This is a genomic window from Azospirillum agricola (assembly GCF_017876095.1).
In the GTDB taxonomy this organism is placed as follows: domain Bacteria; phylum Pseudomonadota; class Alphaproteobacteria; order Azospirillales; family Azospirillaceae; genus Azospirillum; species Azospirillum agricola.
Genome location: NZ_JAGINM010000017.1, coordinates 111,001 through 167,099, shown reverse-complemented (window position 1 = coordinate 167,099; position 56,099 = coordinate 111,001). Strand labels below are relative to the sequence as shown.

51 protein-coding genes and 1 riboswitch (1 of these 52 running past the window's edge) are annotated in these 56,099 nt (G+C 70.0%); of the genes, 37 read left to right on the top strand and 14 right to left on the bottom strand.

Translation table 11 applies throughout. From position 1 onward, the window contains the following. The 5 genes from aroA to J2847_RS23625 form a co-directional block, all read left to right on the top strand. Nucleotides 1-549, top strand: the 3' end of a protein-coding gene (gene aroA / locus J2847_RS23645; protein WP_209781248.1) for a 3-phosphoshikimate 1-carboxyvinyltransferase. Its footprint begins 789 nt before the window's first position; 549 of the gene's 1,338 nt are visible here — the last part of the coding sequence; its start codon lies off the left edge, out of view; the stop codon is at nucleotides 547-549. Nucleotides 550-571: 22 nt separating this feature from the next. Next, nucleotides 572-1,228, top strand: a complete 657-nt coding sequence (cmk, locus tag J2847_RS23640) for a (d)CMP kinase (protein WP_209781262.1) — start codon at nucleotides 572-574, stop codon at nucleotides 1,226-1,228. A 194-nt stretch (nucleotides 1,229-1,422) separates the two neighbouring features. Beyond that, nucleotides 1,423-3,129: a 30S ribosomal protein S1 gene (rpsA, locus tag J2847_RS23635; RefSeq protein ID WP_085555969.1), complete on the top strand. Its 1,707-nt coding sequence runs from the start codon at nucleotides 1,423-1,425 to the stop codon at nucleotides 3,127-3,129. Nucleotides 3,130-3,466: 337 nt separating this feature from the next. Then, nucleotides 3,467-5,113: an HD domain-containing phosphohydrolase gene (locus tag J2847_RS23630; protein WP_209781247.1), complete on the top strand. Its 1,647-nt coding sequence runs from the start codon at nucleotides 3,467-3,469 to the stop codon at nucleotides 5,111-5,113. Nucleotides 5,114-5,380: 267 nt separating this feature from the next. Then, on the top strand, nucleotides 5,381-5,848 hold the full coding sequence (locus tag J2847_RS23625; RefSeq protein WP_209781246.1) for a preQ0 transporter: 468 nt from the start codon (nucleotides 5,381-5,383) through the stop codon (nucleotides 5,846-5,848). A gap of 78 nt (nucleotides 5,849-5,926) precedes the next feature. Here J2847_RS23625 and J2847_RS23620 read toward each other — a convergent pair whose 3' ends face one another. Continuing rightward, on the bottom strand, nucleotides 5,927-6,622 hold the full coding sequence (locus J2847_RS23620) for a ChrR family anti-sigma-E factor (RefSeq protein WP_209781245.1): 696 nt from the start codon (nucleotides 6,620-6,622) through the stop codon (nucleotides 5,927-5,929). Next, nucleotides 6,619-7,194: a sigma-70 family RNA polymerase sigma factor gene (locus J2847_RS23615; RefSeq protein ID WP_209781244.1), complete on the bottom strand. Its 576-nt coding sequence runs from the start codon at nucleotides 7,192-7,194 to the stop codon at nucleotides 6,619-6,621. The genes J2847_RS23620 and J2847_RS23615 overlap by 4 nt, the downstream gene beginning before the upstream one ends. A gap of 289 nt (nucleotides 7,195-7,483) precedes the next feature. On the opposite strand from J2847_RS23615, the gene J2847_RS23610 reads away from it, so the two are divergent. The 5 genes from J2847_RS23610 to cimA all read left to right on the top strand — a co-directional run bounded on the left by J2847_RS23610 (nucleotide 7,484) and on the right by cimA (nucleotide 13,796). After that, entirely contained in the window at nucleotides 7,484-8,032 is a 549-nt protein-coding gene (locus J2847_RS23610; protein ID WP_209781243.1) for an invasion associated locus B family protein, read from the top strand. Between the two features lie 90 nt (nucleotides 8,033-8,122). Further along, a complete protein-coding gene (gene rlmN / locus J2847_RS23605) occupies nucleotides 8,123-9,289 on the top strand; it encodes a dual-specificity RNA methyltransferase RlmN (RefSeq protein WP_209781242.1) in 1,167 nt (388 codons plus the stop codon). A gap of 147 nt (nucleotides 9,290-9,436) precedes the next feature. Beyond that, nucleotides 9,437-11,050 (top strand): ABC transporter substrate-binding protein, encoded by a 1,614-nt coding sequence (locus J2847_RS23600; RefSeq protein WP_209781241.1) that lies wholly within the window; start codon nucleotides 9,437-9,439, stop codon nucleotides 11,048-11,050. Nucleotides 11,051-11,179: 129 nt separating this feature from the next. Further along, a complete protein-coding gene (locus J2847_RS23595; RefSeq protein ID WP_233474734.1) occupies nucleotides 11,180-12,034 on the top strand; it encodes a LysR family transcriptional regulator in 855 nt (284 codons plus the stop codon). 154 nt (nucleotides 12,035-12,188) lie between these two features. After that, complete coding sequence (cimA, locus tag J2847_RS23590; protein WP_209781239.1) at nucleotides 12,189-13,796, top strand: citramalate synthase; 1,608 nt, start codon at nucleotides 12,189-12,191, stop codon at nucleotides 13,794-13,796. 25 nt (nucleotides 13,797-13,821) lie between these two features. Here cimA and J2847_RS23585 read toward each other — a convergent pair whose 3' ends face one another. From J2847_RS23585 to J2847_RS23570, 4 genes are all read right to left on the bottom strand, one after another. Further along, nucleotides 13,822-14,391, bottom strand: a complete 570-nt coding sequence (locus J2847_RS23585) for a hypothetical protein (RefSeq protein ID WP_209781238.1) — start codon at nucleotides 14,389-14,391, stop codon at nucleotides 13,822-13,824. A gap of 8 nt (nucleotides 14,392-14,399) precedes the next feature. Further along, complete coding sequence (dapE, locus tag J2847_RS23580) at nucleotides 14,400-15,572, bottom strand: succinyl-diaminopimelate desuccinylase (protein WP_209781237.1); 1,173 nt, start codon at nucleotides 15,570-15,572, stop codon at nucleotides 14,400-14,402. 150 nt (nucleotides 15,573-15,722) lie between these two features. Then, nucleotides 15,723-16,565 carry a 2,3,4,5-tetrahydropyridine-2,6-dicarboxylate N-succinyltransferase gene (gene dapD / locus J2847_RS23575; RefSeq protein WP_209781236.1) on the bottom strand — a complete coding sequence of 281 codons (843 nt, stop codon included), beginning with the start codon at nucleotides 16,563-16,565 and terminating at the stop codon, nucleotides 15,723-15,725. Nucleotides 16,566-16,662: 97 nt separating this feature from the next. Next, nucleotides 16,663-17,352 (bottom strand): pyrimidine 5'-nucleotidase, encoded by a 690-nt coding sequence (locus J2847_RS23570; RefSeq protein WP_209781235.1) that lies wholly within the window; start codon nucleotides 17,350-17,352, stop codon nucleotides 16,663-16,665. Nucleotides 17,353-17,546: 194 nt separating this feature from the next. Between J2847_RS23570 and J2847_RS23565 the strand changes: the two genes are divergently transcribed. The 4 genes from J2847_RS23565 (at nucleotide 17,547) to J2847_RS23550 (ending at nucleotide 22,173) form a co-directional block, all read left to right on the top strand. Then, a complete protein-coding gene (locus J2847_RS23565; protein ID WP_209781234.1) occupies nucleotides 17,547-19,295 on the top strand; it encodes a sensor domain-containing diguanylate cyclase in 1,749 nt (582 codons plus the stop codon). Next, the gene (locus tag J2847_RS23560; RefSeq protein WP_325169469.1) at nucleotides 19,292-20,602 is read left to right on the top strand and encodes a DUF2336 domain-containing protein; all 1,311 of its coding nucleotides are present in this window, start codon (nucleotides 19,292-19,294) and stop codon (nucleotides 20,600-20,602) included. The genes J2847_RS23565 and J2847_RS23560 overlap by 4 nt, the downstream gene beginning before the upstream one ends. Before the next feature lie 41 nt (nucleotides 20,603-20,643). Beyond that, entirely contained in the window at nucleotides 20,644-21,276 is a 633-nt protein-coding gene (locus J2847_RS23555) for a hypothetical protein (RefSeq protein WP_209781233.1), read from the top strand. A gap of 231 nt (nucleotides 21,277-21,507) precedes the next feature. After that, nucleotides 21,508-22,173: a J domain-containing protein gene (locus tag J2847_RS23550; protein WP_209781232.1), complete on the top strand. Its 666-nt coding sequence runs from the start codon at nucleotides 21,508-21,510 to the stop codon at nucleotides 22,171-22,173. A 13-nt stretch (nucleotides 22,174-22,186) separates the two neighbouring features. On the opposite strand, the gene J2847_RS23545 is transcribed toward J2847_RS23550, so the two are convergent. Next, nucleotides 22,187-23,542 (bottom strand): pentapeptide repeat-containing protein, encoded by a 1,356-nt coding sequence (locus J2847_RS23545; protein ID WP_209781231.1) that lies wholly within the window; start codon nucleotides 23,540-23,542, stop codon nucleotides 22,187-22,189. A 303-nt stretch (nucleotides 23,543-23,845) separates the two neighbouring features. On the opposite strand from J2847_RS23545, the gene ffh reads away from it, so the two are divergent. The 14 genes from ffh to J2847_RS23475 all read left to right on the top strand — a co-directional run bounded on the left by ffh (nucleotide 23,846) and on the right by J2847_RS23475 (nucleotide 34,815). Further along, nucleotides 23,846-25,213, top strand: a complete 1,368-nt coding sequence (gene ffh, locus J2847_RS23540; RefSeq protein WP_209781230.1) for a signal recognition particle protein — start codon at nucleotides 23,846-23,848, stop codon at nucleotides 25,211-25,213. Between the two features lie 71 nt (nucleotides 25,214-25,284). After that, the gene (gene rpsP, locus J2847_RS23535; protein WP_085555989.1) at nucleotides 25,285-25,638 is read left to right on the top strand and encodes a 30S ribosomal protein S16; all 354 of its coding nucleotides are present in this window, start codon (nucleotides 25,285-25,287) and stop codon (nucleotides 25,636-25,638) included. Between the two features lie 36 nt (nucleotides 25,639-25,674). Continuing rightward, nucleotides 25,675-26,232: a ribosome maturation factor RimM gene (rimM, locus tag J2847_RS23530; RefSeq protein WP_209781229.1), complete on the top strand. Its 558-nt coding sequence runs from the start codon at nucleotides 25,675-25,677 to the stop codon at nucleotides 26,230-26,232. A gap of 59 nt (nucleotides 26,233-26,291) precedes the next feature. After that, nucleotides 26,292-27,041, top strand: a complete 750-nt coding sequence (trmD, locus tag J2847_RS23525) for a tRNA (guanosine(37)-N1)-methyltransferase TrmD (protein ID WP_233474742.1) — start codon at nucleotides 26,292-26,294, stop codon at nucleotides 27,039-27,041. Between the two features lie 42 nt (nucleotides 27,042-27,083). Further along, the gene (gene rplS, locus J2847_RS23520; protein WP_085555992.1) at nucleotides 27,084-27,476 is read left to right on the top strand and encodes a 50S ribosomal protein L19; all 393 of its coding nucleotides are present in this window, start codon (nucleotides 27,084-27,086) and stop codon (nucleotides 27,474-27,476) included. Between the two features lie 95 nt (nucleotides 27,477-27,571). Then, complete coding sequence (gene rpmH, locus J2847_RS23515; protein WP_085555993.1) at nucleotides 27,572-27,706, top strand: 50S ribosomal protein L34; 135 nt, start codon at nucleotides 27,572-27,574, stop codon at nucleotides 27,704-27,706. Between the two features lie 8 nt (nucleotides 27,707-27,714). Continuing rightward, complete coding sequence (gene rnpA / locus J2847_RS23510; RefSeq protein ID WP_209781227.1) at nucleotides 27,715-28,149, top strand: ribonuclease P protein component; 435 nt, start codon at nucleotides 27,715-27,717, stop codon at nucleotides 28,147-28,149. Nucleotides 28,150-28,188: 39 nt separating this feature from the next. Next, the gene (gene yidD, locus J2847_RS23505; protein ID WP_209781226.1) at nucleotides 28,189-28,488 is read left to right on the top strand and encodes a membrane protein insertion efficiency factor YidD; all 300 of its coding nucleotides are present in this window, start codon (nucleotides 28,189-28,191) and stop codon (nucleotides 28,486-28,488) included. 58 nt (nucleotides 28,489-28,546) lie between these two features. Further along, entirely contained in the window at nucleotides 28,547-30,277 is a 1,731-nt protein-coding gene (gene yidC, locus J2847_RS23500; RefSeq protein WP_209781225.1) for a membrane protein insertase YidC, read from the top strand. Nucleotides 30,278-30,382: 105 nt separating this feature from the next. After that, nucleotides 30,383-31,045, top strand: coding sequence for a ribosome biogenesis GTP-binding protein YihA/YsxC (yihA, locus tag J2847_RS23495; protein WP_085555996.1), 663 nt, complete (start codon nucleotides 30,383-30,385; stop codon nucleotides 31,043-31,045). Between the two features lie 4 nt (nucleotides 31,046-31,049). Next, entirely contained in the window at nucleotides 31,050-32,321 is a 1,272-nt protein-coding gene (locus J2847_RS23490) for a cation:proton antiporter domain-containing protein (RefSeq protein WP_209781224.1), read from the top strand. A 206-nt stretch (nucleotides 32,322-32,527) separates the two neighbouring features. After that, complete coding sequence (gene argB, locus J2847_RS23485) at nucleotides 32,528-33,427, top strand: acetylglutamate kinase (RefSeq protein WP_209781223.1); 900 nt, start codon at nucleotides 32,528-32,530, stop codon at nucleotides 33,425-33,427. A 50-nt stretch (nucleotides 33,428-33,477) separates the two neighbouring features. Next, nucleotides 33,478-33,771: a hypothetical protein gene (locus J2847_RS23480; protein WP_209781222.1), complete on the top strand. Its 294-nt coding sequence runs from the start codon at nucleotides 33,478-33,480 to the stop codon at nucleotides 33,769-33,771. Nucleotides 33,772-33,831: 60 nt separating this feature from the next. After that, nucleotides 33,832-34,815 carry a CorA family divalent cation transporter gene (locus J2847_RS23475; protein ID WP_209781221.1) on the top strand — a complete coding sequence of 328 codons (984 nt, stop codon included), beginning with the start codon at nucleotides 33,832-33,834 and terminating at the stop codon, nucleotides 34,813-34,815. A 39-nt stretch (nucleotides 34,816-34,854) separates the two neighbouring features. Here the strand turns inward: J2847_RS23475 and J2847_RS23470 are convergent, their stop codons facing one another. Further along, nucleotides 34,855-35,790 carry a DMT family transporter gene (locus J2847_RS23470; protein WP_209781220.1) on the bottom strand — a complete coding sequence of 312 codons (936 nt, stop codon included), beginning with the start codon at nucleotides 35,788-35,790 and terminating at the stop codon, nucleotides 34,855-34,857. 99 nt (nucleotides 35,791-35,889) lie between these two features. Continuing rightward, a riboswitch (TPP riboswitch) is annotated at nucleotides 35,890-36,021 on the top strand. Between the two features lie 104 nt (nucleotides 36,022-36,125). Here J2847_RS23470 and thiC point away from each other — a divergent pair. The 6 genes from thiC to J2847_RS23440 all read left to right on the top strand — a co-directional run bounded on the left by thiC (nucleotide 36,126) and on the right by J2847_RS23440 (nucleotide 45,563). Then, nucleotides 36,126-37,880 (top strand): phosphomethylpyrimidine synthase ThiC, encoded by a 1,755-nt coding sequence (gene thiC, locus J2847_RS23465; RefSeq protein WP_411800646.1) that lies wholly within the window; start codon nucleotides 36,126-36,128, stop codon nucleotides 37,878-37,880. Between the two features lie 241 nt (nucleotides 37,881-38,121). Continuing rightward, nucleotides 38,122-39,396: an LL-diaminopimelate aminotransferase gene (locus J2847_RS23460; RefSeq protein WP_209781219.1), complete on the top strand. Its 1,275-nt coding sequence runs from the start codon at nucleotides 38,122-38,124 to the stop codon at nucleotides 39,394-39,396. After that, the gene (locus tag J2847_RS23455) at nucleotides 39,396-40,694 is read left to right on the top strand and encodes a homoserine dehydrogenase (protein WP_209781218.1); all 1,299 of its coding nucleotides are present in this window, start codon (nucleotides 39,396-39,398) and stop codon (nucleotides 40,692-40,694) included. The genes J2847_RS23460 and J2847_RS23455 overlap by 1 nt, the downstream gene beginning before the upstream one ends. A 98-nt stretch (nucleotides 40,695-40,792) precedes the next feature. Continuing rightward, entirely contained in the window at nucleotides 40,793-41,758 is a 966-nt protein-coding gene (glpX, locus tag J2847_RS23450; RefSeq protein ID WP_085557293.1) for a class II fructose-bisphosphatase, read from the top strand. 242 nt (nucleotides 41,759-42,000) lie between these two features. After that, nucleotides 42,001-42,219: a DUF1127 domain-containing protein gene (locus J2847_RS23445; protein ID WP_209781217.1), complete on the top strand. Its 219-nt coding sequence runs from the start codon at nucleotides 42,001-42,003 to the stop codon at nucleotides 42,217-42,219. 356 nt (nucleotides 42,220-42,575) lie between these two features. After that, a complete protein-coding gene (locus tag J2847_RS23440) occupies nucleotides 42,576-45,563 on the top strand; it encodes an ATP-binding protein (RefSeq protein ID WP_209781216.1) in 2,988 nt (995 codons plus the stop codon). 34 nt (nucleotides 45,564-45,597) lie between these two features. Here J2847_RS23440 and J2847_RS23435 read toward each other — a convergent pair whose 3' ends face one another. After that, nucleotides 45,598-45,915, bottom strand: a complete 318-nt coding sequence (locus J2847_RS23435) for a hypothetical protein (RefSeq protein ID WP_085556006.1) — start codon at nucleotides 45,913-45,915, stop codon at nucleotides 45,598-45,600. Nucleotides 45,916-46,033: 118 nt separating this feature from the next. Between J2847_RS23435 and cutA the strand changes: the two genes are divergently transcribed. Together cutA and J2847_RS23425 are read left to right on the top strand one after the other, a co-directional pair. Further along, the gene (cutA, locus tag J2847_RS23430) at nucleotides 46,034-46,348 is read left to right on the top strand and encodes a divalent-cation tolerance protein CutA (RefSeq protein WP_209781215.1); all 315 of its coding nucleotides are present in this window, start codon (nucleotides 46,034-46,036) and stop codon (nucleotides 46,346-46,348) included. Between the two features lie 155 nt (nucleotides 46,349-46,503). Next, entirely contained in the window at nucleotides 46,504-47,712 is a 1,209-nt protein-coding gene (locus J2847_RS23425; RefSeq protein ID WP_233474733.1) for an MFS transporter, read from the top strand. Nucleotides 47,713-47,722: 10 nt separating this feature from the next. Here J2847_RS23425 and J2847_RS23420 read toward each other — a convergent pair whose 3' ends face one another. The 4 genes from J2847_RS23420 to J2847_RS23405 form a co-directional block, all read right to left on the bottom strand. Continuing rightward, nucleotides 47,723-48,160 carry a hypothetical protein gene (locus J2847_RS23420; RefSeq protein ID WP_209781213.1) on the bottom strand — a complete coding sequence of 146 codons (438 nt, stop codon included), beginning with the start codon at nucleotides 48,158-48,160 and terminating at the stop codon, nucleotides 47,723-47,725. A 195-nt stretch (nucleotides 48,161-48,355) separates the two neighbouring features. Further along, the gene (locus J2847_RS23415) at nucleotides 48,356-49,651 is read right to left on the bottom strand and encodes an O-acetylhomoserine aminocarboxypropyltransferase (RefSeq protein ID WP_209781212.1); all 1,296 of its coding nucleotides are present in this window, start codon (nucleotides 49,649-49,651) and stop codon (nucleotides 48,356-48,358) included. Nucleotides 49,652-49,661: 10 nt separating this feature from the next. Then, entirely contained in the window at nucleotides 49,662-50,180 is a 519-nt protein-coding gene (locus J2847_RS23410) for a CoA-binding protein (RefSeq protein ID WP_209781211.1), read from the bottom strand. Nucleotides 50,181-50,188: 8 nt separating this feature from the next. Then, on the bottom strand, nucleotides 50,189-50,995 hold the full coding sequence (locus J2847_RS23405) for an enoyl-CoA hydratase (RefSeq protein WP_209781210.1): 807 nt from the start codon (nucleotides 50,993-50,995) through the stop codon (nucleotides 50,189-50,191). Nucleotides 50,996-51,294: 299 nt separating this feature from the next. On the opposite strand from J2847_RS23405, the gene J2847_RS23400 reads away from it, so the two are divergent. After that, a complete protein-coding gene (locus J2847_RS23400; RefSeq protein WP_209781209.1) occupies nucleotides 51,295-53,547 on the top strand; it encodes a sensor histidine kinase in 2,253 nt (750 codons plus the stop codon). Here the strand turns inward: J2847_RS23400 and J2847_RS23395 are convergent. Next, nucleotides 53,507-55,981 carry an ATP-binding protein gene (locus J2847_RS23395; RefSeq protein WP_209781208.1) on the bottom strand — a complete coding sequence of 825 codons (2,475 nt, stop codon included), beginning with the start codon at nucleotides 55,979-55,981 and terminating at the stop codon, nucleotides 53,507-53,509. The two genes, J2847_RS23400 and J2847_RS23395, sit on opposite strands and share 41 nt — an antisense overlap. Nucleotides 55,982-56,099: the final 118 nt, after the last annotated feature.

Genomic DNA, 56,099 nt, shown 5'->3' with positions numbered 1-56,099 from the left:
AACGACGTCGGCATGAACCCGCGCCGCACCGGCCTGTTCGACACGCTGGTCGAGATGGGCGCCGACATCGCCTTCGAGAACCGCCGCGACCAGGCGGGCGAGCCGGTCGCCGACCTGCGGGTGCGGTACAGCCGCCTGAAGGGCGTCGTGGTGCCCGCCGACCGCGCCCCCAGCATGATCGACGAATACCCGGTGCTCGCCGCCGCCGCCGCCTGCGCGGAGGGGGACACGGTGATGCTCGGCCTCAAGGAGCTGCGGGTGAAGGAGAGCGACCGTCTCGCCATGGTCGCCGAGGGGCTGACCCGCTGCGGCGTCTCGGTCGAGGTCGGCGCCGACGACAGCCTGACGGTTCATGGCACGGGGAGCGCGCCGAAGGGCGGGGCGACCGTCGCCACCGCGATGGACCACCGCATCGCCATGAGCTTCCTGGTGCTCGGCACGGCGTCCGCCGAGCCGATCCAGGTCGACGACGGCGCCTTCATCGAAACCAGCTTCCCCGGCTTCTCCACGCTGATGAACGGGCTGGGCGCCCGGATCGACGAGGTCTGAGGCCATGGCCGCGACGAACCCGGTGGTCATCGCCATCGACGGCCCGGCCGCCAGCGGCAAGGGCACGCTGTCCCAGCGCATCGCCGACGCCTTCGGGCTGGCCCATCTCGACACCGGGGTGCTGTACCGCGCGGTCGGCGTCTCGGTGCTGCGCGCCGGCGGCGACCCGGCCGACAACGCCGCCGCCGCCAAGGCCGCCTACGCGCTCGACCCCGACCACCCGATCCTGCGCGAGGTCGAGCTGCGCACCGACGCGGCGGCGCAGGCGGCCAGCAAGGTCGCCGCGGTGCCGGAGGTGCGCGCCGCGCTGCTCGACTTCCAGCGCCGCTTCACCCAGCACCCGCCGGGCGGCGCGCCGGGCTCCGTGCTCGACGGGCGCGACATCGGCACGGTGGTCTGCCCCGAGGCCGACGCCAAGCTGTTCGTTACCGCTTCGGTGGAGGTCCGGGCCGAGCGCCGACTCAAGGAGTTGCGGAATCGGGGGATTCCCGCTATACCGTCCGACGTCCTGGAGGACATGAAGGCTCGTGACGCGCGCGACAGCCAGAGAGCGGTGGCCCCGCTCCGTCCGGCTGCCGACGCTTTTGTGCTTGATACCTCCGCTCTCGACGCCGACGAGGTGTTCGCACGGGCGGTTGCGCACATCGGCTCCAAGACCGGACTGCGGCCAACGGCGTAACCGCCGGAACGGCTCCGCACCGGTCGGCTGAGGGCGGTCGGTTGGGCGCGGAAAGGCCGGACATCCTCCACGGAAAACCATCAACCAAGTCGCCGGGCGTGGTGCCCGGCGCGGCGGTTCGGTCGAGGTCCCACCCGTATTGCCGCGGATGGGACCGGAACGGGGCCGCTTTTGCGCCACCTTTAGGAGTTTCAATGGCACAAGCACTGGCTCGCACGGTCGAAAAGGAAAGCTTCGCGGCTCTGTTGGATGAGTCGCTGGGCGCGGCCGAGTCGCTCGAAGGCACGGTCGTCAAGGGACGCGTCGTCGCCGTCGAGAACGACATGGTCACCATCGACGTCGGCCTGAAGTCGGAAGGCCGCGTCGCGCTGAAGGAATTCGCCGTCGCCGGCCAGCCGCCCGAGCTGAAGGCGGGCGACACCGTCGAGGTCTACCTCGAGCGGATGGAAGACAAGAACGGCGAGGCGATGCTGAGCCGTGAGAAGGCGAAGCGCGAGGAAGCCTGGGCGCTGCTGGAGAAGTCCTTCACCGACCAGAGCCGCGTCACCGGCGTGATCTTCGGCCGCGTCAAGGGCGGCTTCACGGTCGACCTGTCGGGCGCCGTGGCCTTCCTGCCGGGTTCGCAGGTCGACATCCGTCCGGTCCGCGACATCTCGCCGCTGCTGGGCACCCCGCAGCCCTTCCAGATCCTGAAGATGGACCGCTCGCGCGGCAACATCGTCGTGTCGCGCCGCGCCGTGCTCGAGGAGAGCCGTGCGGAGGCCCGTTCGGAGCTGGTGGCCAACCTCAAGGAAGGCCAGATCCTCCAGGGTGTCGTCAAGAACATCACCGACTACGGCGCGTTCGTGGATCTGGGTGGTGTCGACGGCCTGCTGCACGTCACCGACATCGCGTGGCGCCGCATCAACCACCCGTCGGAGGCCTTGCAGATCGGCCAGACCGTCACGGTCCAGGTCATCCGCTTCAACCCCGAGACCCAGCGCATCAGCCTCGGCATGAAGCAGCTGGAGGCCGATCCGTGGGAAGGCGTCGAAGCCAAGTACCCGGTCAGCGCCAAGTTCAAGGGCCGCGTCACCAACATCACCGACTACGGCGCCTTCGTGGAGCTGGAGCCGGGGATCGAGGGCCTGGTGCACGTCTCGGAAATGTCCTGGACCAAGAAGAACGTCCATCCGGGCAAGATCGTGTCGACTTCGCAGGAAGTCGAGGTCATGGTCCTGGACGTCGATCCGCAGAAGCGCCGCATCAGCCTCGGCCTGAAGCAGTGCCTGGACAACCCGTGGGAGACCTTCACCGACAAGTTCGGTCCGGGCACCGAGCTGGAAGGCGAAGTCAAGAACATCACCGAGTTCGGTCTGTTCGTCGGCCTGCCGGGCGACATCGACGGCATGGTGCACATGTCCGATCTCGACTGGAACAAGTCGGGTGAAGAGGCGATCGCCGAGTTCAAGAAGGGCGACCGCGTCAAGGTCAAGGTTCTCGACGTCGACGTCGAGAAGGAGCGCATCAGCCTCGGCATCAAGCAGCTGGCCAGCGATCCCTTCGAGTCGGCCACGGCCGGCCTGAAGAAGAACGAGGTCGTGACCTGCACCGTGACGCAGGTGACGGACGGCGGCATCGAAGTCACCGTCGGCGAGGGCTACACCGGCTTCATCCGCAAGTCGGACCTGTCCCGCGACCGCGCCGAACAGCGCCCGGACCGTTTCGCCGTCGGCGAGAAGGTCGACGCCAAGGTCACCCAGATCGACCGCGGCTCCCGCCGCATCTCGCTGTCCATCAAGGCCCGCGAGATGGAGGAGGAGAAGCAGGCGATGGCCGAGTACGGTTCGTCCGACTCGGGCGCCTCGCTGGGCGACATCCTGGGCGCCGCTCTGAAGCGCAAGCAGCAGAACGACGAGTGATCGGACGGCTTCCGGCCCTTCTCCGCCACGGCGGGGAAGGGGCGGGGGCGCCGATGACCGGGTGAGAGTAAGGAGAAGGCCGCTTCCCGTCGGGGAGCGGCCTTTTTCGTTGGGGCGGCACGCCCTTCCGCCCACGAAGCCCTTCTCCCTCAGGGAGAGGGGCTTCGTGGGCGCCCGTGGATGGAGAGGGGCCGGACACGCCCGAAAGAGTGGGGACTGCGGCGCCGTAACGCGGGCAACGCTTCGTGGGCGAACCGACAACGGTTGAATGAGTTGTCGGGCACGGGTATTTTTTGTTTTGCGCGCGACCGGCGCGCGCAAAAGCCTCGGAAAACCCATGCTCCACGACGACGCCCGGCCGGAAGAGGCCAATTCCCCCACGCCCGCCAAGGCGCCCTTCAAGATCCTCGTCGTCGACGGCGATCCCGCGTTGCTGGCGATGGCGCGCGAGGCCGTGCGGGGCGTCACCGTCGAGGGGGCCGGCGTCGAGGCGATCGGCGCCGCCACGGCCGCCGAGGCGCGCGAGACGCTGTACGACCATCCCGACATCGCGCTGATCCTGCTGGAGGTCGTGCTGGAAACGGAGCGGGCCGGGCTCGATCTCGTCGCCCACATCCGCCAGGATCTCGGCAACCAGCGCACCCGCATCGTCGTCTGCACGGCGCACCCCGACGCGGTCGGCGAGGAGGAGGTGATCGCCAACAACGACGTCGGCGACTACCGCGCCAAGGCGGGGCTGACCGCCCGCGCGCTGCGCACCGCCGTGGTCGGGCAGTTGCGCACCTTCGCCAGCCTCCAGGCGCTGGCGGCCGGCCGCAAGGGGCTGGCCCGCATGCTGGTGGCGACGACCGGCCTGCTGGAGCTGCGCACGCCGGACACCCTGTTCCCCAACATCCTGCCGCGCGTCGTCGGGCTGCTCGGCATCGGGCACCACGCGCTGCTGTGCATCCAGGGCGACACGCTGCCGCGCGACCGCAGGATCCGCGTGCGTGCCTCGACCGGCCGCTTCGCCAAATGGAAGGATGTCGAGGTCGGGGCGCTTGGCGAGGCGCGGGTCGAGGCGGCGCTGGAGCGGCTGTCGCCGAGCAGCGAGACCATCGTCGAGCCGGACTTCTGCGCGCTGCGCCTGCGTGCCAACGGCGGCATCACCGGCATGATCTATGTCGAGGGCCGCAACGACGGCACGGCGCGCGAGTGGCAGCTTCTGGAGCTGTTCCGCAACAAATGCTCGATCGCCTTCGAGAACGCCCTGCTGTTCGAGGAGCTGAACACCTCGCAGAAGGCGACGGTGCTCGCCATGGGTTCGCTCGCCGAATACAAGGACAACGCGGCGTCGGGTCATCTCCAGCGCATCGAGCGGCTGGTCGGCGAGATCGCCCGCGAGCTGATGCGGCGTGGCCAGTTCGGCGGCGAGCTGGACGCCGACTATGTCGAGAAGGTCGGGCTGGCCGCCCTGCTGCACGACGTCGGCATGCTGAGCGTGTCGGATCAGACGCTGGGCATGCCGGGCGAACTCGCCATCAACGACATGCAGGCGATCCAGCGCCACACCGAGATCGGCCACCGCATCCTGTCGGAGGCGGCGCTCCCCCTGCGCGGACGCTCGCTGCTGTCGATCGCGGCCGAGATCGCGCGCTACCACCACGAGCGCTACGACGGGTCGGGCTATCTGGAGGGGCTGAAGGGCGACGCCATTCCGATCGGCGCCCGGATCATGGCGGTGGCCGACGTGTTCGACGCGCTGATCACCAGCCGGCAGTACCGCGGCGCCTGGACGGTGGAGCAGGCCATCGCCTGGGTCGTCGAACGGTCGGGGCGTGATTTCGACCCGCGCGTGGTCGACGCCTTCGTCATCGTGATCCGGCGCTTCCAGGCCGAGGATCCCGGCTGGTTCCCGAAGGGCGACGGCGGTCCGGGCATGCTGGGCGGTCTGATCGGGCGCAAGCTGCGCGCCCTGTTCGGCGGACGCGCCCAGGCGCTGTAGCCGGGGTCCGGAGCGGAAAGGTTCTGAAGGACACGGATGAACACGGATGCCGGCTGCGCCGGCTCACGGATGGATGCCGGCCGGGCGGCATCCGTGTTCATCCGTGGAAATCCGTGTTCATCCGTGTCTTTAAGCCCTTTCCCCCGCTTCAATCCTTCTCCTCGATCTGTTAGGACAGGCGGCTTCGGGGCGCTCGCATTCACGCGGGGTCTGCTCCGGTCATCGGCGCCCGTATTGCCGCGGGCCGCTTCCGGAAGGATCTTGGACATGATCTGGCTCGCCGCCTATGTTGGCAGCATCCTTGCCATCAATTTCGCCTTCAGCCTGTTCCCGCATCTCGACCTCGTCTGGTCCTGCTGGGCCGGTCTGATCTTCGTCCTGCGCGACATGGTGCAGGTCCGTTTCGGCCACTGGTCGCTCGCCGCCATGCTGGTCGGCACCCTGCTGTCGACCCTGCTGGCCGATCCCTTCGTCGCCACCGCCAGCGTCGCCGCCTTCGCCGTGTCGGAACTGATCGACTGGGCGGTCTTCACCGTCACCAAGCGCCCCCTGCGCGACCGGCTGTGGCTGAGCGCCGCCCTGTCGGTGCCGGTCGACACCGCGCTGTTCTTCGGCATGCTGGACATCTGGGATCCGGGCGTCTGGGCCGCGAGCCTCGCCTCGAAGCTGCTGGGCGTGTCGGTGGTGTGGGCGCTGATGCGCGCCCGCGACGGCCGGTTGCCCGCAACGGCGTGACGGAGTCCCCCTTCCCGCGAAGCAGGGAGGTTGGGGATGGGCAGGGTGGGGCGCGTGAGCGATCCCACCGGTCCCGTTTCAGAAATCCATGAAGCGGTTGAGGATGCGCCCGATCGGCCCGGTCAGGCGCAGGCCGCCGATCGTCGCGGACAGGCACAGGCAGCCTTCCGGATCGGCCACCGGCCGGTGCTCGATGGACGGGTCGCCGATGGCGATGTCGCCCGGCTGGAAGGATCCCAGCTCGTCGGAGAAGCCACCCTCCAGCACCACGGTCAGCTCGATGTCGCCATGGGTGTGCTGGGGAGCGGCGACGCCGCCCTTCATGCGCACCAGACGGGTGACCGCGCTGGAGCCGGTCCGCAGATCGATGACGGCCATGCCGGGTTGCAGGAAACGCCAGCGCTTGCCTTCCAGCCCGCCGCCGAGATAGCCGCGCAACGGTTCGGGGATGATCGGCCGCGCGGCGGTCGTCGGGGTATGGGCGGGTCGTTGGGGGGCCGGAGGCTGGAGTGCCGGCCGGCAGGGGGGTGGGCGCAGGGACTCGTCCCGGTCGATGCGGGCGAGCAGCGCGTCCAGGCAGTCGGGCGAGACGGAATCCGGTTCCAGATCGTCGAGCAGGGCGCCGCCCACCGCCTCCATCTCGCCGACCATGCGGCGGCAGCAGGGGCAGAAGGCCATGTGGGTGGCGACGACCAGCGAGGCGCCCTCGCACAGGGCGCCGCCCGCGTAATCGATCAGCAGGGTATCGCCGGGATGGTGGCTGGGCAGGCTCATGCGACATCCCTCAGGGCCTTGCGCAGGCGGTCCATCGCCAGACGCAGGCGCGACTTCACGGTGCCGAGCGGGATGCCGTGCTCGGCGGAGATCACGCTGTGCGGCTTGTCCTCGAAATAGGCCATCCGCAGCAGCTCCGCCTGTTCGGGCGGCAAGTCCTTCAAGGCGGCGCGCAGCCGGTCGTTGCTCTGGCGTGCCTCCACCCGCCGGTCGGCCGGCTCGTCCGCCTCCGGGACGAGCGCGGGGTCGCTGGGGTCGATCTCCGGCCGCTGCTCGCGGCGCAGCGAATCGACCCGCTTGTTGCGGGCGATGGTGAACACCCAGGTGCTGGCCGACGCCTGGGCCGGATCGTAGGTTTCGGCGCGTCGCCAGACCAACAGCATGACCTCCTGCACAAGCTCCTCGGCTGCGCCGGATTCGCATCCCAGCCGGCGCAGATACGTCTTCAGCCGCGGCGCGAAATGGCCGAACAGCGCCCCGAACGCCAGACGGTCCTGCTCGCGCCCGACGGCGACGAGCAGATCCTCAAGACTCGGGGCCGTGTCGGCCATGGGGGGATGCGTGTCCTGCATTCCTCCATTCAAGGGCAACGGACGCCGCCGCACAAGATGGGGATCGCCATGATCCACCCTCCTATACCGAATTCGTCCGTTCCCCGCCGCGCCGGGCGGTGTCTCGCATCATGCGTTGGTACGCAACCCCCCGCCGTCCGGATCACACAAAAAACCTGAGGACTTGGTTACAGCCGCGACACAATCGCGCGGGCCGGCGGCGGAACCTGCGAGGCGCCCTTGGAAAGCCGCGCCGGTTTGCGGTAGTGTCCGCCCGACCCACGGAACACCAACGAGCTGTCGCAAAACGATGCTGCCTTTCCGCGCCATCCGCCGCACCGCCGGGGCCGCCCTGGTCCTCGCCGCCCCCCTCCTGGTGATCGCCGCCTCGTCGGCCGGCGCCGCCGACCCCCGGCTTCTCGGCACCTTCAAGGATTGGAACGCCTTCGCGTTCGAGGAGAAGGGCAGCAAGGTCTGCTACATCTCCAGCCAGCCCAAGAAGAAGGAGCCGGCGGCGGCCAAGCGTGGCGACGTCTATGTGCTGGTCACCCACCGTCCGACGGAGAAGACGCTGGACGTCGTGAGCTTCATCGCCGGCTATCCCTTCAAGAAGGAGAGCGAGACGGTGCTGGACGTCGCCGGCAAATCCTTCAAGCTGTTCACCGACGGCGAGACCGCCTGGGCGCGCGACTCCGACACCGACAAGGCGGTGACGGCCGCCATGCGCGACGCCAAGGGCAAGCCGATGGTCGTCAAGGGCGTCTCCGGGCGCGGCACCAAGACCACCGACACCTACAGCCTGGACGGCCTCGCCCAGGCCTACGACGCGATCAACCAGGCCTGCAACGTGAAGCGCTGACCGGCGCCTTCCGAGGCTTCGAGGGTGGGGAACCGCAGTTCCTCACTTGGTCTTTTGACTCTTGCGCCTCATGGCCCTATTTAGGGGGCCATGAGCGCCCTCAATCATGCCACCGCCTTCGCCCTGCCGGCCGCTGACGCCGACGGCCGGAAGAACCTCGTCGGTCTGTCCCGCGAAGAGCTGGAAGCCGAAATGCTGTCCATCGGCCTGGAGAAATTCCGGGCCCGCCAGCTCTGGCACTGGATCTACCACCGTGGCGCCACCGACTTCGCGGTGATGACCACGCTGGCCAAGCCGGTGCGCGAGAGGCTGGCCGACAGCCACCTCATCGCGCGTCCGACGGTCGTCAAGGATCTGAAGTCGGCCGACGGCACCCGCAAATGGCTGCTGCGCATGCCGGACGGGCAGGAGGTGGAGAGCGTCCACATCCCCGAGGAGGATCGCGGCACGCTCTGCGTCTCCTCGCAGGTCGGCTGCACGCTCACCTGCCGCTTCTGCCACACCGGCACGCAGCGTCTGGTGCGCAACCTCGATTCGTCGGAGATCCTGGCCCAGGTCATGCTGGCCCGCGACATGCTGGGCGAATGGCCGGCGCCGCCCGACGGGCGCATGCTGTCCAACATCGTCATGATGGGCATGGGCGAGCCGCTGTTCAATTACGAGAACGTCGCCAAGGCGCTGAAGATCGTCATGGACGGCGACGGCATCTCGATCTCCAAGCGGCGCATCACGCTCTCGACCTCGGGCGTCGTCCCGGCGATGCGCCGCTGCGGCGAGGAGCTGAACGTCAACCTCGCGGTCAGCCTGCACGCGGTGACCGACGAGCTGCGCGACGTCATCATGCCGATCAACAAGAAGTACCCGCTGAGCGAGCTGATGGCGGCCTGCCGCGACTATCCCGGCCTGTCCAACGCCCGTCGCATCACCTTCGAATACGTGATGCTGAAGGGCATCAACGACAGCCCGGCCGACGCCCGCGCGCTGGTCAGGCTGCTGGAGGGCGTGCCGGCCAAGATCAACCTGATCCCCTTCAACCCCTGGCCGGGCGCCCCCTACGAGCGTTCGACCGACCGGGCGATCCAGGTCTTCGGCGACATCGTCAACAACGCCGGCTACGCCAGCCCGGTGCGCACCCCGCGCGGCGAGGACATCATGGCCGCCTGCGGCCAGTTGAAGAGCGCCAGCCTGCGCATGACCGCCGCCGAGCGCGCGGCCATCGACAAGGTCATCGCCGAGAAGGACGCCGAACTGGTCTGAGCGGAACCGGCGCCACCCTGTTTCCCGCCCGCCGCGGACGGGAAACAGGCTTCTTGGCCGGCTTGACGGGCGGGGAACCGCGCGGGATGCTTTCGGGTGCGCGCACTGCCGCGCGCCAACGAAAACCCCGCTCGGGAGACGTCAGGGATGCTCCGCTTCAAACACGGCCTGCTCGGTGCCGCCGCTCTCGTCCTCGCCGCCACGGCGCTCACGACGTTGCCGACGGCGCCGGCCGTTGCCGATACGCCGAAGGATTCGCTGGTGATGGCGTGGCAGTTCGACGACATCGTCGGGCTCGACCCCGCCGAGATCTTCGAGCTGTCGGGCGCCGAATACAGCGCCCAGGTCTATGACCGGCTGATCCATTTCGACGTCAACGACGTCAGCCGGATCGAGGGCGAGGTCGCCGAGAGCTGGACCGTCTCCCCCGACGGCAAGACCTTCACCTTCAAGATCCGCGACGGCATCAAATTCCATTCCGGCAACCCGCTGACCGCCGAGGACGTCGCCTACTCCTTCCGCCGCGCCGTCAAGATGAACAAGGGGCCGGCCTTCATCCTCGGCCAGTTCGGCCTGACGCCCGACAACGTCGATGCGATGGTCAGCGCGACCGACCCGCGCACGCTGGTCTTCACCACCGACCAGACCTACGCGCCGACCTTCGTCCTCTACTGCCTGACCGCCGACGTCGCCTCGGTGGTCGATTCCAAGCTGCTGCGGAGCAAGGAGAAGGACGGCGATTTCGGCTCCGCCTGGCTGAGGAACAACTCGGCCGGCTCCGGCCCCTTCTCGCTGCGGCAGTGGAAGGCGAGCGAGCTGCTGATGCTCGACGCCAACGCGAACTACTGGCGCGGCGCCCCGGTGCTGAAGCGCGTGCTGATCCGCCAGATCGCCGAGCCGGCGACCCAGCGCCTGCTGCTTGAGAAGGGCGACATCGACATCGCCCGCAACCTGAAGCCGGAGCAGTTCGAACCGCTGAAGGGAAACAGCGCCGTCCGGCTGGTGCAGTCGCCCAAGGGCACGCTGTGGTACCTCAGCCTGAACCAGAAGAATCCGGTGCTGGCCAAGCCCGAGGTGCGCGAGGCGATGAAGCACCTCGTGGACTATGAGGGGATGGCCAAGACCATCATGAACGGCCAGGGCACCATCCACCAGACCTTCCTGCCCAAGGGCTTCCTCGGCGCGCTCGACGAGAATCCCTACCGCTACGACCCGGCCAGGGCGAAGGAGCTGCTGGCCAAGGCGGGGCTGCCGGACGGCTTCACCGTGACGCTGGACATGCGCAACACCACGCCCACCCAGGACATGGCCCAGGCGATCCAGGCGAGCGCCGCCGCCGCCGGGGTCAGGATCGACATCATCCCCGGCGACGGCAAGCAGGTGCTGACCAAGTACCGGGCGCGCAACCACGACCTGATGATCCAGCAATGGGGCGCCGACTACCAGGATCCGCACACCAACGCCGAGACCTTCGCCTCCAACCCCGACAACGGCGACAACGCCAAGTCCAAGCCGCTGGCCTGGCGCAATTCCTGGGACATTCCGGAGCTGACGAAGATCACCGCCTCGGCGGTGATCGAAAGCGACGCGGCCAAGCGCGCGGCGATCTACCAGGATCTCCAGCGCAGGGTGCTGGCCGAGTCGCCCTTCGTCATCATGTTCCAGCAGACGGAGGTCATCGCCGAGCGGACCAACGTCTCCGGCATGGTGTGGGGGCCGAGCTTCGACACCAACACCTACTGGAAGGCCGTGAAGAAGTAGGGGAGGGCTGGCTTCGCCGCGGAGCGCGGGCGGTTCCGCCCGGTTCATCGATGGACCGTCATCGGCTATTCTCGGCCGATGACGGATCGGAAACGAACAGGGGCTCCCGACCGGGCGGCGGGTGGGGCCATGGATTGGGACGACCTGCGGGTCTTCCTCGAACTGGCCCGCGCCGGCAGCCTGTCGGCGGCGGCGCGGAGCCTGCGGCTCAGCCACGCGACGGTGGGGCGGCGGCTGGCCGCGCTGGAGGCGGCGCTCGGCCGCACGCTGATGGAGCGGCGGCCCGACGGCTACGTCCTGACCGGCGACGGCGAGGCGGCGCGGGCGCTGGCCGAGGCGATGGACGAGGCGGCGCTGGCCATCCGGCGGCGGGAAGGCCTGGGGGAGGGGAGCGGCGGCGGGCTGACCGGGCTGGTGCGCCTGACCATGACCCAGGCGCTGGCCGACCGATTCCTGATCCCCCGGCTGGGTCCGCTGCGCGCGGCGCACCCCGGTCTCGACCTGGAGGTCATCACCGACAACCGGGTGCTCAGCCTCGCCCGGCGCGAGGCCGATCTGGCGATCCGGCTGGCCCGCCCGCAGCAGGGCGAGCTGATCGGCCGGCGGCTCGCCACGCTGGGCTATGGGCTCTACGCCGCTCCCGATGCGCCCGACGCGCTGATCGCCTACGACGAGACGCTGGCCGACCTGCCGGAGGCACGGTGGCTCGCCCGCCATGGCGGCGGCCGGCGGGTGGCGCTGCGCACCAACAGCGTCCAGGGACAGTTGGCGGCGGCGGTCGCCGGCTTCGGCATGGCCTTCCTGCCCTGCCTGCTGGCCGATGGCGTGCCGGGGCTGGAGCGCCGCCCCCTGCCGGGGCCGCCGCTGGTGCGCGAGGCGTGGCTGCTGGTCCACCGCGACCGCAAGGACGTTCCCCGCGTCCGCGCGGTGATGGAGACGATCGTGGCGGTGTTCGAGGCCGAGCGGGAGCGGCTGGAGGGGTGAGGCCATACGCCCCATCCCCGACCACTCCGTTGCGAAAACCCCATCCATCCCGCAAGTTTCTTGTCAAAATCGTTGAGCCGGCGCGCCGCATCGTCCATTCTCCGGCTTTTCCGGGGGGTGGAAAGAGCCTCCCACGGCATCAGGTCAGGCGGTCATGACGGGCGAACGCATCTATCTGTACGACACCACCCTGCGCGACGGCGCGCAGACCCAGGACGTGGATTTCTCGGTCGCCGACAAGATCGCGATTGCCCAGGAGCTGGACCGTCTCGGCATCGACTACATCGAGGGCGGCTGGCCCGGCGCCAACCCGACCGACGACCAGTTCTTCGCCGTGGCGCCGGACCTCGCCCGCGCCACCTTCACCGCCTTCGGCATGACCCGCCGCCCCGGCCGCAGCGCCGCCAACGACCCGCAGCTGACGGCGCTGGCGCAGTCGCGCGCCAAGGCGGTCTGCATGGTCGGCAAGACCTGGGACTTCCACGTCGACGTGGCGCTCGGCATCCCGCGCGAGGAAAACCTCGAGCTGATCCGCGACAGCATCGCGGCCCTCCACGCCGCCAAGGGCGAGGCGCTGTTCGACGCCGAGCATTTCTTCGACGGCTACAAGCGCAACCCGGCCTACGCCGTCCAGTGCGTCAGGGCCGCCTTCGAGGCCGGCGCCCGCTGGATCGTGCTGTGCGACACCAACGGCGGCACCCTGCCGCACGAGGTCGAGGCCATCGTCCGCGCGGTGATCACCGAGCACGGCATTTCCGGCGACCGTCTCGGCATCCACTGCCACAACGACACCGAGAACGCGGTCGCCAACTCGCTGGCGGCGGTGCGGGCCGGGGCGCGCATGGTGCAGGGCACCATCAACGGGCTGGGCGAGCGCTGCGGCAACGCCAACCTCGTCTCGCTGATCCCGTCGCTGATGCTGAAGATGGGCTGCGAGACCGGCATACGCCGCGAGGATCTGCACCTCCTGACCCAGCTCAGCCGGTCCTTCGACGAGCGGCTGAACCGCGCGCCCAACCGCCACGCGCCCTATGTCGGCTCCAGCGCCTTCGCCCACAAGGGCGGGCTGCACGTCTCGGCGGTGGAGAAGGATCCCGCCTCCTACGAGCATGTGGCGCCCGAGGCGGTCGGCAACCGCCGGCAGATCGTCATGTCCGACCAGGCCGGGCGGTCGAACATCATCGCGCGGCTGCGCGACATCGGGCTCGACATCGACCCGAGGGACGAGCGGCTGGCCCGCCTGCTCGATCTGGTCAAGCAGCGCGACAGCGACGGCTACGCCTACGACACCGCCGAGGCCAGCTTCGAGCTGCTGGTCCGCCGGGAGCTTGGCGCCGGGGACATGTCGCGCTATTTCGAGCTTCTGCGCTTCCACGTCACCGACGAGCGCCGCTACAACGCGGTCGGCAAGCTGGTGGTGGAATCGGAGGCGGTGGTCCGCGTCAGGGTCGGCAGCGGGATCCGGCTGGAGGTGGCGGAGGGCAACGGCCCGGTCCACGCGCTCGACATGGCCATGCGCAAGGCGCTGGAGCCGGCCTATCCGGTGCTGAGGACGGTCAGCCTGTCCGACTACCGGGTGCGCATCCTGGCGGCCAAGGACGGCACCGGGGCGATGCCGCGCGTGCTGATCCGCTCGGCCGGGCTGGACGGGGCGGAATGGTCGACGCTGGGCGTCTCCACCAACATCATCGAGGCGTCCACCGAGGCGCTGGTCGACAGCTACGCCTACACCCTGATGAAGAGCGGCACGGCGCCGGTGTGACCGGCCCTGGCCAACCCGGGCCCCTCTACAGCAACCCGTCGGCGAAGTCGGTGATCGTCGCCGACAGGAACAGGTCGACCATCACCAGCGCGGCGGCGGCGAGGCCGGAGAGGTCCAGCGCCGTCCGCAGCACGAACCACTGGTAGGTCAGCATCGCCATCATCACGCCGAAGACCAGCCCCTCGGCCAGGAAGGCCGGCAGCAGGCCGGTGGCGGACAGCACCATCACCGGCAGATAGACCGTCATCTGGATGACCGACGACCAGTTGTAGGCGGCGACCGCGCCCGGATAGCGCTCGGCCTTGCCCATCAGAAGCGCGATCCGGTGCAGCGCCAGCGGGAAGGCGGTCCAGCTCACCACATAGGCGATGGATTCGACCGTCAGCACCTGGAGCAGCGGCGTGTCCCCGACCTGATCCCACAGCCGGATCGCCAGCAGCAGCGCGTAGCCGGGCAGCACCACCACCGCCGCGTAGAAGGAGGCGAGCGCCCCCTCCGGCGTGCGGTCGATGACGTCCATCCCGCTGCGGTCGAAGCGGGCGAGCCGGTAGGCGCCGGTCAGCGCCGTGAGGATGGCGGCGGCGGTCAGCGGCATCGGCCGGCTCAACCGACCGGGGGCCGGGAGGTCGGCAGCCGGCCGAACACGTCCTTGAGGATCGCCTCGTAGACGGCGGTCAGGCCGGTCAGGTCGGCGACGGCGGTGTGCTCGTCCACCTTGTGCATGGTCTGGCCGACCAGCCCGAACTCCACCACCGGGCAGAAATTCTTGATGAAGCGCGCGTCCGAGGTGCCGCCGGTGGTCGAATATTCCGGGCGGCGGCCGGTCGCGCCCTCGATGGCGTCGGCGACCAGCTCGGTCAGCGGGCCGGGCGCGGTCAGGAAGGATTCGCCGGAGCAGTGGATGTCCAGCTCGTAGGCGCCGCCCACCGCGTCGAAACAGCCGCGCAGCCACGCCTCGATGCCGGCGGGGGTGTGGGCGTCGTTGAATCGGATGTTGAAGGTCGCCCGCCCTTGCGCCGGGATGACGTTGTTGGCCGGGTTGCCGACGTCGATGGTGGTCAGCGCCAGCGTGGAGGGCTGGAAATGCTCCGTCCCCTCGTCCATCGGCTTCTCGGTGATGGCGGCCAGCATCCGCACCAGACGCGGCAGCGGGTTGTCGGCCAGATGCGGGTAGGCGGTGTGGCCCTGGGCGCCGAGCACCGTCAGATGGCCGGTCAGGCTGCCGCGCCGGCCGATCTTGATCATGTCGCCGAGCGCCCTGGGGTTGGTCGGCTCGCCGACCACGCAGGCGTCCAGCGTCTCGCCGCGCGCCGCCAGCCAGTCCAGCACCTTCTTCGTGCCGTTGATGGCGACCCCCTCCTCGTCGCCGGTGATCAGCAGGCTGATCGAGCCGGCGGGGCGGCCCTCCGTCTCCAGATGGCGGGAGACGGCGGCGACGAAGGCGGCGATGGCGCCCTTCATGTCCACGGCGCCGCGGCCGTAGAGCCTGCCGTTGTGGATCTCGGCGGCGAAGGGATCGATCGACCAGCCCTTCAGCTCGCCCGGCGGCACCACGTCGGTGTGGCCGGCGAAGCAGAAGTTCGGCCCCTCGGTACCGAGCCGGGCGTAGAGGTTCTCGACCGGGGCCGTGCCCTCCTGCTCGAAGCGCAGGCGGTGGCAGGTGAAGCCCAGCGGCGTCAGCGCCGCCTCCAGCACGCCCAGCGCGCCGTCGTCGCGCGGGGTGACGCTGGGGCAACGGATGAGATCCTGGGCAAGGGCGACGGCGTCGATGGTCATGGCGATCTTTCCAACCGGCTCGACGCCCCGTTTTCGCCATCCCCGCGAAGGCGGGGAGCCAGGCGTGGGGGCCGAAACGCTGAGATGCGGAGCCTGGGCCCCCGCCTTCGCGGGGGTGACGGTGCTGAGTGGATCGGGAAACGCGCCGCGTCAGTCGCGCAGCAGGTCGTTGATCGCGGTCTTGGCGCGGGTCTTCTCATCGACGCGCTTGATGATGACGCAGCAGTACAGGCTCGGGCCGGGGGTGCCGTCGGGCAGCGGCTTGCCGGGCAGGTTGCCGGGGACCACCACCGAATAGGCCGGGACGCGGCCGACGAAGACCTCGCCGGTGTGGCGGTCGATGATCTTGGTCGAGGCGCCGATGTAGCAGCCCATCGACACCACCGCGCCGGTCTCGACGATCACGCCCTCGACGATCTCCGACCGGGCGCCGATGAAGCAGTTGTCCTCGATGATGACCGGATCGGCCTGCAACGGCTCCAGCACGCCGCCGATGCCGACGCCGCCCGACAGGTGGACGTTCTTGCCGATCTGGGCGCAGGAGCCGACGGTGACCCAAGTGTCGACCATGGTGCCGCTGTCGACGTAGGCGCCGACGTTGACGAAGCTCGGCATCAGGATGACGCCCGGCGCGACATAGGAGGACTTGCGGGCGATGGCGCCCGGCAGCGCGCGGAAGCCGGCGGCCTGGAACTGCCCCTCGGTCCAGCCGTCGAACTTCGGCGGCACCTTGTCGTACCAGGAGGAACCGCCGGGGCCGCCGGGGATCATCTCGTTGGCGTTCAGGCGGAAGGACAGCAGCACCGCCTTCTTCAGCCACTGGTTCACGGTCCAGCCGGCATCCGTCTTCTCGGCGACGCGCAGGTCGCCGGAATCGAGGGCGCCCAGCGCCGCGTCCACCGCCTCGCGGACGGCGCCGGTGGTGGCGGTGTTCAGGCCGTCCCGGTTGTCCCAGGCGGCGTCGATGGTGGCTTGCAGGCTGGCGTGGCTCATGGCGCGGTCGTTCGGCTGTCGAAAATGGCAGGGGACCGCACCATGGAGCCGGCCCGCCCGCCTGTCAACCGGAGGCGCCGCCCCTTTAGTCCGCCGGTCACTCCACCGCGTCGGCCACCGCGGCGAGCCAGTCCGGCAGGTCGTCGACGCTGTGGTCGATGTGGCTCCCGGTGCCGACGCCGGCCTTCTCGTACTCGAGTTCGCCGCGCACCCACACCGTTTTCATCCCCAGCGCGTGGGCCGGCACGAGGTTGCGGGCGATGTCCTCGACCATGCAGGCGCGGGTCGGGTCGATGCCGTGGCGCTCGACCAGCGTCGCGTAGGGGCGGGGATCGGGCTTCGGCAGATAGCCGGCGGCGGCGATGTCGAACACCGCCTCGAAGCGGCCGAGGATGCCGAGCCGGCCGGCGACGTTCTCGGCGTGGCGGACCGAGCCGTTGGTGAAGATGATCTTGCGGCCGGGCAGCCGGTCGAGCGCCCCGGCCAGCACCGCCGACGGCTGGACCCCGGTCACGTCGATGTCGTGGACATAGTCCATGTAGGCGACGGGATCGACGTCATGCTCGGTCATCAGGCCGCGCAGCGTGGTGCCGTAGTCGCGGAAGAACCGCTTCTGGCGGTCGCGTGCCTCGGCGAAGGGGATGCCGAAATGCTCGGCGATGAATTCGCTGATGCGGCGGTCCACCTGGGCGAACAGGTTGCAGGAGGCGGGGTAGAGCGTGTTGTCGAGGTCGAAAATCCAAACCCCGGTGTCACGCAGCGCTGTCAGCTTGGCGGGAGCGGTCATGCGGCTTAGAATGGGGCGCCCGTGCGTCCGCGGCAAGCCGCTTCGCTGGGGTTTTCCCCGCGCCCCGTCACGTCTGATGCTTGATTGAAGATTAACCGCCGAGGCGGTAGCATGGATCCGGCCGGCGCCTGGGCCGCACCCGTAAGTATAGACTGCGATCCATTTTTCGCCTGACACGTTTTTCAGAGATCTCCGTGGACCATCCCTTGGCCGCAGCGTCGCTTCCCTTCACCGATCCCGTCGGCGCCGATCCCGCCGGGCCGGCCGCCCTGGTCGCCGCCTATCCGGGACCGGCCCTGCGGCTGGCCGACGGCCTGTCGATCGCCGAGGCCAACGCCGAGGCGGAGGAGATGCTGGAGAACGACCCGCGCTGGTTTTCCGACCTCCAATCCTGGCTGTCGGCCTCCAGCGTGGCGCCGGGCCTGCGGTCGGTCCCCATCGAGTCGGCGCGCGGCATCATGATCGTCGAATGGGCCGGCGTGCCGCTGGCCGACGGCGGCTTCCTGCTGCTCGGCCGCGACGACACGCTGGAACGGCAGCTCCGCCACACGCTGACCGAGTCGCGGCGGCGCTACAAGGATCTGGTCGAGGTGTCCTCCGACTTCGCCTGGGAAACCGGCCCGGACGGCACCTTCGTCTTCGTCACCCACAAGGGGGCGCTCGGCTACGACACGGATTCGCTGATCGGACTCGACCCGCGCCGGCTCGCGCTGGAGGAGTGGGGCGATTTGCCGCTGCCTTTCGACACGCACCGCCCGGTCGACCAGAGCGAGCTGTGGCTGAAGAGCGCCGACGGCACGCCGGCCTGCGTCGTCGCGTCGGCCCTGCCGCTGTTCGGGGCGCAGGGCGAGTGGCTGGGCGCCCGCGGCGTCTGCCGCGACGTCACCGACCAGGTGCTGCGCTCGGCCGAGCTGGCGCGGGTGCGCAACCGGGAGCGGCTGCTCGCCCACATCGTCCACACGCTGCGCGACCGGCTCGACGCGGCGGAGGCGCTGACCGTCGCCGCCGCCGAGACCGCCCGCGCGCTCAGCGCCGACGGCTGCCGCATCTACCGCGCCGGCGAGGAGGGCGGGCTGGTTCTGGTCGCCGAGTTCGGGGCGGCTCTGCCCGACAGCGAATGCGCGGGCGGGGCGCAGCTGGCCCCGATGCTCGACCGCATCGCCGCGTCCGACGGGGTCGTCATGGACCAGATCGGCGAGCTGCTGCTGGTCGGCGCGCGCACCGAGCACCGGCAGGCGCTGAACGGCACCGTCCTGGTCTGGCGCGCCGACGATTCCGAGCCGTGGGACGAGGAGGACCGCCACCTGCTGTCCGGCGTCGCCGACCACATCGGCATCGCCCACGCCCATCTCGCCTACCAGGAGCGGCTTCGCCGCCTGTCGGAACGCGACGGGCTGACCGGCCTGTTCAACCGCCGCACCTTCTTCGAGCGGCTGGAGGAGGCGCTGGAGCGCACCGACAGCGGCCCGTCGGCGCTGCTCTACGTCGATCTCGACAATTTCAAGGCGGTCAACGACCTGCACGGCCACCAGCAGGGCGACACCGTGCTGAAGGCGATCGGCACGCTGCTGTCCTCCGGCGTGCGGCCGGGCGACCTGCCGGGGCGCCTGGGCGGCGACGAGTTCGTCCTGTGGCTCGGCCGCGCCGACGAGGCGCAGGCGCGCCGGGTCGCCGAACGGCTGCTGAAGGGGATGGCCGGGCTCGCCCACCTGTCGGCCAGTCCGGAGAAGCCGCTCGGCCTGTCGATCGGCATCGCCGTCCATGTGCCGGGGCGCGGCGAGACGGTGCGCGAGCTGACCGACCGCAGCGACGCGGCCATGTACGCCGCCAAGAAGAGCGGCAAGGGGCATTACGCGCTGGCCCCCGCCCACCAGCCGGCCACCCAGCCGGCCAACCAGCCGACCGCCACCCAGCCGATTACCCTGGTGGAGACCGCGCCGTGAGCACGCGCACCGACCAGCAGCTCGACCCGGCCGATTACGAATCCGCCAAGCGCATGGTGCAGAGCGACGATCCGGCGGTGCGCCGCAAGGTCGCCGAGCACCCGAAGACCCGGCCGGAGCTGCTGTACTTCCTCGCCGCCGACGCCGCGGCCGAGGTGCGCCGCGCCATCGCCACCAACGCCGGCACGCCGCGCCAGGCCGACCTGATGCTCGCCAAGGACCGCGAGGTCATGGTGCGCCGCGCGGTGGCGAAGAAGATCGCCCGCCTGCTGCCGGAGCTGACCGCCAACCAGGCGGCGCAGATCGAGAAGCTGACGGTGGAGTGCCTGGAGACGCTGGCGCGCGACCAGGCGTCGGAGGTGCGCGGCATCCTGGCCGAGGCGCTGAAGGATTTGCCCAACGCCCCGCAGGGCCTGATCAACACGCTGGCCCGCGACGTCGAGCTGTCGGTCTGCGCCCCGATCCTCCAGCATTCGCCGATCCTCACCGACGAGGATCTGGCCGACCTCATCCTCAAGGGGCCGGTCAGCGGGGCGATGACCGCCATCGCCAGCCGGCGCAACGTCTCGGCCCCGGTCGCCGACGCCATCGCGCGGTCCAACGACGAGGCGGCGGTGACGGCGCTGCTCGGCAACCCGTCGGCGCAGGTGCGCGAGGACACGCTCGACCGCATCCTCGACCAGGCGCCCCAGCATGAACCCTGGCACGCCCCGCTGGTGCGGCGCCCGCGCCTGCCGGCCCGCGCGGTGGCGCGGCTGGCCAGCTTCGTCGCCGACAATCTGCTGAAGGTCCTCCAGAGCCGCGACGACCTCGACCCGGCGGCGGCGCGCGATCTGGCGGAGGCGGTGCGCCAGCGGGTCGGCAAGGCGGCGGCCGGGAACGGGCTGGGGCGCAACGACTTCGCGGCCGACACGCATGGCGGCGCGTCGGCCGGCCCGGAGAAGACGGCCGAGAAGCCGGAGGACCGCGCCAAGCGTCTGAACAAGGAGGGCAAGCTCACCGAGAAGGTGGTGGAGGGCGCTCTTCTGGAAGGCGACCGTGCCTTCGTCCTCGCCGGTCTGGCCGAGCTTTCGCAGATTCCGGTTCCCATCGTCGACCGCATCGTCGGCACCCACGCCGCGCGCGCGGTGACGGCGCTGGTGTGGCGCGCCGGACTGACCATGCGCTTCGCCCGGCAGGTGCAACTCAGGCTCGCCCAGATTCCGCCAAAAACAGCGCTTAATGCTCGGGACGGCACGCAGTACCCGATGACCGACGACGAGATGCGCTGGCAGCTCGAATTCTTCGGGGTCACGGAGAAGGCGTAAGGCCGTCCCCTCCAGCCTGTCATCCCCCGCGGGTTCCCGTCATGCGTTCGCTGTTCCTCGCCTTCTTCATCGTCCTGATGACCGTGTCGGCCTTCGCCGCCGCCCCGCCGCGCGCCACCGTGGAGGAGCGCGAGGTCGCCGCCGCCTTCGAGGCGGCGCAGGCGGCGCTTTCCCAGCAGCGCGGCGCCGCCGTGGTGCCGCTGCTCTCCCGCGCCTCGGTGCGGGCGCTGGAGTCGGTGCGCACGGCCGCCCGCGCGCCGGGCGACGCGGCGGTCGAGCGTCTGGAGCCGGCGGAACGCTTCGCCGCCATGGGGCTGCGCCGCTATCTCGGGCCGGCGGAGCTGCGGCGGATGTCGGTCGGCGACATCGCCGACCACGCGCTGAAGCAGGGCTGGCTCGGCCCCAACATCATCGCGCGCAGCTCGCTGGGTTCGGTGCGGGTCAAGGGCGACCACGCGTCCGGTCTGCTGATGGTCGACAACCGGCCGGCCATGGTGCCCGCCGACTTCGTCCGCGAGGGCGGCGCCTGGCGCATCGACCTCGCCAGCGTCTTCGCTTTCGGCGGCCAGATGCTGAAGGGGCTGGCCGTCATGTCGGGCAAGGACGAGACGGCCTACATCAACGACCTGCTCGACAAGCTGCCGCCGGCCAAGCCGGGGGTGATGAGGCGGTAGAGCCGCCGCCGCCGAACGCCGACAAAGCTCCTGCGTCGGTTCCTCCGCCTGACGGGGAGGGCCGGGGTGGGGCAGGGATGCCTGTGGGCGCGCATCTGGCGACGGGAGCAGTCCCCTCGATGCCGCGCTGCAACCCAGCCGCGTTACGCCGACGGCGCCGTACAGCGCGGTTGCGGAGAATCCGGCCCCCGGGTAGACTCCCGGCGCCCACCCAAGCCGCTGGTGTCGACGATGACCGTTCCGGATGGCCTTTCCTGCGACGCCCCGGATGAGCCGGACACGGTGTTGCCGTCCGGCCGCGGCCTTCCCTGCGGCGCCCGCCTCGCCGGGGCGGTGCGCGCGCTGGCCGCCGCGAAGCGGACCGATCCCTCGGCCCTCGCCCTGGCGGCGCTGCTGCTGGTGCCGGACGGCGCCTGCGATCCGGGGGAGTGCGACGTGGACGGCCGTGTGACCCTGCCTCTACGCCCGGTCGTCACCGCCACCGATTCCGCCGTCCGCCGGGCGTTGGCCGCCGCGGTGGCGCTCGCCGACCCGGCCTTCCGCATCGTTCCCGCCGCCGACGTCGGGCGGCTGGAGGCGGCGGTCGAGACGCTGGGCTACCGCAACAAGACTCTGGCCCACGCGCTGAAGCGGCTGTCCTTCCAGCCGCTCGATGGGCGCGTCACCGAGCTGCGCGATGCGGTGCAGATGTTTGGCTTCGTCAATGAATGGTGCTTCGACGAGGAGCAGGTGCGCCGCCGCTTCCGCGAACTGGCGCCGGTCTACCACCCGGACACCGGCGTCGTCGCCTGCCGCGAGCGGATGGCGCAGTTGATCGACGCCCGGAACCTGCTGGTCCGGCACGTCCGCACCGTTTATGGCTCCGGCGCCTGGATGGAGCACCAGCCGGCCCGGTGATCCCCGGCGGAGTTCAGATGGCCGCCGCGAAGCCGATGGCGTCGATGGTGTTGGCCTTGTCCAGCGTGGCGCCGTCCAGCACCGCCCCGGTCAGGTCGGCCCCGGTCAGGTCGGCCTCGCTGAGGTTGGCGCCGCGCAGGTCGGCGCCGGCCAGATTGGCGCCGGCCAGGTTCGCCTTGCGCAGGTCGGCGTTCTGGAGGATCGCCATGCCGAGCCGGGCGCGCTGGAGGTTGGCGCGCCAGACATGGCCGCTCATCGTCTGGATGTGGACCGGACCGAGCTGCGCCCCGGTCAGGTTGGCGCCGGTCAGGGTCGCCCGCTCCAGGTTGGCGCCGCGCAGGTCGGCGCCGGTGAAGTCGACCTTGCGCAGGTCGGCCAGCGACAGGTCGGCGATCGCCATCGCCACGCCGCTCAGGTTGGCGCCGCGCAGCGCGATGCATTGCAGGATGGCGGCGGACAGGTTGATGCCGTCCAGCTTGCGCCCCGACAGGTCGAGCGCCGACAGGTCGGCGCGCTTGCCGGCCTTGCCGCCGCTGTCGATCCAGGACAGATGCTCGGTCAGGATCTCGCGCAGGTCGTCGTCGGGATTCTCCAGCGCCTTGGCCAGCACCGCCGCCTGGAGGTTGGGCGAGCGCAGCTGCGCGGCGTCGAGGATCGCGCCGATCAGGGTGGCGCCGGTGAAGTTGGTGCGGTTGATGGCGCAGCCGGTCATCACCGCGCCCGACAGCTTGGCGCCCGACAGGTTGGCCTCGGTCAGGTCGGCGTCGGTCAGGTCGCAGCCGGTCATGTTGGAACCGGTCAGGTTGGCCCGCATGAACTTGGTGCCGCGCAGGATGGCGTCGGTCAGGTCGGTCTGCATGACGAAGGCGTTGGCGATCTTGGCCCGCGACAGGTCGGCGCCGCGGATGGTCGCCGCCGTCAGCTCGGACGTCAGCACCGAATCGTCGTACTGGTGGGCGATCATCTCGCCGCCGCTGTAATGAAGGAGCGTGCCGTCGCGCAGATCGACCTCGACCAGCGTCGCCTCGCTCAGCACGGCGCCGCGCAGGCAGGCGCCGCGCAGGTCGGCGCGCCGCAGGTCGGCCTTCTCCAGGTTGGCGAGCCGCAGGTCGGCGGCGTAGAGATTGGCGTTGGACAGGTTGGCGGCGGTCAGCCGGGCGCTGAACAGCTTGGCGCCGGACAGGTCGGCGTCGGACAGGTCGATGCCCGACAGGTCGAGGTGCGACAGGTCGCGCATCTTCAGGTTGGCGCGCACGCCGCCGGGCTGGCTCTTGCGGAAGGCCTGGTGCCGCAACAGGATGGCGTTGAGCTGGCTCTGCGTCAGCTTGGTGCGCGGCGTGCTGGAACCGAAGCCCTGGGCGGACGACATCGCCGGAAAACCTTCTCAGTGTGGTTGCCCACTGTGCGGTCAAGAGCCAAAAGAATCGTTAAGGGTCGAAAAGATGTGACAAAATTTTTCCACCGATAACGGGTGCTCGGCAAGCCCGATCTTGGAGGTGTTGACTCGGCCTTTCGGCTTCTCTATGGTCCGCCGACCTGTCTTCCGCCAAGCCGATAGACCGGGTACCCCGGCCCGACGCCGGGTATCTCCGCCAGTCCGCGAGTTGTCGCGCACTGGCGCTTTTGTGCTTGTGCGGACGACGGACCCGAGACCGATAGGAACCGCAACCCCATGTTCGAAGGCCTGACCGGACGTCTGGGCGACATCTTCGACAAGCTGCGCCGCCGCGGCGCGCTGAGCGAGGAGGATGTCTCCGCCGCGCTGCGCGAAGTGCGCGTGGCCCTGCTCGAAGCCGACGTCGCCCTGCCGGTCGTCAAGCAGTTCGTGACCCAGGTCAAGGAACGCGCCGTCGGGCAGGAGGTCCTGCGCTCCGTCTCCCCCGGCCAGCAGGTCATCAAGATCGTCCACGACAACCTCGTGGAGATGCTGGGCGAGGGCGTCGACATCAACCTGAACGCCGCCGCCCCGGTGCCGATCCTGATGGTCGGCCTCCAGGGCTCGGGCAAGACCACCAGCACCGCCAAGATCGCGCTGCGCCTGAAGACCCGGGACCGCAAGAAGGTCCTGATGGCCTCGCTGGACGTCCGCCGTCCGGCCGCGCAGGAGCAGCTCAAGGTGCTGGGCGAGCAGGTCGGCGTCGCCACGCTCCCGATCGTCCCCGGCCAGGACCCCATCGCCATCGCCAGGCGCGCCCTGGAGACGGGCCGGCTGGAAGGCTACGACGTCGTCATGCTCGACACCGCCGGCCGGCTGTCGATCGACGAGGAGCTGATGGCCGAGGTCGCGGCGGTCCGCGACGCGACCAAGCCGGCGGAGACGCTGCTGGTCGCCGACGCGATGACCGGCCAGGACGCCGTCACCGTCGCCACCAACTTCAACGACAAGGTCGGCATCACCGGCATCATGCTGACGCGCATCGACGGCGACGCGCGCGGCGGCGCCGCCCTGTCGATGCGGCAGATCACCGGCAAGCCGATCAAGCTGCTGGGCGTCGGCGAGAAGATCGACGCGCTGGAGCCCTTCCATCCCGACCGCATCGCCGGCCGCATCCTCGGCATGGGCGACGTCGTGTCGCTGGTCGAGAAGGCCGTCGAGACCATCGACAAGGACGAGGCCGAGAAGCTCGCCCGCAAGATGGAGAAGGGCCAGGGCTTCGACCTCGACGACATGGCGATGCAGCTCAAGCAGCTCCGCAAGATGGGCGGCATGTCCGGCCTGATGGGGATGCTGCCCGGCATCGGCAAGATCAAGAACCAGATGAAGGACGCCAACATCGACGATGGGATGATCAAGCGCCAGGAGGCGATCATCTCCTCGATGACCAAGGCGGAGCGGAAGAACCCCGACATCATCAAGGCGTCGCGCCGCAAGCGCATCGCCGCCGGCTCCGGCACCTCGGTGCAGGAGGTCAACAAGCTGCTCAAGCAGTTCGAGACCATGCGCGGGATGATGAAGCAGGTGCAGAAGCTGGGCAAGAAGGGCCTGATGCGCCAAGGGCTGCAAGGGCTTCTGCCGAAGAATTTCCGGGGGCCGATGTAGGCCCCCGCGAAGGGAAAGCGCGCGTTTCGCGCGGTTGTTGTCAACGTTCCAACAGGAAAGTGTTTCGACCCATGGCTCTCAAGATTCGTCTGGCCCGCGGTGGCGCCAAGAAGCGTCCGTTCTACGCGATCGTCGTCGCCGACGCCCGCAGCCCGCGCGACGGCCGCTTCATCGAGAAGATCGGCACCTACAACCCGATGCTGCCGCGCGAGCACGAGCAGCGCATCGTGCTGGACGCCGAGCGCGCCAAGCATTGGCTGTCGGTCGGCGGCCAGCCGACGGACCGCGTCGCCCTGTTCTTCGCCAACGCCGGCCTGATCGAGAAGCGCGCCGTCAGCGAGACCCCGAAGAAGTCCGCCCCGAAGGCCAAGGCCCAGGAGCGTCTGAAGGCCGAGGCCGCCGCCCGCGCCGCGGCCGAAGGCTGAGATCGGGGCTGAGGTTCGGTGTCGGGCGCTCCCACGATGACCAGCAAGCTTTGCGTCGGCCAGTTCGCGGGATCGCACGGCGTGCGGGGGCTGGTGAAGCTGCGCAGCTTCACCCAGGACCCCGCCGACGTGGTGGCCTACGGCGCGCTGTCCGACGAAACGGGCGGCCGCAGCTTCCGGCTGGCGCTCCAGGGCAAGGCCAAGGATCTGTTCCTGGCCAAGGTCGAGGGCGTCGCCACCCGTGAACAGGCCCAGGCTCTGGCCGGGGTGCGGCTCTACGTGGACCGCGCCGCCCTGCCGGAGACGGAGGACGAGGACGAGTTCTACCACGCCGACCTGATCGGTTTGCGGGCGGAACTCGCCGAGGGCGGCCTCTACGGCACGGTGAAGGCGATCTATGATTTCGGGGGCGGCGACGTCCTGGAGATCCGGGTCGCGTCCGGTGCCCTGGAGATGCTGCCCTTCTCCAAGGCCTGCGTGCCGGTGGTGGACGTGCGCGGCGGCCGAATCGTCGTCGATCTGCCCGCCGTGATCGAGGCCCGCGAGGGCCAGGATGACGACGCGGAAGGGGAAGGCGGGGAGGAGGAGCCGTGAATCACGGCGCCGACGGCCCGCTGGTCTGGACCGCCAAGGTTCTGACGCTGTTCCCGGAGATGTTTCCGGGGCCGCTCGGCCAGAGTCTGGCCGGCAAGGCGCTGGAAAATGGAGTCTGGGCGCTGGAATCGGTGGACATTCGCTCGTTCGCGCGCGATAAACACCGCTCCGTCGACGACACCCCTTTCGGCGGAGGGGCCGGCATGGTCATGCGGCCCGACGTGCTGGACGCGGCCTTGACCGCGACGGCCGGGCCTGTGGGGGCGCCGGGACGCGGCAAGGCGATCTACCTGTCGCCGCGCGGACGGGTGCTGGACCAGGCGCTGGTCAAGGAGCTGGCCGCCACCCCGGTGGTGACGCTGCTCTGCGGCCGGTACGAGGGGGTGGACGAGCGGGTCCTGGACGCGCACGGCCTCGAGGAGGTCAGCCTCGGGGATTTCGTGCTGTCCGGCGGCGAACCCGCCGCTCTGTGTTTGATCGACGCGGTGGTGCGCTTGCTCCCCGGCGTCATGGGCAACACGGAGACGGCGGGGGAGGAGAGTTTCGAGCGGGGGCTGCTGGAATACCCCCACTACACCCGCCCGGCGGTCTGGACCGACGGGCAGGGGGTGGAGCGCGCGGTGCCGGAGGTTCTGCTTTCCGGGCACCATGAGAAGGTACGGGCTTGGCGGCTCGCCGAGGCGGAGAGGATCACGGAGGCCCGACGGCCCGACCTGTGGTCCCCCTACGAGGCGGAACGCCGGGCCAGGAACGCTGAGATGAACAAGGGTCGACGGCAGGTTCGCCGGCGCGATCCGAAACCGGAGTGACGGTCCGCCGCGAGGCGCGCCGAATGAAAGAGGGATAGTGCTATGAACCTGTTGCAGCAGCTCGAGCAGGAGCAGATCGAGAAGGCCCTCGGCGGCAAGACGATTCCCGCTTTCTCGTCGGGCGACACCGTCCGCGTGAACGTGAAGGTCGTCGAAGGCACGCGCGAGCGCGTCCAGGCCTATGAGGGCGTCGTGATCGCCCGCAAGAACGCCGGTGTGAATTCGTCCTTCACCGTCCGCAAGATCAGCTACGGCGAAGGCGTGGAGCGCGTGTTCCCGCTCTACTCGCCGCGCATCGACTCGATCGAGCTGGTCCGCAAGGGCGCCGTCCGCCGCGCCAAGCTGTACTATCTGCGCGATCGTCGCGGCAAGTCGGCCCGCATCACCGAGCGCACGACCGGCCACGGCATCGTCAAGAAGGCCGCCGCCGAGTAAGGCTGCGTTCCTTTCGCAGGTTCATGAGTTCGGCGCCCGGCCCCGGCCGGGCGCTGTCGTCCCCAAACCCACCATTCTTTTGAGGAGTAGGCGCCATGAAGCGCACGTTCCAGCCCAGCAACATCGTGCGTAAGCATCGCCACGGCTTCCGCGCCCGCATGGCCACCGTCGGCGGCCGCAAGGTCATCGCCCGCCGCCGCGCCCGCGGCCGCAAGGTCCTGAGCGCCTAAGTCCGGTGATGGCGCCGGGCCGCGCGGTCGGGCGCCTGATGCGGCGGCCGGAGTTTCTGGCCGTGGCCGGGACACGGCGCAAGCATGTGGCGCCCGGCCTGATCCTCCAGGTGCGTCGGCACGACGACCGGCAGCGCCCCGCCGATGGCGGGGTGACGGTCCGTCTCGGGCTGACGGCGAGCCGCAAGGTCGGCAACGCGGTGGTGCGCAATCGCGCCCGCCGCCGTTTGCGCGAGGCGGCTCGGCAAATTCTCCCGGTTCACGCGCTTCCCGGACACGACTTCGTCCTGGTGGCGCGCGGCGGCACGGCCGGACGGCCGTGGCTTGAGCTTCTCGGCGATCTGACCGCCGGGCTGAAGCGGCTCGGCCTGTGGCGCGACGCGCCGTCCTCCCTTCCCGCCGCCCTGGCGGCCGACGCTTCCGCCGGCACGGGCGAGGGTTAGGAAAAGGGGACTCGGATGCCCCGCATGAGCCCGCCCCGCATGAGCCCGCTTGCCCACGCGCTGCGCGCGCTGGTCTATCTCTACCGCTGGACGCTGTCGCCCTTCATCGGCATGCATTGCCGCTTCCAGCCGACCTGCTCCCGCTATTCCATCGAAGCGCTCGAAAAGCACGGAGCGATCCGTGGCGGCTGGCTGACGCTGCGGCGGATCGCGCGCTGCCATCCCTGGGGCGGATCGGGCTACGACCCGGTTCCCGACCCGGCGCATCGCCATCACCACCATCATCACGGGGCATCCCGCGGGCAGGCGACTGTTGCCGCGCGCCGCGAAAACCCGTAACTAGTCCGCGCAAACGCCGCCTGATGTTTTTCGAAGGCCCCACGGCAACCGGGACGCCATGACCGACCAACGCAACCTCATCATCGCGATTGCCCTGTCGATCGCCATCCTGCTCGGCTTCCAGTATTTCTACGAGAAGCCCCGGGTGGAGCAGCAGAGGCAACTCGCCGCCCAGCAGGCCGCGCAGACGGAGCAGACGGTCAACGCGCCGGCGCCCGGCGTGCCCGGCGCTCAAGTCCCCGGCACGGCCGTCGAGGTCGCCAAGGACCGCGCCACGCTGGTGGCCGAGCAGGTCGCGGCGGGGTCGCGGGTGAAGATCGACACCCCGTCGCTGCACGGCTCGGTCAACCTCGTCGGCGGCCGCATCGACGACCTCACGCTGGCGACCTACCGCGAGACCCCGGACCCCAAGAGCCCGGAGATCGTGCTGCTCGCCCCGGCCGGCACGCCGCAGGCCTATTACGCCGAGTTCGGCTGGGTGCCGGAGGACCGCGCGGTCGCCACGCCCAACGACAAGACCGTCTGGAAGGCCGACGCCGCCGCCCTGACTCCGGCCAAGCCGCTGGTCCTGACCTGGGACAACGGCCAGGGTCTGGTGTTCGAGCGCAAGGTCGCGGTCGACAACGATTTCATGTTCACGGTGACGCAGACGGTGCGCAACACCGGCGGCGCGCCGGTGCGCCTGCTGCCCTACAGCCTCGTCTCGCGCAGCGGCACGCCGCACACCTCGGGCTACTACATCCTGCATGAGGGCCCGCTCGGCGTCTTCGACGGCAAGCTTTCGGAAGAGTCCTACGACAGCGTCCGCAAGGCCGGCACCATCGCCAAGGAGACCACCGGCGGCTGGATCGGCATCACCGACAAGTACTGGCTGGTCTCGCTGGTCCCCGACCAGAAGGAGAAGGTCACCGCCCGCTACGTCCACACCACGACGGGCAACACCGACCGCTACCAGACCGACACCATGGGCGCCGCCGTCGAGGTCGCGCCGGGCGCCGCCATCGAGCAGACCGCGCGCCTGTTCGCCGGCGCCAAGCAGGTGAAGCTGCTGGACGGCTACGCCGACTCGCTGGGCATCAAGAACTTCGACCTCGCGATCGATTTCGGCTGGTTCTACTTCCTGACCAAGCCGTTCTTCTACGCGCTGGACTTCTTCGCGCGGGTGATCGGCAACTTCGGTCTGGCCATCCTGATGCTGACCATCTGCGTCAAGGCCGTCTTCTTCCCGCTCGCCAACAAGTCCTACCAGGCGATGAGCAAGATGAAGGCGCTCCAGCCCAAGATGCAGGAGCTGCGGGAGAAGTTCGGCGACGATCAGGCCCGGATGAACCAGGAACTGATGGCCATGTACAAGCGCGAGAAGGTCTCGCCGGTGTCGGGCTGCCTGCCGATCCTGATCCAGATTCCGGTGTTCTTCGCGCTCTACAAGGTGCTGTTCGTGACCATCGAGATGCGGCACGCGCCCTTCTTCGGCTGGATCCACGACCTGTCCTCGCCCGATCCGACGACCATATTCAACCTGTTCGGCCTGATCCCCTGGGATCCGCCCGCCATGCTGCATCTCGGCGCCTGGCCGCTGATCATGGGCGTGACGATGTGGTTGCAGCAGAAGATGAACCCGGCCCCGCCGGACCCGGTGCAGCAGAAGGTCTTCCAGTTCCTGCCCATCATCTTCACCTTCATGCTCGCCGGCTTCCCGGCCGGCCTGGTGATCTACTGGGCCTGGAACAACCTGCTGTCGGTCGCCCAGCAATGGACGATCATGCGGCGCATGGGCGTGAAGGCCTGATCCGTTCCATCTTCGGATGACATGACCGCCGGCCGACGTTTCCCTTGACGGGCGTCGGCCGGCGTTGTGCTTTTTCAGCGTTCCTATTCAGAAGGGTTTCCGACCATGACCGCCCCGCCCAAGCCCAGCATCGTGTCCGGCTTCGACGAGGCCGCGTTGGAGGCCGGGCGGCTGCTGTTCGCCAAGGAGTGCGACTTCGTCTGGGGCGCCGACGCGCTGAACCAGCTTCCCGAGGCCGACCTGCCCGAGGTCGCCTTCGCCGGCCGCTCCAACGTCGGCAAGTCGAGCCTCGTGAACGCGCTGACCGGACGCAAGACGCTGGCCCGCACCTCCAACACGCCGGGCCGCACGCAGCAGCTCAACTTCTTCAACCTGGGCAACCGGCTGAAGCTGGTCGACATGCCGGGCTACGGCTACGCCAAGGAATCGAAGGAGAAGGTCGAGGCCTGGAACGACATGGTCCGCCGCTTCCTGCGCGGCCGCGTCACGCTGCGCCGCGCCCTGGTGCTGGTCGATTCGCGCCACGGGCTGAAGCCCAACGACGAGGAGATCATGGAGATGCTCGACAAGACCGCCGTGCCCTACGTCGTCGTGCTCACCAAGAGCGACAAGGTCAAGGCGAGCCATCTCGACGCCGTCCGCCGCGCCACCGAGGCGGGGCTGAAGAAGCACCCGGCGGCCTTCCCCGACATCCACGTCACCAGTTCGGAGCTGGGCCTCGGCATCGCCGAACTGCGCGCCAGCCTGGCGCAGCTCGCGGCGGCGTGAGGTCGTGAGCATCGTCCTGACCCCGGCGCTGCTCTTCCTCCTCCAGGCCCTGCTGCTGATCGCCGGGCCCTTTCTGCTCTGGCGGCTGGCCGGGGCGCGCCACATCGCGCCGATGGTGGTGATCCAGATCCTGTTCGGGATCGCGCTCGGCCCCTCGCTGTTCGGGCGTCTGGCGCCGGAGCTGTGGGGCACGCTGTTCGCCCCGTCCGCCCTGGCCTCGCTGTCCGGCCTGTCGCTGCTGGCGGTCGTCCTCTTCGCGTTCCTGACCGGGCTGCATCTCGACCCCGCCGAATTCCGCGGGCGCGGGCGGGCCTTCGCCGCCGTGTCGCTGTCGAGCATGGCGGTGCCGACCCTTCTGGGCGCCGGGTTGGGCTGGTGGCTGGCCACCGCCTTCCCCGGCATGGCGGGGCCGCGCGCCACCCCCGGCCTGTTCGCCGCCGGCTTCGGCATCTGCATCGGCGTCACCGCCCTGCCGGTGCTCGGCGCCATCCTGCGCGAGATGGGGCTTCTGGGCGACAGGGTGGGGCGGCTGGCGCTCGGCTACGCCGCGGTCAACGACGCGCTTCTTTGGCTGTTCGTCACCGCCGCGCTGGCCTGGGCCTCGGCGGACGGGGCCGGGGCCGTCGTCCGGGTGACGCTGCTCGGCGCCGCCTACATCGGCGTGACCGTGCTGGTCGCCCGCCCGCTGCTGGCCCGGCTGTTCGAGCGGGCGGCGCCGAACGGCGAGATCGGCGACACGGCGCTGGTCGTCACCTGCACGGCGCTGATCGCCTCGGCGGCGGTCACCGAGCTGATCGGGCTGCACTACATCCTGGGCGCCTTCGTCGCCGGCACCGCGATGCCCCGGCGTGTCGCCGCCGCGATCCTGGAGCGGCTGGATCCGTTCGCCAACCTGGTGCTGCTGCCCTTCTTCTTCACCCTGACCGGGCTGAAGGTGACGCTCGACCTCGCCGATCCGGCGCAATGGACGGTGTTCGGGCTGGCGAGCGTCGCCACGCTGGCCGGCAAGCTGGCGGGCACCGCCATCCCCGCCCGGCTGACCGCCGAGGGCTGGGTCGATTCGCTGCGGCTCGGCGCCCTGATGTCCTGCAAGGGGCTGATGGAGGTCATCGTCCTGACAATCCTCCTGGAGGCCGGGTTGCTGTCGCCCGCCTGCTTCTCGGCGATGGTGCTGATGGCGGTGGTGGTCACCGCGCTGACCCAGCCGTCGGTGCGGCTGGTCGAATGGCTGGGCCGGCGCGGCGAGGCCCGTCAGAACGGCTTGCGCATGTTCTGAACGGTCAGCGGGTCCTGGCTGGGCCGCGGCTTTTCGGCGGGGGCGGGCGTGTCGCGCGCCCTCAACCGCCGGTCCATCCGTAAGGTTCCGGATGCGGGACGGCCATGGAAACCCCGCCGTGGAAGCCCCGCAAAAGTCCCCTAGGCAACGGCGTCCGCTTTCCGTTAAAGAAGCGCCACAGTCCATCCCGACGAAGGGCACATCCCGTGCAGAACACGACCCGTGACGAGTGGCTCGCCAAGGCCCGCACCCTGTCCGAAGCGCTGCCCTACATGCGCCGCTACGCCGGAAGCACCTTCGTCATCAAGTACGGCGGCCACGCCATGGGTGACGCCAGCCTCGCCGCGCTGTTCGCCCAGGACATCGTGCTGATGAAGCAGGTCGGCATCAACCCGGTGGTCGTCCATGGCGGCGGCCCGCAGATCGGCCAGATGCTGGACCGGCTGAAGATCAAGTCGAGCTTCATCGACGGCCTGCGCGTCACCGACAAGGAGACGGTCGAGGTCGTCGAGATGGTGCTGGCCGGCTCGATCAACAAGCAGATCGTCGCCGCCATCAACAGCGCCGGCGGCCGCGCCGTCGGCCTGTCGGGCAAGGACAGCAACCTGATCACCGCCCGCCGGCTGGAGCGCGTGCAGCGCGACCCCGACAGCAACATCGAAAGCGTGCTGGACCTGGGCTTCGTCGGCGAGCCGCACAAGGTCAACCCGGAGATCCTGAACGCGCTGGCGAAGTCGGACATCATCCCGGTGATCGCGCCGGTCGGCTTCGACGAGAAGGGCGACACCTACAACATCAACGCCGACACGGCGGCGGGCGCCGTCGCCGCGGCGGTGAAGGCGACGCGCTTCTTCCTGCTGACCGACGTCGCCGGGGTGCTCGACAAGAACAAGACCCTCATCGAGAGGATGTCGCTGGAGACGGCGCAGGCGGCGATCGCCGACGGCACCGCGTCGGGCGGCATGATCCCGAAGATCGAGACCTGCATCGGCGCCGTCGAGCAGGGAGTCGACGCGGCGGTGATCCTCGACGGCCGGGTGCCGCACGCCCTGCTGCTGGAGATCTTCACCGAGGGCGGCGCCGGCACCCTGATCGGCCGGGCCTGACGCCCCATATAGCGGGGACGGCGTTCGACGGGAAAGGGAGACGGTCCGCCATGTCCGATCCGCGCAAGGAACTGCTCCGCCAGATCAGGGCCATCCGGGAAAAGATGGATCCCAAGCTGGTGGAGCGCGCCAAGCTGGCGGTGTTCGGCAAGGTCCCCTACGACAGCGACAGCGCCCGGCAGGCGGTCGGCCATTTCCTGGACGGCCGCGACGACGGCGGCGCCTTCCGCCGCAAGCTGGAACAGGCGCTGAAGGAGGAGGGCGGGGCGCTCGACCTCGAGGTGCCCAAGGCTGAGACGCCGGCCGTTCCGGCGAAGCCCCGGCGCGGCGGGCGGGTGACGTAGAGCCACCTCCGCCCCCGACCCCAACCTCCCCACAGCCGCCATGCCGGAAGGAGCCGCCCCGTGCTGCACGTCTTCGTCAACGACGGCGGCCTCCTGCGCTGGGCCAAGGAGGCCGACGGCGCCCCCGGTCCCGTGCCCCGCAACACGGTCTGGCTCGACCTGCTGAACCCGACCCCGGACGAGTTGGTCCGCGCCGAGGCGCTCATCGGCGCGCCTCTGCCGACCCGCGAGCAGATGGCCGAGATCGAGGAGTCGAGCCGCCTGCGCGTGGCGAACGGCATTCTGTCGATGACGGTCACCGCCCTGGTCTGGGCCGACACCGACGAGCCGCGCATCGCCGTCGTCACCTTCGTGCTGGCCGGTCGGCGGCTGGTCACCATCCACCACATCGACCCGCAGCCCTTCCTGGCCTTCCGCCGCCGCGCCAGCCACGCCGAGCTTCCCATCACCAAGGGCGAGGCGGTGCTGGCGGCGCTGGTCGAGGGCATGGTGGACCGCACCGCCGGCGTCCTGCGCCGCACCGGGATCGAGCTGGACGCCATCAACCGCCGCGCCTTCCGCGGGCGCAAGCTGCGCTCGCGCGGCGAGACGCTGGACGACACCCAGACGCTCAAGCGCATCGGCCACGCCGGCCACCTGATCGGCAAGGCCCGCGTCAGCCTCGCCAGCCTGACCCGCATGATGGACTTCCTGGGCCGCGACGAGGGCTGGAACGCCGGCAAGGCGACCCGGCGCTGGGCGCGCACCGCCCGCCAGGACGTCGCCGGGCTGGACGAGTACGCCGGCTTCCTGGCCGGCAAGGTGGCGCTGCTGCTCGACACCGCGCTCGGCCGCATCAACGTCGAGCAGAACGAGATCGTGAAGATCGTCTCGATCATCACCGTGCTGCTGTTCCCGCCGACCCTGGTCGCGAGCATCTGCGGCATGAACTTCACGGCGATGCCGGACATGGACGAACCGGCGGCCTACCCGTCGGCGCTGCTGCTGATGCTGCTGTCGGCGCTGCTGCCGATGATCTTCGTCCGGCTGCGCCGCTGGCTGTAGCGCCGCCGCCGGCAAGACCGGATCAGCGCACCCGGGCCATCAGCGCACCCGGGCCGACAGCACGATGCCGCCGCCGATCAGCGCCACGCTCAGCAGCACGCCCAGGTTCAGCGGCTCGTTGTAGAAGGCGGCGCTCAGCAGAAGCGCGGTGACCGGCACGAGGCAGACGATCTGCCCGGCCTGGCTGGCCGGCATGACCGACAGCGCCTTGCCCCACCACCAGTAGCAGAGTCCGGTGGCGATCAGGCAGTTGTAGGCGATGACCGCCAGCAGCGAGCCCGACCAGTGGACCGGATGGCCCGATTCGGTGAGCAGCGCCAGCGGCACCATGACGACCGCGCTGGCGGCGATCTGCCAGAAGGTCTGGGTCCAGAAGGGTGTCCGCCACACCCGGCGGCGGTAGAGCGTGGCGCCGAGCGCCCAGCTGACCGCGCAGCCGATCAGCAGGCCGTTGCCGATCAGCGCGTTGGGGTCGCTCCAGTTCACCAGCGCCGGGTTGAAGAAGACGACCACCCCGGCGAAGGTCAGCAGCGCCGCCGCGGCGCGGCGCCGGGTGATCCGCTCGCCCAGCAGCAGCAGGCCGAGCGGCAGCGCCCACATCTGCATGGTGTAGGCCAGCACCGAGGCGCGGCCCGGCGAGACGAACTGAAGCCCGATGTTGCTCAGCCCCATCATGCCGCCGACCTGCAACAGGCCGATGACCGCGATCATCAGCCGCTCGCCGCGCCGGGGCAGCAGGGGAAAGCGCAGGACCGGCGCCAGCGCCGCGACGCTGAGCGCGGTCCCGACCAGCCGCACGGCGCAGAAGGCGAGCGGGCCGATGTCCACCAGCGCCAGCTTCATCAGCGGCCAGTTGGCGCCCCAGAACAGGACGATGCCGGCAAGCTGCGCGTAGACCGTGGGATTCGGGCCGGCGCGGACCGCCTCCTGTCGGGAGACCGCGGAGCGTCCGCCCTTCACCGCTTCGTCCGTCATGACCGGTCGCTCTCCCCAGGTTGCGGAGCATGCTAATTCCGCAGGCTGACAATCAGCCCTGCTTTCCTTTGACGGCAGCCGTGCATCCGTGCATCATCCCGCGCATTCCAGGGGGGTCCCGACAGGGGGCTGAGATACCAACGGCCGGGCGCGTCAGCGCATCCGGCAGCGTGGTGACCCTTCGAACCTGATCCGGGTCATGCCGGCGAAGGGAGGGAACACGCGACCGGACCGTCCAAGGTCCCATCCGGCCGATTTGTCGGTCCGTCCGCGATCCATCGCCTCCGTCTTGTCCCGGGTTTGTCCGCCGCCCAACGCCAAGACGGAGAAACCCCGTGCCAAAAGACCTCGACACCCAGCCCCCCGAGCCCAAGGGCTTCGACCAGGGCGCCGTCCGCCTCTCGACCGGCCCCTTGCCCGCCTCGCGCAAGCGGTTCGTCGCCGGAAGCCGCTTTCCCGACCTGCGCGTCGCCCTGCGCGAGATCTGCCTGGGCGGCGGCGAGCCGCCGTTGACCGTCTACGACGCGTCCGGCCCCTACACCGACGAGGCGGCGTCCATCGACGTGCGCGACGGGCTGGCCAAGCTGCGCCGCGACTGGATCCTCGCCCGCCGGGACGTCGAGCCGGCCGAGGGCGGGCCCTTGCGCGGCAAGCCCGGCGTCGCGGTGACGCAGATGGCCTACGCCCGCGCCGGCCTCGTCACGCCGGAAATGGAGTACATCGCCATCCGCGAGAATCTCGGCCGCACGCAAGCGTCCGAAACGGCGCGCGACGGCGAGGATTTCGGCGCGTCGATCCCCGATCTGGTGACGCCGGAATTCGTGCGCGACGAGGTGGCGCGCGGCCGGGCCATCATCCCGTCCAACATCAACCACCCCGAATCGGAGCCGATGATCATCGGCCGCAACTTCCTCACCAAGATCAACGCCAACATCGGCAACTCGGCGGTGACCTCCTCGATCGAGGAGGAGGTGGAGAAGATGGTCTGGGCGATCCGCTGGGGCGCCGACACGGTGATGGATCTGTCCACCGGCGACGACATCCACCGCACCCGCGAATGGATCCTGCGCAACGCCCCGGTGCCCATCGGCACGGTGCCGATCTATCAGGCGCTGGAGAAGGTGCGCGGCAAGGCCGAGGATCTGACCTGGGAGCTGTTCCGCGACACGCTGATCGAGCAGGCGGAGCAGGGGGTGGACTATTTCACCATCCACGCCGGCCTGCGCCTCGCCCACATCCCGCTGACGGCGAAGCGGGTGACGGGAATCGTCTCGCGCGGCGGCTCGATCATCGCGAAATGGTGCCTGTCGCACCACCGCGAGAATTTCCTCCACGAGCGGTTCGCCGACATCGTCGAGATCTGCCGGACCTACGACGTGGCGCTGTCGCTGGGCGACGGCCTGCGGCCGGGCTGTCAGGCCGACGCCAACGACGCCGCCCAGTTCGCCGAGCTGGAGACGCTGGGCGAGCTGACGAAGATCGCCTGGGCGCGCGACGTCCAGGTGATGATCGAGGGGCCGGGCCATGTGCCGCTGCACAAGATCAAGCACAACGTCGACAAGCAGCTGGCGCTGTGCGGCGAGGCGCCCTTCTACACGCTGGGGCCGCTGGTGACGGACGTCGCGCCCGGCTACGACCACATCACCAGCGCCATCGGGGCGGCGATGATCGGCTGGTTCGGCACGGCGATGCTCTGCTACGTCACGCCGAAGGAGCATCTGGGCCTGCCCGACCGCGACGACGTGAAGGCCGGGGTGATCGCCTACAAGATCGCCGCCCACGCCGCCGATCTGGCGAAGGGCCACCCGGCGGCGCGCTTGCGCGACGACGCCATGTCGCGGGCGCGCTTCTCCTTCCGCTGGCGCGACCAGTTCGCGCTGGCGCTCGATCCCGACACGGCGATGGCCTACCACGACGAGACCCTGCCGGCGGAGGGGGCGAAGACCGCGCATTTCTGCTCGATGTGCGGGCCGAAATTCTGCTCGATGAAGATCACCCAGGAGATCCGCGACGCGGCGGAGTCGGGCATGACCGAGATGTCGGAGAGGTTCCGCGCCTCGGGCGGGGAGATCTACCAGCCGGCGGAGTGAGGGCGGCCGGCGGAACGAGGGGGACGGGGAGGGGGCCGGAGCCCCGTCGGCGGCCGCGCGGCGGCCGGCGGCGGCCCCTTCCCCGCGCAAAGCGGGGGCTCGGTGGAGCGGGGGCGGGCAAGGCCGTCCGCCGCGCGAGATTTGCCTCGCATCCGCCGCGCCCCGGCGGTAGAAGGTGTGTCCCGGTCCGCAGGATCCATAGGGTTGACGGCGCGACCGGATCGATTTTCCGGAGCGTCCCATGTCCAACGCCGAATTTCATCGCATCAAGCGCCTCCCGCCCTACGTGTTCGCCGAAGTGAACGCCATGAAGGCCCGAGCCCGAGCTAACGGCGCTGATATCATCGACCTCGGCATGGGCAACCCCGACCAGGCGACCCCGCAGCACATCGTCGACAAGCTGGTCGAGGCCGTGCGCGATCCCAAGACGCACCGCTACTCGAACTCGCGCGGCATCCCCGGCCTGCGCAAGGCGCACGCGGCCTACTACAAGCGCCGCTTCAACGTCGACATCGACCCCGAGACCGAGACCATCGTCACCATCGGGTCGAAGGAGGGGCTGGCCAACCTCGCCCAGGCGATCACCAGCCCGGGCGACATCATCCTGGTGCCGAACCCGAGCTACCCGATCCATCCCTTCGGCTTCATCCTGGCCGGCGCCTCGGTGCGCCACCTGCCGGTGGGCATGGAGAACGGCGCCTCGACCGACATCGACAGCTTCATGGTCATGCTGGAGCGCGCCGTGCGCCACAGCGTGCCCAAGCCGCTGGCGCTGGTCCTGAACTACCCGTCGAACCCGACGGCCGAGGTGGTCGGGCTCGACTTCTACCGGCCGATCGTCGAGTTCTGCCGCAAGCACGGCATCTACATCCTGTCCGACCTCGCCTACGCCGAGATCTTCTTCGACGGCAACCCGCCGCCGTCGATCCTGGAGATCCCCGAGGCCCGCGAGATCGCCGTCGAATTCACCTCGATGTCGAAGACCTATTCGATGGCCGGCTGGCGCATCGGCTTCGCGACCGGCAACAAGACGCTGATCACCGCGCTCGCCCGCATCAAGTCCTACCTCGACTACGGCGCCTTCACGCCGATCCAGGTCGCCGCGACGGCCGCGCTCAACGGTCCGCAGGACTGCGTGCAGCAGGTGCGCGACATGTACAAGCAGCGCCGCGACGTGATGATCGAGGGGCTGGCCGCCGCCGGCTGGGAGGTGCCGGTCCCGGCCGCCTCGATGTTCGCCTGGGCGCCGATCCCGCCGCAGTTCGCGCATCTGGGCTCGCTGGAATTCTCCAAGCTGCTGCTCCAGCAGGCCGAGGTCGCGGTCGCACCCGGCATCGGCTTCGGCGAGTACGGCGACGGCCATGTCCGTCTGGCGATGGTGGAGAACGTCCACCGCATCCGCCAGGCGACCCGCAACATCAAGGAGTTCTTCCGTTCCAACGCCGGTGGCGTGGCGGCGAGCAAGGACCCGGCGGCCCGCGCCGCCCTTCTGGAATCCGAGAAAGCGAAAGCCTGATGTCGAAAGCCGCTCCCCTCAAAATCGCGGTCGCCGGCCTGGGCACGGTCGGCGCCGGTGTCCTGAAGCTCCTGGAGACCCAGGCCGACCTGATCGAACAGCGCTGCGGCCGCCGCATCGAGGTGGTCGCGGTCAGCGCCCGCTCGAAGGGCAAGGACCGCGGCGTCGACCTGTCGGCGCTGCGCTGGTACGACGACCCGGTGGCGCTCGCCGCCGATCCCGAGGCCGAGCTGGTCGTCGAGCTGATCGGCGGCTCGGAAGGCCCGGCGCGCGACACCGTCGCCACCGCGCTGGAGACCGGCAAGCACGTCGTCACCGCCAACAAGGCGCTGCTCGCCGTCCACGGCACCGGGATCGCGCTGAAGGCCGAGGGCAAGGGCCTGACCGTCGCCTTCGAGGCGGCAGTCGCCGGCGGCATCCCCATCATCAAGGGGCTGCGCGAGGGGCTGGCCGCCAACCGGGTGACCGAGATCCACGGCATCCTCAACGGCACCTGCAACTACATCCTGACCGAGATGCGCACCACCGGCCGCGACTTCGCGGACGTGCTGGCCGACGCGCAGGCGCTGGGCTACGCCGAGGCCGACCCCAGCTTCGACATCGACGGGGTCGACGCCGCGCACAAGCTGGCGGTGCTGGCCTCGGTCGCCTTCGGCACGCCGGTCGATTTCGCCTCGGTCCACATCGAGGGCATCCGCCACGTCTCGGCGGTCGATTTCGACTACGCCGACCAGCTCGGCTTCCGCATCAAGCTGCTCGGCATCGCCCGGCGCACCGACAAGGGCGTCGAGCAGCGCGTCCACCCCTGCATGGTGCCGAAATCGGCGCCGATCGCCTCGGTCGACGGGGTGTTCAACGCCGTGGTGGCGCAGGCCGACTTCGCCGACCGCGTGCTGTTCGTCGGCCGTGGCGCCGGCGCCGGCCCGACGGCCTCGGCCGTCGTCGCCGACCTGATCGACATCGCGCGCGGCCGCTCCACCCCGACCTTCGGCGTTCCGGCCGAAGCGCTGGGTGCCGCCGCGCCGTCGCCGATGGAGGCCCGTCGGGGGTCGTACTACGTCCGCCTGATGGTGGTGGACCGCCCCGGTGTGATAGCGGATATCGCCGCGGCGATGCGCGACCAGAACGTCTCCATGGAGCAGTTCCTGCAACGCGGCCGCTCGCCGGGCGAAGCCGTCCCGGTGGTCCTGACCACCCACGACACCGACGAGGCGTCCATGCAGAAGGCTCTCGCCACCATCGCCGCGCAGGACAGCGTGGTCGAGCCGCCGCGCATGATCCGCATCGAACAGTTCTGATCAAAAAAGCAGCCGTTTCGCACAACCACACGACCGCCTGAATACGACCGAAGAGTCGGGGGGAGCACACCATGTCCACGCATGTCGATCTGTCCAACATGGACCGGAACCTGGCGCTCGAAGCCGTCCGCGTCACCGAGGCGGCGGCCCTGTCGGCCTCGCTGCTGATGGGCCGGGGCGACGAGAAGCTCGCCGACCAGGCCGCCGTGGACGCGATGCGTCAGGCCTTGAACACGCTCTACATCGACGGCACCGTGGTGATCGGCGAGGGCGAGCGCGACGAGGCCCCGATGCTCTACATCGGCGAGAAGGTCGGCGCCGGCATCGGCCGCGGTCCCAAGGTGGACATCGCGCTCGATCCGCTGGAAGGCACCACCATCTGCGCCACCGGCGGCCCGAACTCGCTGGCCGTCATCGCCATGGCCGAGGAGGGCGGCTTCCTGAACGCCCCCGACGTCTACATGGACAAGATCGCCGTCGGCGCCGGCCTGCCGGAGAATCTCGTCGACCTCGACGAGACCCCGGCGACCAACCTCAAGGCCCTGGCCAAGGCCAAGGGCACCGAGATCGCCGAGCTGCTGGTCTGCATCCTGAACCGTCCGCGCCACGCCGAGCTGATCGCCCGCGTCCGCGAGGCCGGCGCCCGCATCATGCTGATCAACGACGGCGACGTCTCGGGCGTCATCGCCACCAGCCAGGCCGGCACCGGCGTCGACATGTATGTCGGCTCCGGCGGCGCGCCGGAGGGCGTGCTGGCGGCCGCCGCGCTGCGCTGCATCGGCGGCCAGTTCCAGGGCCGTCTGCTGTTCCGCAACGACGACGAGAAGGCCCGCGCCGCCAAGTGGGGCGTGACCGATCTCAACAAGAAGTACAGCCTGAACGAGCTGGCGCGCGGCAACGTCATGTTCGCCGCCACCGGCGTCACCGACGGCGCCATGCTGAAGGGCGTCCGCCGCTTCCCCGGCGGCGCCTACACCCACTCGGTGATCATGCGCTCCAAGTCGGGCACCGTGCGCTACATCGAGGCGCACCACAACCTGCACCGCAAGCCGGGCGTGAACTGACCCTCCGGCGGTCTCCGCCGGGGCGTCGAGCCCACCGGAACAGGGGCGCGCGGCGACAGCCGCGCGCCCCTTTTTCATGCCCGCTTTCCGGCTTGGTAAGCGCCGCGTTGATTTGCCCACGAATGTTCTATCGAATTTCCGCAGGGCTGGAGCCTGAAGCATGCAAAGGCCCGCTCATTGATTTCGCACCCGCAGCATGCAAATATTCACCTGTAACGAGGCACCGCGTACAGGAGACCATCATGAGCTATTCTTCGCTTCCTTCATCGCATGGCGAATTGTTCGGCGCTGAAACAAATCGTTCCTCGCTCTTTCAGCGGGTTGTTCATTGGGTCAAGGAACGCGCTGATCTTTACCGCGCCGAATATGAGCTGAACCATATGAGCGACATGGAACTGGCCGACGTCGGCCTGACCCGTGGCGACATCCACAACGCCGTTCGCCATGGCCGTATCGCCTGATGACCGGCCGTGACCGCACCGACATCCGGCCCGGAGGCGCCTGCGCCCCGGCCGGATGACCAGCGGTCCCGCGATTGGCCCACTTGTTCAAGCGGGCACCCGAAAGCCCCGGCGGTCGACCGCCGGGGCTTTCGCGTTTTGGTGGTCCCATTGTTTTGCGGGCGGATATTCCGTGATGTTCGGCGACGCCTGTCCAACCGGCACAGACCCGGTTCAAAGGCTTGCACCGGCATGCGGCGTTATGGTTAAAGAACATTAATATTAACGGTGGTTCCGTTTAAGGATTGAAACGGACCGCCGCTGTCATGACCGACGGCCAAGCCGGAGGCCGGCACCGTCGCGAAGGTTTCCACCGCATGAGCCTGCTCCATCGATTGCTGCTGCTCGTCTTTCTCGCGCTGATCCCGGCGGCGGTGATCGAGATCGACAACGAGCTGCAACTCCGCGCCTCGCGCGAGGATGAGGCGCGCCAGACCGTCCTGCGTCTGGCCCATCTCTTCGCCGCCGAGCAGGAGCGGATGATGGCGGGGGTGCGCCAGCTCCTGGTCGCCATCGCCCACACCCCGGTCGTCCGCGACGGCGCTCCGCGCGATTGCCAGGATTACCTGGAGGAGCTGCGGCCCGGCCTTCCTCCCTACCTGCGCCTCCAGATTTCCGGTCCCGAGCGTGTCGTGCGCTGCGCCACCGAGGCGTCGGCGGTCGGTCTGCCGGTGGCCGGCCGCTCCGACATCGACGGCGCCATCCGGCACGACCGCTTCAGCATCGGCGAACTGGTGCCGCCGCCGGCCGGCGAGCGCGCCACGTCGAGTTCGGTGGCACCGGGCGCGCTGCCGGTGGCGGAGCCGATCCGCGAGACGGGGGGGACCGTCATCGGGGCGGTCGGCGCCATGATCGATCTCGGCTGGCTGGCCCGCACCTTGGCCGGCCGGCCGCTGGAGCAGAATTTCGCGCTGCTGCTGTTCCACCGCGACGGCACCATCCTCGCCCGATTCCCGGAGCGTCCGGGGCTGGTCGGCCGCCATCTGCCGCCCAACGGCTATGACGCGCTGCTGAACCTGCGCGCGCCGGCGATCCTGGATCTGCGGGGTTTCGACGGCCATCCGCGCATCGTCGGCGCGGTGCCGCTCGGCGAGGGGCTGGACGGGCTGGGCGTCGCCGTCTCGGTCGACCGGCAGGCGGTGCTCGCCCCCATCGAGCGGGCGATGCTGCGCGCGCTGGGGGTGATCGGCGGGGTGATGCTGCTGACGCTGCTGGCCGCCTGGTGGAGCGCCGACCGCTTCCTGCGCCGGCCGGCCTACGCCCTGATCGCGGCGGCGCGGCGCTGGAGCGAGGGCGACCTGTCGGCCCGCACCGGCCTGGCCGACGGGCGCTCGGAGGTCGGCATGCTCGGCCGCGCCTTCGATTCGATGGCCGAGGCACTGGAACGGCAGGCCCGCGACCAGAAGGAGGCCAACGCGCTCGCCCACAAGGCGGCCTCGGTGCTGTCCAGCACGACCGACGGCGTGTTCGAGATCGACCGCGCCTGGCGCATCACCTTCATGAACGACCGCGCCCGCGATCTGGTCGGCGCCGTCGAGGATCTGACCGGGCGGCGCATGCGCGACGCCTTCGCCGATTCGATCCATTCGGTCTTCGCGATGAATTTCCGCCGGGCGCTGGCCGGCACCGAGGTGGTGTCCTTCGAGGCCTTCTACCCGCCCAAGCAGGCGTGGTACGCGGTGCGCGCCTTTCCCTCGCGCAAGGGGCTGGCGGTCTTCTTCCAGGACGTCACCGACCTGCGCCGGGCCGAGGCCGCGCGGCGGCGCAGCGAGGCCCGTTTCCGCGCCGTGTTCGAGCTGGCCGCCGTCGGCATCGAGCGGCTCGACCGCGACGGCCGCTACCTCGACGTCAACGCGACGCTCTGCTCGATCCTCGGCTGCAAGCGCGAGGAACTACTGGAGCTGACCGACGCCGCCGTCACCGATCCGGCCGACCGGGCAAGGGAGGAGGTGCTGCTGACCCACCTGACCAGCGGCGTCATCCCCAGCTACGCCATCGAGAAGCGCTATCTCCGCCCCAGCGGGGAGCCGGTGTGGGTGCGGGTGACCTCCTCGCTGTCGCCCAACGCCGACGGCGAGGAGCCCGACCGCATCTCCATCGTCGAGGACATTTCCGAGCGCAAGGTGATCGAGGCCGAGCTGCACGCCGCCAAGGAGGAGGCCGAGCGGGCCAACCTCGGCAAGTCGAAGTTCCTGGCGGCGGCCAGCCATGACCTGCGCCAGCCGCTGCAATCGCTGTTCTTCTTCTCCGCCGCGCTGGCCCGCCACATCGCCGACGACCGGGCGCGCGAGCTGCTGCACCGGATGGACCAGGGACTCGACGCGCTGAAGGGGTTGCTGGACAGCCTGCTCGACGTGTCGCGGCTCGATTCCGGGGTGATCGTGCCGGAGCTGGAGAGTTTCCCATCGTCGGAGATCATGGACGTCATCGACGCCGCCTACGCACCGCTCGCCGCCGAGAAGGCGCTGGGCTGGCGGGTCGAGGGCTGCGGCGAGCGCGCGGTGCGCAGCGACCGCACCCTGCTGACCCGGCTGGTGCGCAATCTGGTGGACAACGCGCTGCGCTACACCCAGGCCGGCATGATCCGGGTCCGCTGCCGGGTCGAGGGCGACCGTCTCGCCATCGAGGTGCAGGACACCGGCATCGGCATCCCCGACGAGCATCTGGAGCGCATCTTCGAGGAGTTCCACCAGGTCGGCAACCCGGAGCGCGACCGCACCCAGGGGCTCGGGCTCGGGCTCGCCATCGTGCGGCGGCTGTCGCACCTGCTCGACCATCCGGTGGAGGTGCGCTCGGTGCATGGCCGGGGTTCCGCCTTCCGCGTGCTGGTGCCGCTGGCCGAACCGAAGCCGGCGGTCGCCGAGACGCCGGTCGCGGCGCCGGACGGGCGGGGGCGGCTGGCGGTGCTGGTCGATGACGACGCGGTGGTGCTGCTCGGCCTGCGGACGGTGCTGACGGAGTGGGGCTACCGGGTGTTGGCCGCCGACAGCGCCGATCAGGCGATGGAACGGCTGGCGGCGCAGAACGAGCGGCCCGACATCCTCATCGCCGATTACCGTCTGCGCGAGGGGCGGGTGGGGACCGAGGTGGTGCGCCGGGTGCGCGAGCGCTACGGCGCCGACCTGCCGGCGGTGATCCTGACCGGGGAGACCGGGGCGGACGCCCTGCTCGACGCCGCCGCCCATCAGGTGCCGGTGATCCACAAGCCGGTGACGCCGCGCCAGCTCTGGGCCGAGGTCGAGCGCCTGTTCGATGCGGGGGACGGCGCGCGCGACTCCGCACGGCCGATGGCGGCACGGGCTTAGGGAGAGAGGCCCGGCGGCACGGACCTTCGGCGCGTCAGATCAGCGCGCCCTGCCGCGCCTCCTCGTCCCGCTCCACTGCCGCGTCGGCCTTGGCCTCGGTTTCGCCGGCCAGGGCGGTCCGCCCGGCGTCGGTCAGGCGGCAGACCAGCCAGTCGGGCTTCAGCGGGTTGTCGAACCAGCGCTCGGCCCAGCCGGCCTTCAGGCAGGCGTCCACCGTCGGCTTCTTGACGCGCTGGCCGCGCTCGTCGAACAGCGGCAGCTTGCCGCCGGGCTGGGCGAGCCCCCGCCGGAGCCACGCCGCCTGGACGTCGCTGGGGCTGCGGTGGGAACCGGAACGGCGCGGCACGGCCATGATCGCCTCGAAACCTTGTGAGGATGGATGGGCAGGGGTCGTGCCACCGGGGGGCCTGTGGCAAAGTCGGGGCATCCTACGCGAAACGGGTAGGGACAGGGAAGGGAGCCGCCACACCATGGAGTTCGTTCTCGCCTACGTCACCGCCGGCTCCCGGGAGGAGGCGCTGCGCATCGGCCGCGCCCTGGTCGGGGAGCGCCTGGCCGCCTGCGCCAACGTGCTGGACGGCATGACCTCGGTCTACCGCTGGAACGGCGCCATCGAGGAGGCCGCCGAGGCGGTGCTGATCGCCAAGACCCGCGCCGAGCTGTTCGAGGCCTTGGCCGAGCGGGTGCGCGCCCTGCACAGCTACGACACGCCTTGCGTCGTCGAGGTGAGGCTGGGGCGCGGAAACCCGGCCTTCCTGGCGTGGCTGGGCCAGGAGACGGCCTGACGGGGACGCTGGAGCCATGGGCCGCATGTCGGCCATGATTGCCGCGCATTGGACCGGGACCACCGGCGCGTGCGAGCTTTTCCCACGAATAGTTTGCCGATAGAACACTTCCATCCTCGGAGAGATCAATGAGCAACCCATCCCCGAGGCCGTCCATGGACGCCTCCTCTCGGCTGTCCGTCGGCTTCGCCTGGGTGGGCCATTCGCTGATGCACATCGTCGCGGCGCTGTACCTGACCGTGGTGCTGGCGCTGGAGACCGAGTGGAACCTCTCCTACGACGAGTTGATCCGGCTGTGGACGCTGGGCGCCTTCCTGATCGGGGTCGGGGCGCCGCTCGCCGGCTGGCTGGGCGACCGCTGGAGTTCCGCCGGAATGATGGCGGTCTTCTTCCTGATGACCGGCGCCGGCTCGATCGCCTGCGGCCTGTCGGACGGGCCGACCATGCTGCTGTGGTCGCTGGCCCTGCTCGGGCTGGGGGCGTCGATCTACCACCCGGTCGGCATGGCCTGGATCACCTCCAACGCCGAGAATCGCGGCAAGGCGATGGGCTGGCTCGGCCTGTTCGGCACCTTCGGCGTCGCCACCGCGGCGCTGGTCGCCGGCGGCCTGACCCAGGCCTTCGGTTGGCGCGCCGCCTTCCTGGTGCCGGGGGCGGTCTGCGTCGCTTTCGGCGTGGCGCTGGCCGCGCTGATGGCGCTGGGCGTCGTCAAGGACCGCCACGCCGACGTGAAGCCGCAGCCCAAGCCGTCGCGCGGCGACGTGGTGCGAGCCTTCTTCGTGCTGTCGCTGACGATGGTCTGCGCCGGGCTGATCTTCAACGCCATGCAGGTCGTGCTGCCCAAGCTGTTCGAGGCGCGGCTCGGCCACTGGCTGGGCGGCGGCACGCTGGGCGTCGGCGGGCTGGTGACGCTGGTCTATCTGGTGGCGGCGCTGCCCCAGATGGTCGGCGGCGTGCTGGCCGACCGCCATTCGCTGAAATGGGTCTACACCCTGTGCCTGCTGGTGCAGATCCCGATGATGGCGGCGGTGGCGGTGCTGGCCGACCTGCCGCTGGTCGCCGCCGCCGCGCTGACGGTGATCGCCTCGCAGACCCAGATTCCGGCCGAGAACATGCTGCTGGCCCGCTACACGCCGGACAAGCACCGTGGGCTGGCCTTCGGCGCGAAGTACATCCTGTCCTTCGGCGCCGGCCCGCTGGCGGTGCAGCTCGTCGCCTATGTCTATGAATGGACGGGCGAGTTCACCATGCTCTACCTGACGCTGTCGCTGCTGGCGGCGCTTGCCTTCGCCGCCGCCCTGCTGCTGCCCGACGATCGCAAGGAGAAGGCCGCCGTCCCGGCCCCGTTGCCGGCGGCGGAGTGACGCCGGTTCCTCATTCGGCCGGCGTCATCAGCGGGGACGGCGCGCGCGCCGGGCCGCCCGACCGGAAGACGAGAACGGCGAAGAGGCCGAAGGCCGCCAGCACCACCAGCGAGGCGAGCGCCGCCACCGGCTCGAACGCCGGATAACCGAGATGCAGGCCCGCCACCGCGACCACCAGCGCCACCGTCCCCAGCGACCACAGCCCGACCTGGGCGAGCGCCAGCCGCTTCGTCTCCAGCGCGGGGTGGAGGCGGTAATAGATCCCGAACAGGAACAGCGAGACCCAGCCCATCAGGTTGATGTGGGCGTGGACGGGCATCAGCGTGTGGTCGTGCGAGGCGGCCATGCCGATGCCCATGCCGAGTCCGGCGATGGCGAACAGGCAGGCGGTCCTGAAGCTGGCGGACGACGCGGTGATGGACGATGCGGTGATGGACGGCGCGGTCATGGGAAGCCCCTCTCTCCGGTCCGGATCCCCCGATCCGGCAGGACAACAGGCTATTCCCGATAATTCCGGAAAGCGAAGCCGGAATCCGACTTAGACGGTCGGTTATATGGGCGGTCCGAAAGACCCGGATGGCGAGGCGGCACCACCGTCGCGCGATGGTGCCGCCCCAGTTCCCCGGTCGGGTATCCCGGCCGATTACCCGAGCGTCTTGGTCAGCGCCTGGTCGAGGTCGGCGATGATGTCCTCGACGCTCTCCAGCCCGATCGACAGGCGGATGACGTCCGGACCGGCGCCGGCCGTCGCCTGCCCCTCGGCCGAGAGCTGGCGGTGGGTGGTGGAGGAGGGGTGGATGATCAGCGACCGGCTGTCGCCGATGTTGGCGAGGTGGCTGAACAGCTCGACGCTCTCGACCAGCTTGACGCCGGCCTCATAGCCGCCCTTGACGCCGAAGGTCAGCACGGCCCCGGCCCCCTTGGGCAGGTACTTCTTGGCCAGCGCGTGGTACTTGGAGGAGGGCAGCCCGGCGTAGCTGACCCAGCCGACCGCCGGATGGTCCTCCAGGAATTCCGCGACCTTGCGGGCGTTCTCGACGTGGCGCTGCATGCGCAGCGGCAGCGTCTCGATGCCGTTCAGGGTGAGGAAGGCGTTCTGCGGCGCCTGGCTCGGGCCGAGGTCGCGCAGGCCGACGGCGTGGCCGTGGATGGTGAAGGCGAGATGCCCGAAGGTCTCGTGGAAGCGCAGGCCGTGATAGCCGGCGTCCGGCTCGCTGAGCGCCGGGTACTTGCCCGACTTCGACCAGTCGAAGGTCCCGCTGTCGATCACCACGCCGCCGACGGCGGTGCCGTTGCCCGACAGGAACTTGGTGGTCGAATGGACGACCAGGGTGGCGCCCCACTGGATCGGGTTGATCAGGTAGGGGGTGGCCAGCGTGTTGTCGACGATCAGCGGGATGCCGGCCTCGTCGGCGATCCTGGCGATCGCCTCGATGTCGGTGACGACGCCGCCCGGGTTGGCGAGGCTCTCGACGAAGACCGCCTTGGTCTTCTCGGTGATCGCGGCGCGGACGTTGTCGGGGTTGTCGGTGTCGACGAAGGTCGGCTGCCAGCCGAAGGCGCGCGGGAAGCTGGTGCCGATCTGGTTGATCGAACCGCCATAGAGCTTCTGCGAGGCGACGACCCCGTCGCCCGGCGCCATCAGCGGGAACAGCGCCAGCAGCTGCGCCGCGTGGCCCGACGCGGTGGCGGTCGCCCCGGCCCCGCCCTCCAGGTTGGCCAGCCGCTCCTCCAGCACCGCCACCGTCGGGTTGGTCAGGCGGGAGTAGATGAAGCCGACCTTCTGGAGGTTGAACAGCGAGGCGGCGTCGTCGACATCCTCGAAGACGAAGCTGGTGGTCTGGTAGATCGGCGTCTGCCGGGCGCCCGTCGCCGGGTCGGGTGCCGCGCCCGCGTGGATGGCGCGGGTCTCGAAGCCGAAGCTCTTGCGTTCGCTCATGGCGGTTTCCTCAGATCAGTTTCTTGAAGGATTTCTTCAGCGGCTGCTTCTTCGTCACCAGCACGCCGGAATTCACGCCGATGCGGCCGATCTCCCCGTACAGGCGCTGGATCTCCATCTTCGGGCAGCGGTTCATCACCACGGTCAGGCCGGCGGCCTCGGCGCGCGCGGCGGCCTCGTCGTTGACGACGCCAAGCTGCATCCACACCACCTTGGCCCCGGCGGCGATGGCCTCGTCGGTGACGCCCCCGGCGGCGGTGGAGTTGCGGAAGATGTCGACCATGTCCGGCGGCTCCGGCAGATCGGCGAGGCTGCCGTGGACGGGCAGGCCAAGGATGCTCTGGCCGGCCATCTTCGGGTTGATCGGGATGACGCGGTAGCCGGCGTCGCGCAGGTACTTCGTCACGAAGTAGCTGGCCTTCACCGGGTCGGCGCTGGCCCCGACGATGGCGATGCTCTTCACCCGGTCCAGCACGCCGCGCAGGAAGGCGTCGGAGTAATGGCCGTGGTCGCCCGTGGTTCCGCTCATCGGCCCGCTCATCGGCCGCACCACACCGGCTCGCGCTTGCCGATGAAGGCGTCGATGCCCTCGGCGGCGTCCTCGGCCATCATGTTCTCGGTCATCACCTTGGCGGCGTGGGCGTAGGCGGCCTCGACGTCGAGGTCGATCTGGCGGTAGAAGGCCTCCTTGCCGACGGCGAGCGTCAGCGGCGACTTCGACGCGATCTTGCCGGCGACGGCGGCCACCACCTCGTCGAGCTGGTGGGCGGGCACGGCCTGGTTGACCAGCCCGATGCGCTCGGCCTCGTCGGCGTCGATCAGGTCGCCCAGCAGCAGCATCTCCATCGCCGCCTTGCGGCCGACCGCGCGGGTCAGCGCCACCATCGGGGTCGAGCAGAACAGCCCGATGTTCACCCCCGGCGTCGCGAAGCGGGCGGTGTCGGCGCAATAGGCGAGGTCGCAGGTGGCGACGAGCTGGCAGCCGGCGGCCGTCGCGATGCCGGCGACCTTGGCGATCACCGGCTGGCGGACGCGGTTGACCGTCAGCATCAGCTTGGCGCACTGGGCGAACAGCGCCTCGTAGGAGTCGCGCGTCGGCGTCGCCCGCATCTCCTTCAGGTCGTGTCCGGCGCAGAAGGCCGGCCCGGCCCCGGTCAGGATCACGGCGCGGACGGAACGGTCGTCGTGGATCGCCTCCAGCGCGTCCTGGAGCGCCGCCATCAGCCCGACCGAGAGCGCGTTGCGTGCCTTCGGCCGGTTCAGCGTCAGCGTGGCGACCCCCTCGCGGTCGTCGCGCAGCACCAGAGGCGCGCCGGCGTCGTGGGGTGTGGAAATCGCGCTCATGCTGGGCATCCTCCCGTATTGATTGGCTCTATTGATTGGTTTTGCGGCCCGGCAGCTTAACGCGCCGCTCCTGCCGGCGAATACGGGAACCTGCGGGAGGCAGCCATGAGACGCCAGGAGATGGTGGATTTCAACGGGAAAATCCGTCCTTGGAAGAGAGAAGACTATTTTGGGAATAGTCTTCTTCCGGCTTTTTCCAATCTGCAATTTCGGTGGAGTTGCCGCCGGATTGGGCACATCATTGGGGTGGGACGGCCCACCGATCCGCACCAGGAGGGCGTTGTGCAAGGGAGACGGGGGTGGTGCATCCCGAAACCATCGATTGGCGCGCGGTGTTCGCCGCCAGCCCCGCCCCGGCCTGCGTCGTCGGCGCTGGCGGTGTCATTCTGGCCGCCAATCCGGCGTTCGCCGCCCTGGCCGGTGCCGAGGCCGCCATGCTGTCCGGCCAGCCCCTGGACGCGTGGCTGACCCTGGACGGCAGCCGTTGGGCCGTCGGAGCCCCGGAGCCTCCCATGGGCGGTCCGGCGGAGGAGCGGCGCGGCGTCGCCTTTCTCGCGGCGGGGGAGGGGCGGGCGATCCCCTACAGCCTGACCGCGCTGCCGGCCGGCGGCGGCCTTTTGTCGCTGAGCGACGCCGCCGACGAGCATTGCTTCATCTGCAAGGTCTTCTCCAGCCGCGACAAGTTCCGCACCGCCATCGACGACCAGTCGGAGGTGATCGTCCGCGTCGCCCCCGACCTGTCGGTGACGCTGGTGAACCGCGAGTTCGCCGCCCTGTTCGGGGTGCCGCCGCGCGCCCTGATCGGTCGCGGGCTGCACGATCTGATGCCTCCGGATTCGGCGACGGCGACGGCGGCGCTGGCCGCCCGCGCCACCCCCGACGAGCCGGCCTCGGCCGCCGAGGAATCCTGGCCCTGCCGCGACGGGCGTGAGCGCTGGTTCAGCTGGCGCCGCTACGCGGTGTTCGACGGCGCCGGGCGGCTGACCGCGGTGCAGGCGGTCGGCCGCGACACCACCCGCCGCCGGCTGGCCGAGCAGGAGCGGCGGCGGCTGGAGGCGATGATCGCGCGCAGCCCGGTGATCGGACTCGGCTGGCGCAGCGGCGGGCGGATGGCGATCGACCATGCGACCGAGAACATCTCCCGGCTGGGGCTCGACCGCCGGGCCTTGCTGGACAGCGGCGCCGGGCTGCTCGACCTCGTCCACCCCGAGGATGCGGCGGCCCTGCGCGGCTGGGCCGCCGCCTGCCCGCCGGCGCAAGCCGGCGACGCCGCGCCGTTCCCGTCGCTGAGCTTCCGCCTGCCGGGCGCGGGGGGCGAGCGCTGGCTGACGCTGAACGGCTGGTGCGCCGGCCCCGGCCGGATGGAGGGCGTGCTGCTCGACATCACCGAACGGCGCGACGCGGCGCTGGCGCTGCGCGAGCGCGAGCGGCGCTTCCAGGCCATCATCAACAGCGCCGCGGATTTCGTCGGGCTCCTGACCCCCGACGGCGTTCTGATCGAGGCCAACGAAGCGGCCCTCCGCTTCATCCAGGCCGACGCCACGGCGGTCTGCGGCCGGCCTTTCTGGGAAACCCCCTGGTGGATCGGCTGCCCCGAGCAGCCGCTGCTGCGCGAGGGCATCGTCCGGGCGGCGTCCGGCGATAGCCTGCGGTTCGAAACCACCCACGCCAGCCCGGACGGCGTGGTCATCCATCTCGATTGCAGCCTGCGCCCGATGCGCGACGCGGCGGACGCCATCGCCTTCCTGGTCGTCGAGGGGCGGGAGATCACCCGCTTCAAGATGACGGAGGCGGAGCTGGTCGCCGCCCGCCGGCTCGCCGAGGCCGCGAACCGCTCCAAGACCCAGTTCCTGGCGGTGATGAGCCACGAGCTGCGCACCCCGCTGAACGCCGTCCTGGGCTATTCGGAGGTGATGCAGCGCGGCCTGTTCGGGCCGGTCGGCAACGAGCGCTACGCCGGCTATGTGGACGCCATCCACAGCGCGGGCCGGCATCTTCTCGACATCATCGACGACATCCTGGAGATCTCGCGGATCGAGCTGGGCGTCGTCGATCTGGTGGAGGAGATCGTCACGGTTGCCGATCTGCTCGACCGTTCCGTCCGGCTGCTGGCGACCCGCGCGGCCGAGGCCGGGGTCGCGCTGACGCTGGAGGCGGCGCCCGGCCTGCCGCCGCTGCGCTGCGACGCGCGGCGGGTGGTGCAGATCCTGGTGAATCTCGGCGTCAACGCGATCAAGTTCACCCCGCCGGGCGGCTGCGTCCGGCTGGAGGCCCGTCCCGCCAGTGCGGCGGAGGAGGCGGAAGGCGGCCTGCTCCTTGCCGTCCGGGACACCGGAAGCGGCATCGCGGCGTCGGACCTTCAGAAGGTGTGGGAGCCGTTCGGGCAGGCCGGCAACGCCCATGTCAGCGGGGCCGGCGGCGTCGGGCTGGGGCTCGCCATCACCAAGGCGCTTGTCGAGGCCCATGGCGGCACCGCGTGGCTGGACAGCGCGCCCGGCCACGGCACCACCGTCACCCTGCGCTTCCCGGCGGAGCGCTGCGCGGCGGGGTAGGGGGGCCGAACCCGCCGGCCCGCTCCGGTCCCAGGGGGGGCGCCATCCGCGAACGGCCGCCGGGCGCGGGCTCCCCGTCCTCCGGTTCCGGCGGCATGCCGGACGCTGGAAGCCGGTTCAGCTCCGCGACCAGGGCGGCGACGCCCTGGACGACCGCACCCTCGTCGCCGGACCGGCAGGCCTCGCACAGGGCGCGGGCGGCGTTGACGATGGCGGAATAGCCGAGCATCCCGGCCGCACCGATCAGCCGGTGCGCGGTTCCGCACAGGGCGTCGCGGTCGGCGCGGGCGAAGATCAGTTCCGTGCGGGCGGCGGCGGCGCGCCTGAGGAAGGCATCTTGCAAGGCCATTAGGTGTTTTTCGCCGATCGCCGAGGCCATGGCCTCCCGCATCGCCGATTCCGGCACGGGCACGGGCACGGGCACGGGCGGGGGCGGTGCGGTGGGAGCCGGCGTGTCCGCTGGTCCGGCCGGACGGGCGCGGCGCAGCGCCTCGTCCACCGCCGCTAGCAGGTCGTTGGGAAAGAAGGGCTTGGCCACATGCCCGTCCATGCCGGCCTCGCGGCAGGCGGCGACGGTGTCGTGGAAGGCGTCGGCGGTCAAAGCCAGGATCGGCACGCGGCCCGCCGGCCCGTCGAGCGCCCGGATGGCGCGGGTCGCCCCGGCGCCGTCGAGGACCGGCAGATGGAGATCCATCAGCACGAGATCGACGGGAGCCCGGCGCACCGCCTCGACCGCCTCCGCGCCGTCCCCGGCGGCCGTCACGTCGCAGCCGGCCCGTTCCAGGACCGTCCGGGCCAGGATCTGGTTGATCCGGTTGTCCTCCACCAGCAGGATTCGGGCGCCCGCCAGCCCGCGCGCCGGTTCGGCCGCCGCCGCGTCCGCCGCCGGGGCGGAAGCCAGCGGCAGCGACACCTCGAACCAGAAGGAGCTGCCCCGGCCCTCGATGCTGTCGACGCCGATGCGGCCGCCCATCAGCTCGACCAGCGACTTGCAGATGGCCAGCCCCAGGCCGGTGCCGCCATACTCCCGCGTGGTCGAGGAGTTCGCCTGGCTGAAGCGCTGGAACAGCCGGTCGCAGCGGTCGGCCGGGATGCCGATGCCGGTGTCCTGCACGGCGACCCGCAGCAGCGAGCGCCCCTCCCCCTCCGGGACCTGGCCGACGAACAGCCGGATTTCGCCATGCTCGGTGAACTTGACGGCGTTGTTCAGCAGGTTGCCGATCACCTGTTGCAGGCGGGTCGGGTCGCCGCGCAGCCAGCGCGGCATGTCGGGCGCCACCTCGACCCGGATCGACAGGGCCTTGATCGCCGCCATCGGTTTGACCAGCGCGATGCATTGCCGGAGCATGCGGCGGACGTCGAAGTCGATGATCTCCAGCTCCACGCGGCCGGCCTCGATCTTCGAGTAATCCAGGATGTCGTTGATGATCGACATCAGCGTCTGGCCGGTGGCGCGCTGGAAGGTCACCCATTCTCTCTGCTGGTCGTCGAGGGGCGATTTGGCGAGCAGATCCGAGAAGCCGAGGATGCCGGTCAACGGGGTGCGCAGCTCGTGGCTCATCATGGCGAGGAAGGCGGACATCTCGTCGCTCTGCCGGTGGGCGTCGTCGAGGTCGGTGGACAGCGCCCGGGTCTGGCTCTCCAGCCGGCCGACCCGGTTCCAGACGGCGGACAGGGCCAGCGCGATGGCCGCCAGCAGCGCCAGCCCGCCGCCGGCGACCAGCAACAGGCGGACCGGCCGGTAGCTCCGCTCGGCCACGCTGTCCGGGATGGACATGGCCAGATACCAGCCGGTTCCCGGAATCGGAACGACGGCGCCATAGGCCGGGGCGCCGCTCTTCATCGTGGTGCGCCCCAGCTCGGTGCGTCCGTTCTGGATCGCCGCGATGGTGGAGGGGGTCGGGGAGGCGCCGACGAACGCCTCGCCCTGCTCGCTGCGGGCGAGAATGGTCATGTTGCCGTCGATCAGCGCCGCGATCCAGCCCTTGGCGGCGACGTTCCGGCTCAGCAGTTCGTCGAAGGTCTGGTGGGTGATGATTTCCGACAGCACGTAGCGGACCTGGCCCTGCCGCAGCACCGGGACGCGCAGGGCGATCTTCCCGTTCACCAGATTGCCGATGACCGGCTGCCTGGTCGTCCAGACCGCGCTCAGGCTCTCCGGATCCAGCAGGGAGGGGCGCGGCTGGTCCGGCGTGAGCCGGAGGTTGAAGATCTGGCGGCGCTCGTCGTTCAGGATGATGTTGGAGACGGTCGGCCGCATGCGGCGGGCAAGCTCGGCCTCGGCGCGGAAGTCGTCGAGATTGTCGGAGTCCAGCGTCTTGGAAATGGCGACGCCCGACAGATAGGCGATCTCCTGGGACAGGGTTCTCTGCACGGATTGGGACAGCGCCTCCATCTCGCCCTGAAGCTGCTCGCGAAGCATTGACCGATGCATCTGCGAAACAATCACCAAGAGCAACGCTGCAAAAATTACCAATGGCAGCAATGCCGCCACGATCCACTGCCGCCGCATACACAGAGCCTCCCGACGATGCGGAAAGAGTACCTCAGCG

What these genes read in the sequence shown, in the direction of transcription:
- trmD (WP_233474742.1), top strand. Translation starts at nt 26,292, where the DNA reads ATGTTTCCGGGGCCGCTCGGCCAGAGTCTGGCCGGCAAGGCGCTGGAA.
- rimM (WP_209781229.1), top strand. Translation starts at nt 25,675, where the DNA reads ATGACCAGCAAGCTTTGCGTCGGCCAGTTCGCGGGATCGCACGGCGTG.
- J2847_RS23570 (WP_209781235.1), bottom strand. Translation starts at nt 17,352, where the DNA reads ATGACCGCTCCCGCCAAGCTGACAGCGCTGCGTGACACCGGGGTTTGG.
- rpmH (WP_085555993.1), top strand. Translation starts at nt 27,572, where the DNA reads ATGAAGCGCACGTTCCAGCCCAGCAACATCGTGCGTAAGCATCGCCAC.
- J2847_RS23455 (WP_209781218.1), top strand. Translation starts at nt 39,396, where the DNA reads ATGTCGAAAGCCGCTCCCCTCAAAATCGCGGTCGCCGGCCTGGGCACG.
- cimA (WP_209781239.1), top strand. Translation starts at nt 12,189, where the DNA reads ATGACGGGCGAACGCATCTATCTGTACGACACCACCCTGCGCGACGGC.
- glpX (WP_085557293.1), top strand. Translation starts at nt 40,793, where the DNA reads ATGGACCGGAACCTGGCGCTCGAAGCCGTCCGCGTCACCGAGGCGGCG.
- ffh (WP_209781230.1), top strand. Translation starts at nt 23,846, where the DNA reads ATGTTCGAAGGCCTGACCGGACGTCTGGGCGACATCTTCGACAAGCTG.
- J2847_RS23470 (WP_209781220.1), bottom strand. Translation starts at nt 35,790, where the DNA reads ATGACGGACGAAGCGGTGAAGGGCGGACGCTCCGCGGTCTCCCGACAG.
- J2847_RS23630 (WP_209781247.1), top strand. Translation starts at nt 3,467, where the DNA reads ATGCTCCACGACGACGCCCGGCCGGAAGAGGCCAATTCCCCCACGCCC.
- J2847_RS23625 (WP_209781246.1), top strand. Translation starts at nt 5,381, where the DNA reads ATGATCTGGCTCGCCGCCTATGTTGGCAGCATCCTTGCCATCAATTTC.
- J2847_RS23550 (WP_209781232.1), top strand. Translation starts at nt 21,508, where the DNA reads ATGACCGTTCCGGATGGCCTTTCCTGCGACGCCCCGGATGAGCCGGAC.
- J2847_RS23440 (WP_209781216.1), top strand. Translation starts at nt 42,576, where the DNA reads ATGAGCCTGCTCCATCGATTGCTGCTGCTCGTCTTTCTCGCGCTGATC.
- J2847_RS23420 (WP_209781213.1), bottom strand. Translation starts at nt 48,160, where the DNA reads ATGACCGCGCCGTCCATCACCGCATCGTCCATCACCGCGTCGTCCGCC.
- J2847_RS23545 (WP_209781231.1), bottom strand. Translation starts at nt 23,542, where the DNA reads ATGTCGTCCGCCCAGGGCTTCGGTTCCAGCACGCCGCGCACCAAGCTG.
- J2847_RS23445 (WP_209781217.1), top strand. Translation starts at nt 42,001, where the DNA reads ATGAGCTATTCTTCGCTTCCTTCATCGCATGGCGAATTGTTCGGCGCT.
- rlmN (WP_209781242.1), top strand. Translation starts at nt 8,123, where the DNA reads ATGAGCGCCCTCAATCATGCCACCGCCTTCGCCCTGCCGGCCGCTGAC.
- yihA (WP_085555996.1), top strand. Translation starts at nt 30,383, where the DNA reads ATGACCGCCCCGCCCAAGCCCAGCATCGTGTCCGGCTTCGACGAGGCC.
- J2847_RS23460 (WP_209781219.1), top strand. Translation starts at nt 38,122, where the DNA reads ATGTCCAACGCCGAATTTCATCGCATCAAGCGCCTCCCGCCCTACGTG.
- J2847_RS23600 (WP_209781241.1), top strand. Translation starts at nt 9,437, where the DNA reads ATGCTCCGCTTCAAACACGGCCTGCTCGGTGCCGCCGCTCTCGTCCTC.
- J2847_RS23425 (WP_233474733.1), top strand. Translation starts at nt 46,504, where the DNA reads ATGGACGCCTCCTCTCGGCTGTCCGTCGGCTTCGCCTGGGTGGGCCAT.
- J2847_RS23555 (WP_209781233.1), top strand. Translation starts at nt 20,644, where the DNA reads ATGCGTTCGCTGTTCCTCGCCTTCTTCATCGTCCTGATGACCGTGTCG.
- rplS (WP_085555992.1), top strand. Translation starts at nt 27,084, where the DNA reads ATGAACCTGTTGCAGCAGCTCGAGCAGGAGCAGATCGAGAAGGCCCTC.
- J2847_RS23620 (WP_209781245.1), bottom strand. Translation starts at nt 6,622, where the DNA reads ATGAGCCTGCCCAGCCACCATCCCGGCGATACCCTGCTGATCGATTAC.
- J2847_RS23410 (WP_209781211.1), bottom strand. Translation starts at nt 50,180, where the DNA reads ATGAGCGGAACCACGGGCGACCACGGCCATTACTCCGACGCCTTCCTG.
- dapE (WP_209781237.1), bottom strand. Translation starts at nt 15,572, where the DNA reads ATGACCATCGACGCCGTCGCCCTTGCCCAGGATCTCATCCGTTGCCCC.
- yidD (WP_209781226.1), top strand. Translation starts at nt 28,189, where the DNA reads ATGAGCCCGCTTGCCCACGCGCTGCGCGCGCTGGTCTATCTCTACCGC.
- yidC (WP_209781225.1), top strand. Translation starts at nt 28,547, where the DNA reads ATGACCGACCAACGCAACCTCATCATCGCGATTGCCCTGTCGATCGCC.
- rpsA (WP_085555969.1), top strand. Translation starts at nt 1,423, where the DNA reads ATGGCACAAGCACTGGCTCGCACGGTCGAAAAGGAAAGCTTCGCGGCT.
- J2847_RS23480 (WP_209781222.1), top strand. Translation starts at nt 33,478, where the DNA reads ATGTCCGATCCGCGCAAGGAACTGCTCCGCCAGATCAGGGCCATCCGG.
- J2847_RS23435 (WP_085556006.1), bottom strand. Translation starts at nt 45,915, where the DNA reads ATGGCCGTGCCGCGCCGTTCCGGTTCCCACCGCAGCCCCAGCGACGTC.
- dapD (WP_209781236.1), bottom strand. Translation starts at nt 16,565, where the DNA reads ATGAGCCACGCCAGCCTGCAAGCCACCATCGACGCCGCCTGGGACAAC.
- J2847_RS23585 (WP_209781238.1), bottom strand. Translation starts at nt 14,391, where the DNA reads ATGCCGCTGACCGCCGCCGCCATCCTCACGGCGCTGACCGGCGCCTAC.
- J2847_RS23615 (WP_209781244.1), bottom strand. Translation starts at nt 7,194, where the DNA reads ATGCAGGACACGCATCCCCCCATGGCCGACACGGCCCCGAGTCTTGAG.
- rpsP (WP_085555989.1), top strand. Translation starts at nt 25,285, where the DNA reads ATGGCTCTCAAGATTCGTCTGGCCCGCGGTGGCGCCAAGAAGCGTCCG.
- cutA (WP_209781215.1), top strand. Translation starts at nt 46,034, where the DNA reads ATGGAGTTCGTTCTCGCCTACGTCACCGCCGGCTCCCGGGAGGAGGCG.
- J2847_RS23610 (WP_209781243.1), top strand. Translation starts at nt 7,484, where the DNA reads ATGCTGCCTTTCCGCGCCATCCGCCGCACCGCCGGGGCCGCCCTGGTC.
- rnpA (WP_209781227.1), top strand. Translation starts at nt 27,715, where the DNA reads ATGGCGCCGGGCCGCGCGGTCGGGCGCCTGATGCGGCGGCCGGAGTTT.
- J2847_RS23395 (WP_209781208.1), bottom strand. Translation starts at nt 55,981, where the DNA reads ATGCATCGGTCAATGCTTCGCGAGCAGCTTCAGGGCGAGATGGAGGCG.
- J2847_RS23405 (WP_209781210.1), bottom strand. Translation starts at nt 50,995, where the DNA reads ATGAGCGCGATTTCCACACCCCACGACGCCGGCGCGCCTCTGGTGCTG.
- J2847_RS23595 (WP_233474734.1), top strand. Translation starts at nt 11,180, where the DNA reads ATGGATTGGGACGACCTGCGGGTCTTCCTCGAACTGGCCCGCGCCGGC.
- J2847_RS23415 (WP_209781212.1), bottom strand. Translation starts at nt 49,651, where the DNA reads ATGAGCGAACGCAAGAGCTTCGGCTTCGAGACCCGCGCCATCCACGCG.